The sequence below is a fragment of the Streptomyces sp. NPDC004732 genome (genome assembly GCF_040609235.1).
Lineage (GTDB): Bacteria > Actinomycetota > Actinomycetes > Streptomycetales > Streptomycetaceae > Streptomyces.
Genome location: NZ_JBEXJR010000015.1, coordinates 1 through 56,622, shown reverse-complemented (window position 1 = coordinate 56,622; position 56,622 = coordinate 1). Strand labels below are relative to the sequence as shown.

Below are 56,622 nucleotides of genomic sequence, written 5' to 3'. Positions count from 1 at the left end.
ATGAATAACCACAGCCTGTGGACAGCGAAAGACGCGGCGCCAACCGATCGCGTTAACATGACGAGAAATCGTCCGGTACCCCGAGCGGACTGGAACGGAAGGCGCCGCAGCGTGAACGCATCGCATCAGCCAGACCCGCGGGACCGCCCCGCGAGACTCACCGTGGGCGTGGTGGGAGCGGGCCGGGTCGGCCCCGCGCTCGCCGCGTCGCTGCAGCTCGCAGGGCACCGTCCGGTGGCCGCCTCCGGCGTCTCCGACACCTCGGTGCGACGGGCCGCCGCGATGCTCCCCGACGTCCCCCTCGTGCCGCCCGCCGAGGTCCTGGACCGCGCCGACCTGGTGCTCCTGACCGTCCCCGACGACGCCCTGCCCGGCCTCGTCGAGGGCCTCGCCGAGACCGGGGCCGTGCGCCCGGGCCAGCTGCTCGTGCACACCTCCGGGAGGTACGGCACCAAGGTCCTCGAGCCCGCCCTGCGCGCCGGTGCCCTGCCGCTCGCGCTGCACCCCGCCATGACGTTCACCGGCACCGCCGTCGACGTGCAGCGTCTCGCCGGATGCTCCTTCGGCGTGACCGCCCCCGAGGAGCTGCGGCTCGCCGCCGAGGCCCTCGTCATCGAGATGGGCGGCGAGCCCGAGTGGATCGCCGAGGAGAACCGCCCGCTCTACCACGCGGCCCTCGCCCTGGGCGCGAACCACCTGGTCACGCTCGTCGCCGAGTCCATGGACCTGCTGCGCGACGCGGGCGTCGAGGCCCCCGACCGCATGCTCGGCCCACTGCTCGGCGCCGCCTTGGACAACGCCCTGCGTTCGGGTGACGCGGCGCTCACGGGACCCGTCGCGCGCGGGGACGCGGGCACGGTCGCCGCGCACGTCGCCGAGTTGCGCAAGCACGCGCCGCAGACCGTCGCGGGCTATCTCGCGATGGCCCGCGCCACCGCCGACCGCGCCCTCGCCCACGGCCTGCTCAAGCCGGAGCTCGCCGAGGACCTCCTAGGGGTGCTCGCCAACGGCGCCCAGGGTGCCAACGGCGCCGGTGGCGCCGAAGGGGGCCCCCGATGACCAGCACGAGCAGCACGCTCCTGCACACCGCCGAGTCGCTGCGCACGCGCGCGCGTGCAGGCCGCCGGGCCGTCGTCATGACCATGGGCGCCCTGCACGACGGGCACGCCTCCCTGATCCGCGCCGCCCGCGGGGGCGTGGGCCCCGAGGGCGAGGTCGTCGTCACGGTCTTCGTGAACCCCCTGCAGTTCGGGGCGGGCGAGGACCTGGACCGCTATCCCCGCACCCTGGAAGCCGACGTCAAGATCGCCGAGCAGGCGGGCGCCGACGTCGTCTTCGCCCCCGCCGTGGACGAGGTCTATCCGGGCGGCGAGCCCCAGGTCCGCATCGGCGCGGGCCCCATGGGCACCGTCCTCGAAGGCGCCACGCGCCCCGGCCACTTCGACGGCATGCTCACCGTCGTCGCCAAGCTGCTGCACCTCACCGCGCCCGACGTGGCGCTGTTCGGCCAGAAGGACGCCCAGCAGCTCGCCCTGATCCGCCGCATGGTCCGCGACCTCAACTTCCCCATGGAGATCGTCGGCGTCCCCACCGTCCGCGAGGACGACGGCCTGGCCCTCTCCAGCCGCAACCGCTTCCTCGCCCCGGACGAGCGGCGCACCGCCCTCGCCCTCTCCCAGGCCCTCTTCGCGGGCAGCGACCGGCACGCCGCGCAGGAGGCGCTGCGCGCGCGGGCCGCCAGCGCCCCCGCCTCACGCGCGCGTGCCGTCGCCCTGAGCGAGCTCGGCGAGTCCCGCGCGGCGGCCGACGCCCACGCCGTGGCGGAGTCCGCGGAACCCTCCGCGACCGGCGGTCCCGCCGCCGTCGTCGCCGCGGCCCGGCTGGTCCTCGACGAGGCGGCCCGCCTGAGCCCCCCGCTGGAGCTGGACTACGTGACGTTGGTCGACCCGGCCGACTTCACCGAGGTCCGCCCCGGCCACCGCGGTGAGGCCGTTCTCGCCGTGGCCGCCAGGGTCGGCTCGACGCGGCTCATCGACAACATCCCGCTGACGTTCGGAGCGTCCCTGTGAGCACGCACCGCACAGGCCCGACCGCAGCAGCCGTCCACGCGAACGGAGTCCCCGCATGAGCGCCACCGGCATACGACTGCATGCGCCAGCCCCCGGCTGGTCCCTCGACGCCGACATCGTGGTCGTCGGCTCCGGAGTGGCCGGACTGACGGCCGCCCTGCGGGGCGCGGCCGCAGGCCTCAGGACGGTCGTGGTGACCAAGGCCCGCCTCGACGCGGGTTCCACCCGCTGGGCGCAGGGCGGCGTCGCCGCGGCGCTCGGCGAGGGCGACACCCCCGAACAGCACCTGGACGACACGCTCGTGGCGGGCGTGGGCCTCTGCGACGAGGAGGCCGTGCGCACCCTCGTCACCGAGGGCCCCGGCGCCGTGCGCCGCCTCATCGAGACCGGCGCGCTCTTCGACAAGGACTCCGAAGGCGTCATCGAGCTGGCCCGCGAGGGCGGCCACCACCGCCGCCGCATCGTGCACGCGGGCGGTGACGCGACCGGCGCGGAGATCTCCCGCGCCCTCGTCGAAGCGGTCCGCGCGCGCGGCATACCGACGGTGGAGAACGCGCTGGTCCTCGACCTCCTCACCGACGCCGAAGGCCACACCGCCGGTGTCTCCCTGCACGTCATGGGGGAGGGCCAGCACGACGGCGTGGGCGCCGTCCACGCCCCCGCGGTCGTCCTCGCCACCGGCGGCATGGGCCAGGTCTTCTCGGCGACCACGAACCCGTCCGTCTCCACGGGCGACGGCGTCGCACTCGCCCTGCGCGCGGGCGCGGAGGTCTCCGACCTCGAATTCGTGCAGTTCCACCCGACGGTGCTCTTCCTCGGCACCGACGCCGAGGGCCAGCAGCCGCTGGTCTCCGAGGCCGTCCGGGGCGAGGGCGCGCACCTCGTGGACGCCGACGGCGTGCGCTTCATGGTCGGCCAGCACGAGCTGGCCGAGCTGGCGCCCCGCGACATCGTCGCCAAGGGCATCACGCGCCGCATGCAGGAAAAGGGCACCGACCACATGTTCCTGGACGCCAGGCACTTCGGCGCCGACATGTGGGAGAACCGCTTCCCGACGATCCTCGCCGCCTGCCGGGCGCACGGCATCGACCCGGTCACCGAGCCCATCCCCATCGCCCCGGCCGCGCACTACGCCTCCGGGGGCGTCCGCACCGACCCGCACGGCCGCACCACCATCCCGGGGCTCTACGCCTGCGGGGAGGTCGCCTGCACCGGCGTGCACGGCGCCAACCGCCTGGCCTCCAACTCCCTGCTGGAAGGCCTGGTCTACGCCGAGCGCATCGCCGACGACATCGTGGCCAGCCACGCGGAGAACACCCTCCACGCGCGCGTGCCCGCCCCCGTCACCCCGTCCGGCACCCCGACGCACCCCCTCCTCCCGGCCGAGGCCCGCTTCGCCATCCAGCGCGTCATGACCGAAGGCGCCGGAGTCGTCCGCTCCGCCTCGTCCCTCACCGAGGCCGCCGCCCGGCTGGCCCGCATCCACGCCGAGGCCGCGGGCGCACTCGCCGAGCACGGCAAGACGGCCGAGCCCGGCGTCGACACCTGGGAGGCCACCAACCTCCTGTGCGTCGCCCGGGTCCTGGTCGCCGCCGCCCAGCGCCGCGCGGAGACCCGTGGCTGCCACTGGCGCGAGGACCACGCCGACCGCGACGACGCGTCCTGGCGGCGCCACATCGTCGTACGCCTGAATCCGGACAGGACGCTGGCGGCGCACACGACCGAGACCCACGACTTCCCTCCGACCCGTCCCAGTCCCCAGGAGCAGTGACCGTGAGCACCCCCGACGACCTCCCCCTCGCCGACCCCTCAGCCGCAGGCGGTGGCTGCGGCGACGCCTGCGGCTGCGGCGGGGACGACTCCTACGACCCGATGGAGTGCGGCCTCGACCCCGCGCTCGTAGAGCTCCTGGCCGAGGCCGGTCTCGATCCCGTGCAGATCGAGGACATCGCGCACATGGCCATCGAGGAGGACCTGGCCGGTGGCGTGGACGTCACCACGGTCGCCACGATCCCCGAGGACGCCGTCGCCACCGCGGACTTCGCGGCGCGCGAGGCGGGCACCGTCGCGGGGCTGCGCGTCGCCGAAGCCATCATCTCCGTGGTGTGCGAGGACGAGTTCGAGGTCGAGCGGCACGTCGAGGACGGCGACCGCGTCGCGGCGGGCGACGTGCTCCTGAGCGTCACCACCCGCACCCGCGACCTGCTCACCGCCGAGCGCAGCGCGCTGAACATCCTGTGCCGCCTCTCCGGCATCGCGACCACCACGCGCGCGTGGGCGGACGTTCTCGACGGTACGAAGGCGAAGGTCCGCGACACCCGCAAGACGACGCCGGGCTACCGCGCCCTGGAGAAGTACGCGGTACGCATGGGCGGCGGCGTCAACCACCGCATGTCGCTCGCGGACGCGGCCCTGGTCAAGGACAACCACGTGGTGGCGGCGGGCGGCGTCGCGCAGGCCTTCAAGGCCGTGCGCGAGCAGTTCCCCGGCCTGGCCATCGAGGTCGAGGTCGACACGCTCCACCAGCTGCGCGAGGTCGTCGACGCGGGCGCCGACCTGATCCTCCTGGACAACTTCACGCCCGGCGAGACGGCGGAGGCGGTCGCCATCGTCGACGGCCGCGCCTTCCTGGAGTCCTCGGGCCGCCTCACCGTGGAGAACGCGCGGGCGTACGCGGAGACGGGCGTCGACTACCTCGCGGTGGGGGCACTCACCCACTCGTCCCCGATCCTCGACATCGGCCTCGACCTGCGAGAAGCGGTGCGTGACTGATGCTGCTGACCATCGACGTGGGCAACACCCACACCGTCCTCGGCCTCTTCGACGGCGAGGACATCGTCGAGCACTGGCGCATCTCCACCGACGCGCGCCGCACCGCCGACGAACTCGCCGTGCTCCTGCACGGCCTGATGGGGATGCACCCCCTGCTAGGCGACGAGCTCGGCGACGGCATCGACGGCATCGCCATCTGCTCGACCGTCCCCTCGGTCCTGCACGAACTGCGGGAGGTCACCCGCCGGTACTACGGAGACGTTCCTGCCGTCCTCGTCGAACCCGGCATCAAGACCGGCGTCCCGATCCTCATGGACAACCCCAAGGAGGTCGGCGCCGACCGCATCATCAACGCGGTCGCGGCGGTCGAGCTCTACGGCGGCCCGGCGATCGTCGTCGACTTCGGCACCGCCACGACCTTCGACGCGGTCTCCGCGCGCGGGGAGTACGCGGGCGGGGTCATCGCCCCCGGCATCGAGATCTCCGTGGAGGCCCTCGGGGTACGCGGCGCACAGCTCCGCAAGATCGAACTCGCCCGGCCGCGCAGCGTCATCGGCAAGAACACGGTGGAGGCCATGCAGGCGGGCATCCTGTACGGCTTCGCGGGCCAGGTCGACGGAGTCGTGAACCGCATGGCCCGCGAACTGGCGGGCGCGGGCGGCGACCCCGACGACGTCACGGTCATCGCCACGGGTGGCCTGGCTCCCATGGTCCTGGGCGAGGCCTCCGTCATCGACGAGCACGAACCGTGGCTGACGCTGATCGGTCTCCGGCTGGTCTACGAGCGGAACGTCTCCCGTTCCTGACCGATTGCCGACCGCGATGTGTGCACTACCCCCCGCCTTCTGCAAGAGTCTGCGCAGGGACGGGGACTTGAGTGGGTGTGGGGCGGGCTGGGGCGGATGAGGCACAAGAGACGACTGTGGGCTGTTGCGGTGGCGCTGATGGCGGTGCAGGTCGCCCCCGCGACGACGGCCCGCGCGGCCGCTCCCTCCTCCACCTCCCTGGCGGGGGCCGGGGCGGGCATCCTCCCCTGGCTCGCCGTAGCAGCGGTAGCCGCCCTCGGCATCGGCGCAGTGGCCTACGCCCTGGCCCGCCGCCGCACGGACTGACCCTGCACCGTCCGGCGGGGGTAGGAGCCTCAAGCCCGCCGCTTCGCGGCGGATGTTTCCCACCCACCCACCCGTTTGCCCTGCGACGTCCAGCGGGGGTAGGGGCCGGGGCTGCCCCCCTCAGGCCAGGGGCAGGGTGGGGGTGGGGGGCCTCAGCGACCCAAGGGGGGTGGGTGGGGAAGCCCGGCAGCGGCCAGGGCAAACGGGCGGGGCGGGTGGGAAACCACCGCGACCGCCCAGGGCATGCGGGCGGGGCGGGTGGAGACCACCGTGCCCGCCCGGGCGAGCGGGCCCGGGTAGGCCGTCCGACCCCGCCGGGCTTTAGCCGTGGGCGGGTGGGGGACTGCCGTGACCGTCCAGGTGGGCGGGCCCGGGGAGGCCCTCCGACCCCGTCGGGCCGCAGCTGCGGGCGGGTGGGGGGACCACTGCGACCGTCCGGGCGAGTGGGCCCGGGGAGGGCCGTCCGACCTCGTCGGGCTGCAGCCGGGGGCGGGTGGGAGACCACCGTGACCGTCCAGGTGAGCGGGCCCGGGGAGGGCCGTCCGACCTCGTCGGGCCGCAGCCGTGGGCGGGGGATCACCGTGGCCGTCCAGGTGAGTGGGCTCGGGGAGGCTCTCCGTCCTTGCCGGGCCGCAGCCGGGGGCGGGTGGGGGATCACCGTGGCCGTCCAGGCGGGCGGGCTCGGCGAGGTCCTCCGGCCCCGTCGGCCTGCAGGCGCGGGCGGGTGGGGAACCACTGCGGCCGCCCAGGTGAGCGGGGCCGGGGAGGCCGTCCGCCCCCACCGGGCCGCAGCCGCGTACGAGACGGGAGGGGACGTGGGGGTATGTGCGCACGGAGCACCGAGCGCACCCTGACGGTCGGAAGGTCTTCAGGCGGGGCGTAGGGATAGCGAGTACGTACATACCCCCGCGGCCCCGCACCCGCCCACGGGCCCAAGGCGACCCGCCAGGACTGGCGTTAAGCGGATTTTGTCCGTTTGGCGCGTATCGTCAGCCCATGCCCACGCCATACGGATCCCGGGGCGGCATGGCCTTCAGTGCTGAGGAGCTGCGTGTGCTCCGTCGCGCCCTGGCCCTCGCCCTGCACCCCAGCCCCGTCCGCGACGAGGATGTCCAGGACTGCCTCCGGCTCGCCGAATCGGTCGACGAAGCCGCGCGTGAGGGCGCCAGGCTGCGCGCCTTCCTGGTGGCCGACCTCGCCCGCTACCGGGCCGCCCTGCCCGGCACCGCCTCCGGCTACCTCGCCCTACTCGACGACGTCCTGAGCGGCGGCTACCAGCCGACCGCCGACGACCTCGCCGCCCTGCGCGCCCTGCGCGGCAACCCCACCGCGGCCGCCCTGCTCGACCGCTGCCGCACCCTCGCGGAACGAGCCGTACGCGCCCGCCTCGCGGGCCGCGCCGTCCCCGTCTCCGCACCCCTCCCCGCGCCCCTCCCCATCCCCGCCTCCCGCGCCCGCCTCCTCGCCCTCCCCGGAGGCCTGGACGCCGCGCCGGGCTCCAAGCCCCCGTCCGAACGCCCGGCGGCCCCGCCCCGCCCCGTTCCCACTCCGGCCGAGGTGTTCCCGCCGAAGCGCAGGCCCGAGACACCGGAGAGGCCCGCGGCACCCGCCGCACCCGCGGACCCGCCGCACCAGCTCGCCGCGGGCTAGCTACTCTGGGGGGCATGGACTACGTTTCCGCGCTCGTGCCCCCCGTAGTGATGGCCGTGTTCTTCACGGGGCTCATCGTGACGATCGTGAAGACCCAGGGCGGCGCCAACAAGGCCAAGGAAGACGCGGCCGTCGACGCCGCGATCTCCCGCGCCGAAGCCATCCGCCAGACCCCGGAGGCGGGCGGCGCCTAACCCGCCCCGCCCCCAGCACCCTCCCAGCACCACCACCCAGCACCACCAGCACCCCGGCCCCGCCCGCCCCCGCGAGGCCCCGAGGCGTACGACTCGCGTGTCTTTCGAGTCGTACGCCCTTTTTGTTGCAGTTGAGCAGAAATTAGAGGTACGCCACGTCCCTCACGCATCACGCCAATAGTGACGTCTCCCACTATTGTTCTGCTGTGCCTCGTCCATTGGGAGAACTCGAAGACTCAGTCATGACGCGGGTGTGGAAGTGGAACCGCCCCGTGACCGTTCGAGAAGTCCTGGAAGACCTTCAGGAGGAACGGTCCATCGCGTACACGACCGTGATGACCGTTTTGGACAATCTCCATCAGAAGGGCTGGGTGCGCCGCGAAGCGGAAGGCCGCGCCTATCGATATGAGGCGGTCTCCACTCGTGCCGCCTACGCAGCCGCACTGATGAACGAAGCCTGGTCGCGGAGCGACAACCCCGCCGCCGCTCTCGTCGCCTTCTTCGGCATGATGTCGGCGGAACAGCGGGAAGCGCTCAGCGACGCGATGCGTATCGTCCAAGGCCCCGAGAACCCCGCCTCCGCGGAGCGCGGCGCAGAGCGATAGCGTCCGGTTCATGCCAGCAGAGGTCCCCGAACGCAGCGAACTCAGCGAACTCAGCACAAAAGCGGTCTCCGTCCGCAGGGCGCGAACCTCCGATGTGCCGGGCGTCCGCAGCCTCCTCGACTCCTACGTCCGCGAGCGCATCCTCCTGGACAAAGCGACGGTGACGCTTTACGAGGACATCCAGGAGTTCTGGGTGGCGGAACGCGACGACAACGCGGAGTTGGTCGGCTGCGGCGCTCTGCACGTGATGTGGGAAGACCTCGCGGAAGTACGCACCCTTGCGGTGAATCCCGAGGTCAAGGGTGCCGGAGTGGGGCATCAGCTGTTGGGCAAGTTGCTGCAGACCGCCGGGTGGCTCGGCGTCCGCAAGGTTTTCTGTCTCACCTTCGAAGTCGACTTCTTCGCGAAGCACGGCTTCGTGGAGATCGGCGAGACTCCGGTCGACGGAGATGTCTACAGCGAGCTCCTGCGTTCCTATGACGAGGGTGTCGCCGAGTTCCTCGGCCTCGAACGAGTGAAACCGAACACCTTGGGCAACAGCCGGATGCTTCTGCATCTGTGATCGTCACGACGGTATTCCAGACCGTCTCCTGCCCAGGTGGCCTATGTCCGAAACGCGCACGTTTCCAGGGTTCTAGGGGTGCCCGGTCTCTCCCAGGGGTTTGTGTTTTTCCAGCAAAAGCGGTTTGCTTTCCGACGTACTGCAGTACTGCATATAACAGGGGCCGGTGAATCGACGGCGCGTGTCGTGCGGCTTGCGGCCCGGTCTCACAGTTATCGATGAAAGGAAATCCGGTGGCACAGAAGGTTCAGGTCCTTCTTGTCGATGACCTCGACGGTGGCGAGGCAGACGAGACCGTGACGTTTGCGCTGGACGGCAAGTCGTACGAGATCGACCTCACCACGGGCAACGCGGACAAGCTCCGTGGCGCCCTTGAGGACTTCGTCAAGGCTGGTCGGCGTACCGGTGGCCGTGGTTCGGGCGGCCGTGGCAAGGCGCGCGCCGCGGCAGCGGGCGGCGGTCAGGACACGGCCGCGATCCGTGCCTGGGCAAAGGAGAACGGTTTCGAGGTCAATGACCGCGGCCGCGTTCCCGCGTCCATTCGCGAGGCCTACGAGAAGGCCAACGGCTGACGGCTGCGACGCCGCAGCCGGACCCGGTGGCACTGCGTTGCCGCCGTGTCCACGAGTCGTACGAGACCGGAGCCCACGGCGGGGTCGCTGTGGTGCGCAGTCCCTGCTCCCCCCACCCCGGGCAGGGACGGGAGCGCAGGCAGCGTCGGCTCCACCTCACAGCCGGGCTCCGGGGGTCGCAGCCAGACGGCGGCCCCCCGCGAGCCGGACCACCCCGGGGGCGTCGGTGCGACGATCCGCCCGCCCGCCCCGACCGCGGTGAGGCCGAGGGGGATGTGTCCCCACTCCAGCCAGTCGAGCAGCCCCGGCAACTCGTCCGCACTCCCGGCACTCACCAGGAGCCGCATCGTCTCCCCGCGCAGTGCCACCGGAGCCTTCGGCCCGAGGTGGCGCAGTGCCGCGAAGCCCGCCTCCGCCGGAAGCTCGAGGACGTCGAAGCGCAGCCCCGTCAGGAGCCGCACCGGGCCTGGTTCCGGGGCGGTCGCCCAGCCGAGCTCGTTCTCGTACCACTGCCGCACCGGGTCGCTCTGCTCGACCGGTACCCGGGGCTGAGGAACTGTGGGGGCCATGTCCGGGCAACAGCCGGAACGGCGCCCGGGTTACGCAGGGTGGCGGCACGACTGCGGTGCGTGTCCGGAAAGAGGGCGTAAGGGCGTGTTCGGCGGCGCAAGGGTGTTCGCCCGTAGCTGAGGGAACCGGGGCGCGCCGCATGGAGTGTCAGTCCTTACGGGTAAGACATCCCTAGTGGGGAGGGGCGACACGCAGTCTCGGGCACCTCACGTTCGCCATCGGCGTAGTGATGGTGGGGGTAACTGCCTGGCCTGCGGGAACATCGTCTCGCACCATCGGGTTGGAGCAGTTGTCGGCGTTCGGGGTCAGGAGATCCTCCGAGTTGGGGTCCGGGTGTCGGCAGTTGGAATGAGCGGTCCCCGCTTGCGGGACTAAGCTGCGGAAGGACAGGGAGGGGACCGACCCCTTTACTGCCTGACCGCTCTGAGGAGCGATTAACGATGTTCGAGAGGTTCACCGACCGCGCGCGGCGGGTTGTCGTCCTGGCTCAGGAAGAAGCCCGGATGCTCAACCACAACTACATCGGCACCGAGCACATCCTCCTGGGCTTGATCCACGAGGGCGAGGGTGTCGCCGCTAAGGCCCTGGAGAGCCTCGGGATTTCGCTCGAGGCGGTCCGCCAGCAGGTGGAGGAGATCATCGGGCAGGGCCAGCAGGCTCCGTCCGGGCACATTCCCTTCACCCCCCGTGCCAAGAAGGTCCTGGAGCTTTCGCTCCGCGAGGCCCTTCAGCTGGGCCACAACTACATCGGCACGGAGCACATCCTGCTCGGCCTGATCCGCGAGGGCGAGGGCGTCGCCGCCCAGGTCCTGGTCAAGCTGGGTGCCGATCTCAACCGGGTGCGGCAGCAGGTCATCCAGCTGCTCTCCGGTTACCAGGGCAAGGAGACCGCCACCGCCGGCGGTCCTGCCGAGGGCACGCCCTCCACGTCCCTGGTCCTCGACCAGTTCGGCCGGAACCTCACCCAGGCCGCTCGTGAGTCCAAGCTCGACCCGGTCATCGGGCGCGAGAAGGAGATCGAGCGGGTCATGCAGGTGCTGTCCCGCCGTACGAAGAACAACCCGGTCCTGATCGGTGAGCCCGGCGTCGGCAAGACCGCCGTCGTCGAGGGCCTCGCCCAGGCCATCGTCAAGGGCGAGGTGCCCGAGACCCTCAAGGACAAGCACCTCTACACCCTGGACCTCGGCGCGCTGGTCGCAGGCTCCCGGTACCGCGGTGACTTCGAGGAGCGCCTGAAGAAGGTCCTCAAGGAGATCCGCACCCGCGGCGACATCATCCTGTTCATCGACGAGCTCCACACCCTGGTGGGTGCGGGTGCCGCCGAGGGCGCGATCGACGCCGCGAGCATCCTCAAGCCGATGCTGGCCCGTGGTGAGCTGCAGACCATCGGTGCGACCACGCTCGACGAGTACCGCAAGCACCTGGAGAAGGACGCCGCGCTGGAGCGCCGCTTCCAGCCCATCCAGGTCGCGGAGCCGTCGCTGCCGCACACCATCGAGATCCTCAAGGGCCTCCGCGACCGGTACGAGGCGCACCACCGCGTCTCCATCACGGACGAGGCCCTGGTCCAGGCCGCCACCCTGGCCGACCGGTACATCTCGGACCGCTTCCTGCCGGACAAGGCGATCGACCTGATCGACGAGGCCGGTTCCCGGATGCGCATCCGCCGGATGACCGCGCCGCCGGACCTCCGCGAGTTCGACGAGAAGATCGCGGGTGTCCGCCGCGACAAGGAGTCCGCGATCGACTCGCAGGACTTCGAGAAGGCCGCCTCCCTGCGCGACAAGGAGAAGCAGCTCCTGGCCGCCAAGGCCAAGCGGGAGAAGGAGTGGAAGGCCGGCGACATGGACGTCGTCGCCGAGGTCGACGGCGAGCTGATCGCCGAGGTCCTCGCGACCGCCACCGGCATCCCGGTCTTCAAGCTGACCGAGGAGGAGTCGAGCCGCCTGCTGCGCATGGAGGACGAGCTCCACAAGCGCGTCATCGGCCAGAAGGACGCCGTCAAGGCGCTCTCGAAGGCGATCCGGCGTACGCGTGCGGGTCTGAAGGACCCGAAGCGTCCCGGCGGTTCGTTCATCTTCGCGGGCCCGTCCGGTGTCGGTAAGACCGAGCTGTCCAAGGCGCTCGCCGAGTTCCTCTTCGGCGACGAGGACGCGCTGATCTCCCTCGACATGTCGGAGTTCAGCGAGAAGCACACGGTCTCGCGTCTCTTCGGTTCGCCTCCCGGTTACGTGGGGTACGAAGAGGGCGGCCAGCTGACCGAGAAGGTCCGCCGCAAGCCGTTCTCCGTCGTGCTCTTCGACGAGGTCGAGAAGGCCCACCCGGACATCTTCAACTCGCTCCTGCAGATCCTGGAGGACGGTCGTCTGACCGACTCCCAGGGCCGCGTCGTGGACTTCAAGAACACGGTCATCATCATGACGACCAACCTTGGAACCCGTGACATCTCGAAGGGCTTCAACCTGGGCTTCGCGGCCCAGGGCGACTCGAAGTCCAACTACGAGCGGATGAAGAACAAGGTCAGCGACGAGCTGAAGCAGCACTTCCGCCCGGAGTTCCTGAACCGCGTGGACGACGTCGTCGTCTTCCCGCAGCTCACCCAGGACGACATCCTCCAGATCGTCGACCTGATGATCACCAAGGTGGACGAGCGCCTGAAGGACCGGGACATGGGCATCGAGCTCTCCCAGTCCGCGAAGGAGCTCCTCTCGAAGAAGGGCTACGACCCCGTGCTCGGCGCGCGTCCGCTGCGGCGCACGATCCAGCGCGAGGTCGAGGACACCCTCTCCGAGAAGATCCTCTTCGGCGAGCTGCGTCCCGGCCACATCGTGGTCGTCGACACGGAGGGCGAGGGCGAGACCGCCACGTTCACCTTCCGTGGCGAGGAGAAGGCGGCGCTGCCCGACGCGCCGCCGATCGAGGACGCCGCCGCGGGCGGCGCGGGCCCGAACCTGAGCAAGGACGCGTGACGCCCGCCCAGGGCTGAACGCTCGAAGGGGCTGCCCCGGACCGTTTCGTACGGTCCGGGGCAGCCCCTTCCGCATGCGGCGGTCAGGCCGTGATCGTGACGCCCTCCGGTACGTTCCGCACGCGCGGCAGGCGCGGGTTGACGCGCAGCACCTGAAGGCCGGGGAAGCGGGCCAGCCACGACATGTCCGGGTCGGGCAGCTCCGCATTGACCCACAGGTGGGTGAGCCGTTCGGGGACCAGGCCCGCCAGGAGCTCGTCGGGGCGCATGACACCGGCCACCTGGATGCGGGGCCGCCCGCCGAGGCCGCGCAGGGCCGCGAGCTCGGCCGCGTCGGACACCGGGAAGTACAGGCCCGCCGGATCGAGGTGGGCGATGATCTCGCGCGCGTACCGCTCGGTGTCGAAGTGCCGCCAGGGGCGGGCCAGCTCGGTGCGGATGGCCAGTGAGGAGCGGGTGCGCAGCCGGGCGAGGTAGTCGATCGCCGCGTCCTCCTGGACCCGGGTCGCCGTGATGGCCAGGAGCAGCGCCTGCTGGTCGCCGGGCACCTGCTCGGGGTCGGGCAGCTGCTCCAGGACGATGGGTCCGACCCAGCCGAGACTGCGGGCACCCTGTTCCGTCGTGGGCCGCAGGAGGTTCTTCGTACGCCGGTGGACGAGCTCCTGGACGGCCGGGTCGAGCTCGCTGACGTGTTCCAGGCAGGCCGCGGCCATCAGGCGCCGGTGGTTGACGTGCGGCCTGCGCAGGCCGGGGGCGGCGGCAAGGAGCCGCTCCAGGAAGTCGGCGCACTCCTCGGGGCGGGCATGGGCGGCGGACATGCGGATGACCTCCTCCCACTCCGGCTGGTGGGCGTGGTCGACCAGGCCGTCGAGGCGGCCGCGGGCCACGATCTCCTTGGCGGCCAGATAGTCCTGGAACGTGCGGTGGATGAAGTCGACGGAGACGCCCGCCTGTTCGCGCAGCAGCCCGGTGCGGTGCAGCAGGTGGCGGAAGATCTTCTCGCCGTCGCCCGCGGCACGGGCGGACGGGATGGCGGGCAGTGCGCCGTTCAGGACGTCGATGACGCGGTGGCGCGGCAGCTCCGAGAGGCCCTCGTCGAGCATGGCGTGGGCGAGCTTGCGCAGCAGCAGCTCGCGGGCGCCCTGCTGGAGCCGTACGTCATCGGCGTACAGCACGTCGCGTTCGGGGTCGCGGCGCTGCAGGAGCATCTCCAGGGCGGCGTCGTAGAGCTCCTTGCGGCCCTTGGGCAGGGAGCCGGAGCGGTCCCGGTTGAGGGCGCAGATCAGGCCGCACATCAGGGGGTTGGTGGCGAGGCGGCGCAGCTCGCGGTAGATCCGTACGGAGTGCAGCAGGCGCTGCTCGTACTCCTTGAGGGCGTCCCTGTCCCGCTGCTCCCTGCACTGGTCGTCGCCCATCGCCGCGGTGTGCCAGTCGCGGATGAAGCGGGTGATCTGGTCGCGGGACATCGGGGCAAGGGACAGCTCCGTGAAGCCCTCCTCGGCGAGGCGCTCCTGGGAGAGCCAGCCGTCCTCCACGGCGGAGGGCCGCGAGGTGACCAGGCAGGCGGTGCCGGAGAAGATGCGCAGGAGGCGGCGGAGCTGATCGCGCAGGGCGCCGCGGGTCTCCTCGGGGGCCTCGTCGATGCCGTCGACCAGAAGCAGGGCGCGACCGGCGAGGAGGGTCCGTACGACCCATCCCTCGGGCGCCTGGTCGGCCAACGGGTGACGCACGGCGTGCAGGAAGTCATCGGGCGCGGGAAAGCCCTCACGGGCGAAGCGGCGTACGGGAAGGACGAACGGCACCCGGCCGCCCTCCCGGGCCGCGCCCACGGCGAGCCACTGCACGAGCGTCGTCTTGCCGGAGCCCGCGACACCGCGCAGCAGGACCCTCTCGTGCCCCTCCAGGGCCCGGTCGGCGAGGAGCACGGTGCGCTGCGGCCCGTCCGACCCGGTGGCAGGGCCGCTGCTGCTCTCCTCCGCCTGGAGGCTGAGATAGGTGTCCTCCAGGGGCCACCGGTCGGGCGCGTTCGCGAGATCGACGCCCACGATGGTCAGCCAGCCGTGCTGGCGCACGACCTCTTGGGCGTACGCGGCCTCGAACTCGGCGTCCTCCTGGGAGGGTTCCGTGCGCCGGACGGTGGCCGCCGCTTCGGCGTCGTTGAGGTCGACGAGCTGGCGGACGCGGCTGGCGCGCTCGGGCATGTGACGCTGGATGTACGGGGAGCGGCGCACGAAGTGGTGCAGCACGTGCAGACAGACGGCGACGAGCAGCTCGTCGTGGAACCAGGCGGCGTCGGGGCTCAGCCCGCGGTCCGCGCCCTGCACGGCGCCGCGCAGCCGCCGCGCGTAGTCCTGCGGGCCGAGCCGCACGGCGTCGGCGTCGGTGAGGTCGAGCTCGCCGATGGCGAGGAGGGTGCGGGTCAGGACCTCGGCGACGGCGGGGAGTTCGGCGGTCGGCGTGGTGTGCCGCTCGGCGGCGAGCTGGATGAAGTCGGCGGCGGTGCGGTGGACGTGGTCCGGGTCGGCGGGGGCGTCGGGGCCCCGCCAGGTGGTGAGGGCGGCGATGAGGTCGGGGGTGGTGGTGGGCCGGGACGGAATGCGGAAGAGCCGTTGTACGAGGGGCATGGCGCGGGCCGAAGGGGTGCGTACTACGGGCTCCATGGGCATTGGGGTCCCTGGGTCGCGGATGCTGCCGGTCCAGTCAACGGTAGGTCAAATGCCTTGTGACGTACGGGCATTGAGTTGAATGCGCGAAGGGACCTGCATGCGTTCGGCCTCGGTCACGTCGGTGTCCACGGTGACGTCGACCAGGTTCGGGAAGGCCGAGAGCCAGGCGAGTCCCTCGACGGGGTGGGGTGCTTCCAGCGAGAGACGGGTGAGCTGCTCGGGCACGATGAGTTCGGTGAGGTCCTCGACGCGATAGGCGCCGATGATCTGGATGTCCGGCCAGCCGCCGATGGAGCGGAGCGCGCGGAGGTACTCGGGACCGTTCACGGCAACGGTGGGCCGGTACGGCAGGTGCGCGAGGACTTCCCGCAGGTAGAGCTCTCGGTCGAAGACCCCCCAATACGCGGCCAGAATCACATGGACCCTCCGGTCGGGATGATCGCGAAAGCGCGTCAGGAGGTGCAATGCCGAGGGGCTGCCGACCTTGGCGGCCACGAAAGGCACCAGGTAGACGAACTCGCCCTCGCCCTCGTCGGGCCCGGGCAGCAGCGGCAGCACCAGATCGCCGCCCGCCTCCGCCAAGATGTGGGCCTCGCTGACCGTCCGTGGCGGAATGAGTGTTCGTACCCCCTCCTCCACTAGCTGCCGCACGGCTGGCGCCACCTCCGCCGCGTACGGCAGCGAGGCCGCCGCGAGCAGCTTGCCGCGAGCCGTATCGCTGGATACCAGCACCTGCAGCATCCGTTCCGCCTCCTTGGGCCGCGCATGCGCGACCGCCAGCAGGATGACGTCCTCCCACTCCGTCCGTTCCGCGTTGTTCAGAAGCAGGTCGAAGTCCAGCTCCTGTACGGCGAGACGGGCCCCCAAGTAGTCCTGAAACGTGCGGTGCAGGAAGTCCACGCGTCCGTGTGCCGGTTCCCGCAGCAGCCCCGACCTCAGCAGCAGCCAGCCGTACACGTCCTCGCCGCTGCCGTCCAGGTTCATCGCGGGTGCGGCTTCCCCAAGTATGTGCACGGCTTCCGAACGGTCCATCTCCGCGCGGCTGTTGCGGATCAGCCACCAGGCGAGCTTCTGCAGGAGCTGCACCTGCGTGGCGAACGACAGCCGTGTCATGGCTCTGACGTCCCGCTCGACGTCCCTGCGCTCAAGGAGCATCGTCAGGGCGGCCTCGTACAAGGACTTCCTGTCCTGCGGCAGAAATCCGCGCCGCTCGCGGTGGAGCGCGCAGAGCATCCCGCACATCAGCGGATTGGTGGCGAGCCGGTTCAGCTCGGAGGCGCCCCGCACCGCCTCCAGCAGAGCGGTCCCGATGCCCTCGTCGGCGCCCGCGGCGCGGTGCCAGCGGCGCACGAACGTCTCGACGTCGTCGCGGGCCATCGGCGACAGCGTCAGCTCGGCGAAGCCGGTGGTGTCCAGCCATCGGTCCGGGACGGCGGAGGGGCGGGTCGTGATCAGCCACAGATTGCCGGGGAAGGTGCGCGTCAGATCGCGCAGCCACCGCTTGGCGGACTCGCGCCGGTCCTCGGGGATCTCGTCGAGACCGTCCACGAGGAGCACACCGCGCCGCGCCCGAAGGACGCGATCCACCCATCCCGCGGGCTGCTCCCCGGCGACGAGGCATCCGACGGCAGTCAAGAAGTCTGCCGGGATGGGGAGTTCGATACCCGGCCGGACGATCCGGCGCATCGGCAGCACGAACGGCACGCGCCCGATGAGGTGGGTCAGTCCGTGTTTGTACGTTCGATCGGCAGTCGTGACGGCCAGCCACTGCACCAGGGTGGTCTTGCCGGATCCGGCTACGCCGCGGAGCAGCACATGACTTTTCTTGGCGAGGACCCGCTCGGCGGCGACGTGCGCCGTGCCTTCCCCGGCGCGGTCCCTGGTCGCCTCCAGGCTGAGGTAGGCCGTGTCGAGCGGCCACTCGCTGGTCCCTGCGTAGACGTCGAGGCCGTAGATGGTGAGGGTCCCGTGCCGCGCGGTGATGTACGACGCGTACCGCGCCTCGAACGCGGCGTCCTCGGCCGACTGCGACGGCAGCCGTTCGAGGAGTACGTCGACGGCTTTGACCACCTGCGCGAGCTGTTGGCTCTGCCGGGTCTGCTGCCGGGCGATGTACGTGGAGCGCTGCGTGAAGAAGTTCAGGATGTGCAGGGACGCGGTGTGCAGCAGCCGGTCGAGGAACACCTCGGCGTCGCGGCTGAGCGCGAAGGTCGCGACGGTCACGGCGGACTGCGACCGCAGGGTGCGCGCGAACTCCTCGGGGCCGAGCGCGACGGCCTCGTAGTCCTCGATGGTGAGGGTGCCGAGGGCGGCGAGGGATTGGGCGAGGGCGGTCCGCACTGCGACGGCCTCGGCGGCGTCCACGGGGAGTTCGCCGGGTCCGGCCGCCTTGAGCGCCCTGCGGACGAGTTCGTCCGCGATCTTCTCGACGTCCTTCGGGGTGACGTCCCGCTTCTCGCCCTTGAACGACACGAGCCCGGAGATCCGTACCGGCTTGGTGACCAGCGCGGCGCCCGGCTGGTCCGTCACGAAGAGCTTCTTCACGAGGGGCGCGACCGCGCTGGACGCGAGACGGGCGCCGAGGGCTCCGGGGTCGACCATAGGTCGAGGTTAGGTCAACAGGCCTACGCAGGAAGGGGTTTAAGGGGCACCGAGTCGGCCGGTCTCCGCCTGCTCGATGCCGTCGATGGCTTCCTGGACGACCCGGGACAGGTCCTCTTCGGTGGGGATCAGCTCACGCTCCGCCGGGGCGAGCGTGGAGTAGGAGGCGACTGCCATGGGGTTGTTGCTGGCGTCGAGGGCCAGCTGAACGGCTGCCTTGTTGTGGCGGGTTCCGATGAGGAAGCCGATGGTCGCGTCGTCTCGTTCCGGCTCGCGCACCATCTGGTCGACCACGCTCACGTAGAAGTTGAGCTTGCCGACGTGCTCGGGGCGCACGTCCTTCGTCTTGAGCTCGAAGACGAAGTAGCGGTGGAGTTTGAGGTGGTAGAAGAGCAGGTCGATACGGAACTCGTCGCCCCCGATGACGACGGGGTACTGGCGCCCCACGAAGGCGAAGCCGACACCGAGCTCCGTAAGGAACCGGATCATCCCGTCGACGATGGCGGTCTCCAGTTCACGCTCGGCGTGATGCTTGTCGAGTCCGAGGAAGTCGAGGCGGTAGGGGTCCCGGACCAGCTCCTTGAGTGCGTCGGAGCCGTCCGGCACGGTCGCCGCGAAGTTGTTGGCGGCGGCGCCTTGGGTGAGGTGCAGCCCTTGGTGGATAAAGCGGTCCAGGATCGCGCGGGACCAGCCGTTGCGGACGGCTTGAGTGGCGTAGAAGTCCAGTTCCGACGGGGTGTCCAGCTTGGTCATGAGGACGGTGATGTGTCCCCAGGGCAATTGTGCAACGGGCTGTTGCACAATTGGCCCCGGCCAGGTGCGGGCCATCTTCTGCATGTACATCAGGTTGCGTCGAGAGAAGCCGCGCTGGTTCGGGAAGGCCGCCTTCAGGTCGGCGGCCAGGCGGGTGACGACCTTTGTGCCCCACCCCTCCTGTGCCTGCCGATCAAGGATGAGACGCCCGATCTCCCAGTGCAGCCGCACCAGCTCGGTGTTGACGGCCCGTTGGGCACGGGTCCGTGCGCAGGACACGGCCCCCTTGATCTCGCTCAGGAGGTCGCCGTACCAGGAGGGCAGGCCGTTCTGCTGGGCGGGGATCTCTGCTCTGGCCTCGATGTTCTTGCTCATGGCGCCGACGATCGCGTAGGGCACCTTGTCCAGGGCGAGTTTGGGGTCACGTCACCCGAACGTGTGGTCGGACGAGGTGAGGGTGCGTATGAGGGCGGCGAAGGCGGTGGGGCTTGTGGTGAGCGTGGTGGCCGGGGCGTCGCTCTCTTGGAGGTGGATCCGCCCGGTGGGGTGTGCGGCCACGTAGACGCAGTTGGCACCGGCTCCCTCGCTGAAGGAGGACTTCTGCCAGCTGAGAGTGCTCATTCTGGGGCTCCCTGGAGGGTCAAGAAGTAGTCGTGTGGGTGGAGAGGGTTCGTATGAGAGCGGCGAACGCGGCGGGGTGGGTGGTGAGGGTCGTGGTGGGGGCGTCGCTCTCTCGAAGGTGGACTGTTTCGGCGTTGTGGCTCGCCGCGACGTAGAGGCAATTGACGCCTGCCCCGTCGCTGAAAGAAGACTTCTGCCAGACGAGTTCGTTCACGGCGCTTCCCTAATGCGTGTAGAGGACGTGGTGAATCAGGCCCCATGAGTCCCGTTGCTCGTGGCTACCCGGTGGCCCCTCGGCCGTCACCGGCGAGAGGGCGTTTCGCTGGAGCGAGTCGAACGTGCTCTTGTAACGGGTGATGGATTCGGCGTCGCCCAGCAGGAGGGGAGCGGCCGGGTGATCCAACAGCACTGTTTCCAGCCCCGCTACGTCTGAGTCAAGGATCAAGAGCGGCGTGCCGAACCAGGCGCGAGCGCCGGAGTCGAAGGGCAGGATCTGGATGGTCGTGCCAGGGCGCTGTGCGGCGCGTACGAGGTGAGCGAGTTGGCCCCGCATCACTTCTGGGCTACCCACGGTGATGCGCAGGGCAGCCTCGTGGATGACGGCGTGGAGTGCTGTGGTGGAGTCACCCGAGAGGATCTGTTGGCGGGCGCGGCGGAAGTCGACCAGTGCCTCGATCTCCGTGGGGGAGGCGCCCGGTCGCGAGCTGTAGAAGAGGGCCCGCATGTAGGCCTCGGTCTGGAGCAGACCCGGGATGAGGAGCGTTTCGTAGCTCTGGACGCCAGTAGCGCGCGACTCCAACTCGGCCAAGTCGAGGCTGTGTTGCGACAGGGACTTACGGAACTCCGTCCACCACCCTTTGCCGTCGCTCTCCGCCATCCTGGTCAGCGCAGCGGTGTAGGGCTCAGATCTGACGTCATAGGCGCACAGGAGTGCGACAAGGCGGTCCGCCGAGATCGCCGTCCGGGCTGCCTCGATGTGACTGAGGTGTGCGGCACCCAGACCGATCCGGCTACTGGCCGCGTTGACCGAAAGCCCTGCGGCTTCGCGAAGTTTGCGGAGCTCAGAGCCGAGCCGTCTCTGCCGTTCGGTGATGTGTGTGCGCAGGGCCATGCGGGTTCTCCCGGTGGTTGGACCACAGTTTGCCGCTATCGATCGGGCAAGGTCCAGCAATCTGGGCGAGACGGTTGCAGATCTGAGCCCCTCTTCGCTACCTTGAGTGTGGCGACGCTCACACACTGTTGTCGGAAGCCTCGCTGTCGACGCATTCCCCCACCCTGCTCGCCCGCAGAAGCGCACCGCCCGATCCAACACCCCGTGCCGGACGGGGAGTTGTTCGCGAGGAGCGGTAGGCCACTGCGGTCGGGCCACGTGGGGCCGGTCATCCAACAGTCGAAACAGCGACCCTCAACGCCATGGAGGCGTCTCATGGGCGTACCCGCGCATGACCTCACGTCGGACACCTACACCCTGTTCACCCCCGGCAACGCCCACTCCGCCAAGATCTGCCGCGACTTCGTACAACGCACCTTGGAAACCCTCGGCCTCGGTCACCTCGGGGACGCCGCCGCCCTCTGCACCTCCGAACTGGTGACCAACGTGCACCAGCACACGAAGAGCGACGTCCATCTGAGAGCCGCCGTCGCCACCACCCACGTACGCATCGCCGTGTACGACGGCGGCGACCGACTGCCCACGCCGCGCAGGCCCGATGCGGACCAGGAGAGTGGACGGGGGCTCTTCCTCGTGACCGCACTGTCGGACGTGTGCGGAGTGACGCCCGCGAGCGCGGGCAAAGGAGTGTGGTTTCAGCTCAATCGATGAGCGGGCCGTAGACGGGTACGTCGATGTGGGCGGGCATGCTGTCCAGGCCCACCGCCACGGCGGGGACCGTCAGCTCCGTCAGGCTCGGGTGGTGGGCCAGGGCGGAGACGTCGATGGGGGCGTGCCGGTCCGGGCTGCTCTCGGGATGGTCCAGCAGGAACAGGCGCTTGAGTCCGGGCGCGACCGTGCAGAGTCGGGAGGCCAGGTCCCCCCAGGAGTCGTCGGGAGTGAGCTGCAGGTCGACCAGGCCGGGCAGGGTCAGCCCCGGCGGGATGGTCATGAGGGAGCGCGACGGCAGGTTCAGGGCGGTGAGCCCCGGCAGGGTCGCGAACACCTCCCAGTCCCTCGACGTCACCGGATGGTCGTGGCTGAAGGCCACCCGCGCCAGCTTCGGCCAGCGGGCCAGGCTCGGCAGGTCGGTCAGAGCGGCGCGGGAGTCCACCAGGCCGAGGAACGTCAGGGGAGCCTCGGCGGGGAACGGCGCCAGGCTCCACGGCTCCTGCGCGCCGAAGACACTGAGCCCGTCCAGGCGGCCCAGGGCGGCCAGCGCCTCGGCCGTCAGGAGGCTCGGCGGGAACCTGTTGAGCAGCAGGAAGGTGGGTTCGCAGGCCGCTATGAAGCGGGCGGCGACGTCGGGGCTGAGCCCCGGTCTGATGTCCAGCCGCCGCGGGCGCAGACCGAGCCGTTCGAGCTCGGTCACCTGTTCGTCGGTGCGGAGGGTGAAGTTGATGCCGTGCCCGTCGAGCCGGGCGATGACCTGCTCCGCGTACGGACGGCAGGCGTGGCGGTGCCACCCCCACATCAGCTGGCTACGTACGCCGGGACCGCTGTGCCCGGCGAACCGGGCGAGAAAGGGGATCGTGGCGTCCGAGTCCACGTGCGTCGCGGTGACGGCCACCTGCTGGGCCTCGTCGTCGGAGAGGCCGTCGGGCCCCGGCAGCAGGTCGAGCACCATCGCCCCGACCTTCGCCAGCGCCCGTGCGTCCGCCGCGCTCCGCGGCGGAATCAGCGCCGCCGTGCGCCGCTCCACCTCCTCCCGCACCGCCGGGTCCAGCTCCGCCGCGTGTTCCAGGCAGGCGGCCGCCAGGAGGTGGATCCGCTTGCGGGCCCGGTCCTGCGGGTGGTGGTCCCCGTGCGTGAGCAGGTCGCCGAGGATCTCCGCCCGTTCACGCGGCCGCGCCTGCGCCACCGCCATGCGGATGACGTCCTCCCACTGGTCGTCCGCCGCATGCTCGACCAGGACCCCGAAGTCGCCCGCGTCGACCGCGGCCCGCGCGCCCAGGAAGTCCTGGAACGTGCGGTGGACGAAGTCGACGGTGCCGGGGCCCGGCTCGCGCAGGAGGCCGCTGCGGTGCAGGAAGTGGGTGTAGACGGCCCCCGCGTCGCCGAGCCCGGCCAGCTCGGGCACCGCGGGGAGCACGTCCGCGACGATGGACTCCGCCCGCGAACGGTCCATTTCCGTACGGCCGTTGCGGATCAGCCAGTACGCGAGCCGCTGCAGGAGCTGCACCTGCGGCTCCTCCCGCAACTCCGGCACGGCCATGTGGCGTTCGCGGTCGCGGCGGACCAGGAGCATGGAGAGGGCAGCGGTGTAGAGGTCCTTGCGGCCCATCGGCAGGAAGCCCCGCCGGTCCCGGTGGAGGGCGCAGATCAGGCCGCACATGAGCGGGTTGGTGGCGAGGCGGCCCAGATCCGGCTTCGACCGCACGGCCTCCAGAAGCTGCTCCTCGTACCCGGCGAGCGCGGCGTCCTCCTCCGCGACGCCGGTGGTCGCCGCGGTGTGCCAGCGCTCGATGAACGCCGCCACCTCAGCCTTCCCCATCGGGGAGAGCGTCAGCTCGGTGAAGCCCTCCTCGGTGAGCCAGTCCTCGCGCACGGCCGACGGGCGCGACGTCACCAGCCAGCGGTTGCCGGGAAACGCGTCGATCAGGTCGCTCAGCCAGGCCCGGGTCCGGTCGCGCTCGGCGTCCGGTATCTCGTCGATGCCGTCGATCAGGACCAGGGCGCGGCCCGCCGTCAGGACGCGGGCCTCCCACCCCTGCGGCTGCGTGCCCGCGAGCGGGCAGCCGGTCGAGGCGAGGAAGTCCGGGGGAGCGGGCAGCCGCTCGCCGTGGCGGGTGAGGGTGCGCAGGGGGAGTACGTAGGGGACGCGGTCGTCCAGGTACGCCATCGGACGGTGCGCCGCGGTGGAATCCGGTCCCGCCGCGTCCCGGCGGGTCGCGCTCACCGCCAGCCACTGCACGAGCGTGGTCTTGCCGGAGCCCGCCTCGCCCCGGAGGAGGACCCGGTCGTGGGTGGCGAGGGCTTGGTCCGCGGGGAGCGGGGGCGTGTGCTCGACGACCTCCACCTCTTCCGGGTGGTGCTCCGCCCCCGACGGGTAGCGGACGGTCCCGACGCGTCCGGGCGGCTCCGCCTCCAGCGACATGTAGGCGGCGTCCAGCGGCCACTTCCCCGGGGAGCGCGACAGGTCGATGCCGAAGATCGTCAGCTTGGCGTGCTTCTTCGCGACGTACGCGAGATAGCGCCGCTCGAAGGCGAGGTCCTGCGCCCCGGCGACCGGCCTGCGGGCGATCAGCTCGTCGACCTTCGCGATCAGCTCGTCCTGGCTCCGGCTCTGCGCGACCAGCGTCGCCGCGACGAACGTGGAGCGCTGCGTGAAGAACTGCAGGATGTGCAGGCACGCCCACTCGGTGACCGAGTCGAGGTAGAGGGCGGCGTCCTGGGACAGCTCGGCGGCGAGGGGCGGCCCGCTGCCCGCCGCGCCGCGCACGAGTTCGCGGGCCAGCTCCCGGTGGCCGAGGCGGACGGCCTGGACGTCGTCCATGTCGAGGTCCCCGAGCGAGAGCAGCACCCGGGCCAGGGCGTCGGTGACGGCCAGGGCCTCGTCCGGCGGGAAGGTGCGCTCGCCGGGAGCGGCCAGGGACGCCGCCACCAGCCGCTCCGCGAGGCGCCGCACGTCCCGCCTGCCCAGCGTGCGCTGCTCGCCCCGGAACGACACCAGGGAGGACAGCCGCACCGGCTTCGCCACCAGGCCCGCGCCGGGGCCCTCCCGTACGAACAGCCTTTTGACCAGGGGGGCGACGGCGCTCGACGCCAGGCGGGTGCCGATGACCGCGGGATCCATGGGCGTGAGCGTAGTGGGGGTCACATTCGCGGCGGGGTGGATCTCGGGGGCCGGTGACATGCCGCACAGGCCTTTTGTCCGGTACTAGGCGGAATAGTGGATGCGATGGGATCGCCGGTCGGGACCTTCGGCCCGCAACCTCCGGGACCTTGGGCGCGTCCGGCCGCGGCGGGTGCGGCCCTGGTGGGGGTGCGGGTCGGGAGCGGCTCCGACGTGCGGCTAAACGCGCGCGAGGAGAGGAAACCCCGTTACCGGACTGTGGGGTAATTGTCCGGATTTGGCGGTGTCAAGCGGACTAAATCCCCGTCTCCCGCTACGGCTTTGGGTAGTAGATGGGCGTTTTGGGTGGCGGCGGGGGTGGGGGTTACCAAGGGATGACCGACCCGGCGAAGCGCGGTCGGCGGGTGATCCACCCGCCCCGCCTGCCGGGTCCGTTCATGCCCCCCTCGGTCGTCGCGTCAGGCGTCACCGCAGTCGTCATCGCAGTCGTCACACCCCGGAGGACATCCCCATGTCGAAGCGCACCAAGTCCCACCGTCCCGGCCCGTCGTTCTTCCGCACCCGCGTGGCCGTCGTCGCCGCGGGCGTCGGAGTGTCGACGGTCCTCGGCGCGGGGGTCTCGGTCGCCGCGGGGGACGCCAAGAGCGGTGGGGCGCTGCCCGGCGTCGCCGTGAACTCCGTCCAGGCGCAGGCCGACGCACAGGCCAAGAAGGCCGCGGACGTCAAGAAGGCCGTCGCCGCGAAGGCTGCCTCCTGGGTCGACCCGGTCAAGAACTACACGCTCTCCGCGAGCTTCGGCCTCGGCGGCACCATGTGGTCCCACAAGCACTCGGGCCAGGACTTCGCCGTGCCGGTCGGCACCTCGGTCGGTGCCGTGCACGGCGGCACCGTCGTCAAGGCGGGACCGAACGGCGCCGGTGACGGTCCCGCGTACGGCAACGCCGTCGTGATCAAGCACAGCAACGGCACCTTCTCCCAGTACGCGCACCTCTCGCAGGTCGACGTCCGGGTGGGCCAGGCCGTGGGCACCGGCCAGCGCATCGCCCTCTCCGGCAACACCGGGAACTCCAGCGGTCCGCACCTGCACTTCGAGATCCGTACGGCGCCGAACTACGGCACGGCCGTGGACCCGGTCAAGTTCCTCGCGTCGGTGGGCGTGAAGATCTGACACACGCCCCGTAACCGCTCAGGCGCCCGTGTGCGCCCGTGTCACCAGATCGATGGCGACCTCCAGGATGGCCTTGCGCTTCTCCTCGGGGTCGCCTTCGACGTCCTTGAGCACGAACATCCCGCCGTGCATGGTGAACAGCGCGCTGAAGCAGCGCACCTGGTCGGACATCGGCGCGTCCGGATCCTTGAGGATCTCGTAGATCCCGAGCATGCGGTCCTTGAAGCTCTCGCCGGTCTTCAGGTCGCGCATCGTCGCCTGGTTCTCCTGCATGAAGCGGAAGAGGGGCGCCGCGTGGATGAGGATCTCGCTGTACCGGGTCAGGGTCAGCTGCTTGGTCTCCAGGGAGACCGGCCGCGGCTGCTCGTGGCCCCAGGCGATCAGCTCGTCGATGGGCCTGGTGAGGTCATCGAAGATGCTGGTCAGGATGTCTTCCTTGGTCTTGAAGTGGTAGTAGAGCGCCGCCTTCGTGACCTCCAGGCGCTCGGAGATCTCCCGCAGCGACGTCTTCTCGTACCCCTGCTCGGCGAAGAGTTCGAGGGCTACGTCCTGGATCCGTTGGCGCGTGTTCCCGCGGCGCTGCTGCTTGCTCGTGCCTGTGCCCGTGCCCATCGGGGTGCTCCTCGGCTCCACTGAACTTCGAATGAACTTACTTGACGCCCGGCTAGTTAGGGGTCTACCTTCCCCAGTGTAATCAGCTAGCCGGGCGGCAAGTAAGTATCGGGGTGCTCGGCAGAGTACGGGGAGTGGGACACATGCCAGAGAAATCGACCGGGGCGGTCGCGGGGGCCGGGGCGACCGGTGCGGCCGCGCAGCTCGAGAAGGGCGAGCCGCAGCCGCGCAGCGTGCGTGTCGTGCTGATGGCCCTGATGATCGCGATGCTGCTCGCGATGCTCGACAACATGATCGTGGGCCCCGCGATGCCGACGATCGTCGGCGACCTCGGCGGCATGGAGCACCTGTCGTGGGTGGTGACCGCCTACACCCTGGCGACCGCCGCCTCCACCCCCATCTGGGGCAAGCTCGGCGACATGTACGGGCGCAAGGGCTCCTTCCTCACCGCCATAGTCATCTTCCTCGCCGGTTCCGCACTGAGCGGCATGGCGCAGGACATGGGACAGCTCATCGGCTTCCGGGCCATCCAGGGCCTCGGCGCGGGCGGACTGATGGTCGGCGTCATGGCGATCATCGGTGACCTGGTGCCCCCGCGGGACCGCGGCAAGTACATGGGCATGATGACCGGCGTCATGGCGGTCGCGATGATCGGCGGCCCGCTGGTCGGCGGCTCCATCACCGACCACCTGGGCTGGCGCTGGGCCTTCTACATCAACCTGCCGCTGGGCGCCGTCGCCCTCGCCATGGTGACCTCCGTCCTGCACCTGCCCAAGAAGAAGGCGAAGGGGCGCATCGACTACCTCGGCGCGATCCTGCTCACCGTGGGCATCAGCGCGCTCGTGCTCGTCACCACCTGGGGCGGTTCGGAGTACGCCTGGGGCTCGGCCGTGATCATGGAGCTCATCGGCATCGGCGTCGCCTCGCTCATCGGCTTCCTCTTCGTACAGAAGAAGGCCGCCGAACCGATTCTGCCGCTGCACATCTTCAGCAACCTCAACTTCTCGCTGATGGCCGTGATCGGCTTCATCACCGGCTTCGTGATGTTCGGCGCGATGCTCTTCCTGCCGCTCTTCCAGCAGTCGGTGCAGGGCGCGTCCGCGACCAACTCCGGTCTGCTGCTGCTGCCGATGCTGCTCTCGATGATGGCCGTCTCGATGGTCGCGGGCCGCGTCACCACCTCCACCGGCAAGTACCGCCTCTTCCCGATCGTCGGCACCGTACTGATGGGCACCGGCTTCTACCTGCTGTCGCAGATGGACACCGGCACCTCGCGCCTCACCTCGGGCCTGTACATGGCGGTGCTCGGCGCAGGCATGGGCTTCCTGATGCAGATCACCATGCTGGTCGCGCAGAACAGCGTCGAGATGAAGGACATGGGCGTCGCCTCGTCCTCGGCCACGCTCTTCCGTACGCTCGGCTCCTCCTTCGGCGTCGCGATCATGGGCGCGCTCTTCAACAACCGCGTCCACGACGTGATGGCCGAGCGCGCCGGATCGATGGGCGGCAAGGTCACCGAGACGTCGGCGCAACTGGACGCGGAAAGCCTGAAGAAGCTGCCCGATGCCATCGCCGCCGCCTACAAGCACGCGGTGTCGGCCGGTACGCACTCGGCCTTCCTGCTCGGCGCCGCCATCAGCGTGGTGGCCCTGCTCGCCTCCTTCTTCGTGAAGGAGGTCCCGCTGCGCGGCTCGGGCCCCGCGGACAAGCCTGCCGGGGACGCGGAAGGGGACTCCGCGCGGGCGGCCGGGCAGACGGTGGCGGAACCCGTCTGATCTCCACCGCCCGCCCCTCGGCGGACAACGGCCCCCGGCGCGCAGTGCGCCGGGGGCCGTTCCCTGTCCACATCCGCGTACGGAGATGTCAGAGGTTGTCCGGCAGCTTCAGCACCGGATAGCTGCCCGTGTTCGTGGGCGCGTGCTCCGGCAGCCACAGCACCGCGACCGCGCCCTCGGAAGGCACATCGGGAGCCGCGCCCGCGGGGCGTACGTTGCGGAAGGTGAGCCGCGCGCCGAGCACCCGCGCCTGGCCCGCCGCGATCGTCAGACCGAGGCCGTGCCCGTGCCCCGCGCGGTCGGTGCTGCCCGTGCGGAAGCGGCTCGGACCCTCGTCGAGGAGCGCCTCGGGGAAGCCGGGGCCGTGGTCGCGGACCCGGACCACCCGGCCCTCGACGCTGACCTCGATGGGCGGCTTGCCGTGCTTGGCCGCGTTGGCGACGAGATTGCCGAGGATGCGCTCCAGACGGCGCGGGTCGGTGGTGACCTCCGACTCGTGCACCACCGTCACCCGCACGTCCGTGCTCAGGACGGCCATGCGCCGGGACACGAACTCGCCGAGGGTGATGTCCTGCAGCTCCGCGCGCTCGGCGGCGGAGTCGAGGCGCGCCACTTCGAGCACGTCCTCGACGAGCGTGCGCATCGCCTGCGCGCGGTCCCTGACGAGCTCGGTCGGCCGTCCCGGCGGCAGCAGCTCGGCCGCCGTGAGCAGCCCGGTCACCGGCGTGCGCAGCTCGTGCGCGATGTCCGCGGTCACCCGGCGCTCGGCCTCCAGGCGCTGCTTGAGTGCGTCGGCCATGGCGTCCACGGCGCTCGCCACGTCGTCGGTCTCGTCCCGTACGACACCGCCGATCGCCTCACGGACGCTGACGTCCGTCTGGCCCTGGGCGACCTCGCTCGCCGCCGTCGCCGCCTTGCGCAGGCGCCGCGACAGCTGCCCGCCGATCAGCACGCCCAGCGCGCAGCCGCCGAAGACGACCGCGATCGAACCGATGACGAGGGCCTGGTCGAGGTCCTTCATGACGGTGGCGCTGCGGTCGGTGAAACGGGAGTGCAGCGACAGGACGTGGCCGTCCGCGAGCGGCACGGCGGCCCAGATGTCGGGCACGCCGTCGGGCTTCTCCTCGACGTACGTGGCGCGGCGGCCGGTGAGGACCTTCTGCCGCAGCTCCTGCGGCAGCTCGGGGTCGTCGACCTTCGTGCCGAACTGCAGCGTCTGCCGCTGGGACGCGGAGGAGTACAGGCGCAGCGCGAACTGGATGCGCTCGTCCTGCACGTCGCGCGCGTTGTCGAGCATCGAGACCCGCGCGGCGTTGTGCACGACCAGGCTCAGGGCGATCGCGACCAGCGCCCCGACCAGGGCGATCGCCGCGGCGATCTTCCAGCGCACGCCCGTGCGCACGTGCAGGCCCGCGCGCAGGCGCCCGCCGGACCGGAACACCTCGCGGACCCGCTCGACCGCCCTGCGCCCCCCGTTCATATGCGTCGTCCCCTGAATCCCCCGGTCGCCCGGCGTCCGCTCTGTTCTCTTCTCGGCACGGGTCCCGCTCACGCCTTGAGCTTGTAACCGAAGCCGCGGACCGTCTCGATGCGGTCCTGGCCCACCTTCGTGCGCAGCCGCTGCACATGGACGTCGACGACGCGGGTGTCACCGCCCCAGCCGTAGTCCCACACCCGCTCCAGGAGCTTGTCGCGGGAGAGGACCGTGCCGGGGGCGGAGGAGAATTCCAGCAGCAGGCGCATCTCGGTCGGCGTCAGTGCCACCGGGGCGTCGCCCCTGCGCACCTCCATGCCGACCGTGTCGATCTCCAGGTCGCCGAAGTTCAGCACCCCGCCGTCCTCCGCGCCGCTCTCGTCCTGGCCGGACCCGGCCGAGCCGGGACCGCTCGCGTGCCCGAAGCGGCGCAGGACGGCGCGGATGCGGGCGACCAGGACGGCGCCGTCGAACGGCTTCGTCACGTAGTCGTCGGCGCCCGCCTCCAGGCCGAGCACGACGTCGATGGAGTCGGCACGGGCCGACAGCATGATCACCGGGACGGTCGACTCGTCACGGATGCGGCGGCACAGCGAGACGCCGTCCAGGCCCGGCACCATCACGTCGAGCAGGGCGATGTCCGGCCGGTCGGCGCGGAACGCCTCCAGGCCCGCGAGACCGTCCGGCATGGCGGTCACGGCGAAACCGTCGCGCTCCAGGGCGAGCTGGGTGGCCTCACGGATGACGTCGTCGTCCTCGACGAACAGGACGTGGGTCTGCTCTGCCATCGGGTGCTCTCAGTCCTTCTCGGTGCGTAGGGCGTTCGGGCGTCGGGGTGTCGGTGTCCGGCGGGCGGACCGCGGGACAGGTCAGTCCGTGGACGGCTCGGTCGGCCCCACCGCGTTGCCGAAGTCGTTGCGCGTGCGCCCCGACTCCGTGAAGCGGTTCGTCGACCAGCGGTACGTGATCACTTCCTCGCCGGAGGGATAGGCCACCGAGTCGCCCGACTCGTACAGCTGCTTCGTCACGACCAGGGCGCCCCGGTCGATCTCGGCGTAGACGGAGGCGGGCTCCTCGGCCTGGAAGACATTCTCGTACTTATCGCCCTGAGCGCGATAGACGTAACTGCCGATCCCCACGGCATCACCGCACGTCAGCACGTTCACCACAACATCCGATGCCGATCCGCCGGTCAGGTTCCCGTACGAGACGTCCACCGGGTAGGCCTTCCCCACGCACGGCTTCAGATCCCGCTTGATCGCCGTACTGACCTTCGGGTCCTCCTTGACGAGCCGCACCGCGTCGATCTTCTTCGTCGGCACGGAGGCCGAGGGCGAAGGGGACGGCGCCGTGGACGCCACGGGCTCACTGCTGGCAGGGCCCTCGTCGCGCGCGCCGGAACCGCCCGTCGAGCAGGCGGAGAGCAAAAGGCCGAGGGCGGCGAACGTGGCCACCGCCGCGCTCGCCGCCTTTACGCCGTGTCTGACCCGAGGGCCTAGGCCGCGCAACTCTCCCGCTCCTCACGTTCGAGCGCGCGGGCGTCCAGGTCACGGCTCTCCAGCTCCTGGCGGAGCCTGGCGAGCGCCCGGTGCAGCGTGCTCTTGACCGTTCCGGCCGACATGCCGAGGGCGGCGGCCGTCTCCTCTGTGGACATCTGCTCCCAGTGTCGCAGCACGACCACGCTGCGCTGCTTGGGTGCGAGCACCTTCATGATGTCCATCAGCAGCGCGCGGTCCGCGTGCTGCTCGGTGGAGTCTTCCACGCTCGCGTCGGGCAACTGCTCGGTGGGCACCTCTTCGAGCTTGCGGGCGCGCCACCACTCCGTACGGGTGTTGATCATGACGCGGCGCAGGTAGGCGTCCGCGAGCCGCTTGTCGGCTATGCCGTCCCAGCGGCCGTACGTCCGCACGAGCGCGGTCTGCAGCAGGTCCTGGGCGTCGACGGGGTCCGGGACCAGGCGCCGGGCACTGCGCAGCAGAGCATCCTGCCGAGTGCGGACGTACTCTTCGAACTCGAGCACCTCGCCGTGCGCCATATCAAACCGCCTCCGTTCCGTCCCCATTGCCGACCGCGGTCCTTGCTGTGCGGTACAGGTATGAAGCTACGGAGGCCTTGTCACGGGGTTGTGCGGAGCAGCCAGCGGCGGACGCACGGCTGTACGTAGGTTGTGTAACAGAAGTAGGCCCCGAGTAAATCCCTGCGTTTACCAGGGCCTCGGGGGCCCCTGCCATCGGGTCGAAGGCGGGCAGGTCAGGGAAAGCCGGTCAGGTCAAGAGAAAGCCGGTCACGTCAGGGGCAGCCGGTACAAACCGTCCGGCAGCGGCTCCACGAGCCCGTCAGCGACCAGCCCGTCCAGCGCGCGGGCCCGCTGCACGGGCTCGTCCCACACCCGGTCGAGCGCTGCCTGCGGCACGGGCGCCACGGCCTCCCGGAGCACCGCGAGCAGCTTGCCCCGCACCTGCCGGTCCGTCCCCGCGTACGTCTGCCCGCGGCGGGCCGGACCCTCGTGCGCGGGCTTCCCCGCCGCGCGCCAGGCGCACTGCCCGGCGATCGGGCACTTGGCGCAGTTCTCGCTCTTCGCCGTGCAGACCAGGGCGCCGAGCTCCATGGAGGCGGCCGCCCAGCGGGACGCGGTCTCCTCGTCCTCGGGCAGCAGGGCACGGGCGAGCTTGCGCTCGGCGGCGGTCGTGGCGTTCGGCGGGTACTGCACGCCGGTCACGGCCCGCGCGAAGACCCGGCGCACGTTCGTGTCGAGCACGGCGTGCCGCTGCCCGTACGCGAACGAGGCCACGGCGGCGGCCGTGTACTCCCCGATGCCGGGCAGCGCGAGCAGCTGGGCGTGCTGCCTCGGTACGTCGCCGCCGTGCCGCTCCGTTATGGCGACGGCGGCGCCGTGCAGCCGCAGGGCGCGGCGCGGATAGCCGAGCCGTCCCCAGGCGCGGACGGCCTCACCGGGCGCCTCCTTGGCGAGGTCGGCGGGACGGGGCCAGCGGGCCAGCCACTGCTCGTACACGGGCAGCACGCGGCTGACGGGCGTCTGCTGGAGCATGAACTCGCTGACCATCACGCCCCACGGCCCGGCGTCCTCATGACGCCACGGCAGATCACGGGCATGCGTGTCGAACCACGCGATGACGGGACGGTGCAGGGACTCGCCTGCGGGCTCGGGGGCGTCCCCGGGGACGGGGCTGTTCGGCAGGGGCTTCGTGGGCGCAGTCATGGCACACCCGATCCTGCCACGCCGTCGCCGGGCCACGGGCCAACCGCGCGGCTCGCTTCACCGGTTTCCCCGGCGCGGGGGGCCCGGGGGTGGGCGATGACCTGACGATCGGCAGGGGTGGGGGGTGGTGGGGGGTTAGTAGCGTCGGGGGAGTGGTTCGGGGGCGGCGGAGGGCGTGGCTCGGGGGGCGGGGCAGGGGTGTGGCTCGGGGGATGGCGGAGGGTGCGGCTCGGGGAGTGGGTCAGCGAGTGGCTCGGGGGCGGGTCAGCGAGTGGCTCGGGGTGCGGGTCAAGGTGTGGCTTGGGGTGCGGTGGAGGACGTGGCTCGGGGGGGCAGGGTGTGGCTCGGGGGATGGCGGAGGGGGCGGGTCAGCGAGTGGCTTGGGGCGCGGATCAAGGTGTGGCTCGGGGTGCGGATCAAGGTGGGGCTCGGAGGGTGACTCAGCGCGCGGTGAAGGGGGCGAAGAGGGGAGTGGTGAGGCTCAAGGAGGGCGTGCCGCTGTGGGCGGCGCTCGCCGTGCCCGTCGTGGCCGTGGACCGGCTGGGCCTGAACGAACCCCTCTCCGTGGCGCAGCAGCTCACCGGCCTGACGGTCCTCGCCGTCGCCGTGGCCCTCTGCCGGGCCCGTCCCCTCCCCGCCTTCCTCCTCGCCGCCGCCCTCGGCGTCGCCACCGCCCCCTCCCTCTTCACCCTCGCCTACGGCCCGGCGTTCGCCGTCTTCGCGCTGCTCCTCGGCCGCCGCGCGGACCGCGCGAGGACCGCCCTCCTGGGCTTCGGGGGCATCGCCGTCGTCGGCACGGTCAAGATCGCCGTGCGCGACGTCGACCCGGCCGTCGAGTGGTCCGTCCTCATGGCGACGCTCGTGTTCGGCGCGGTCTTCCCCTGGCTCGCGGGCCGCTACTGGCGCCAGGGCCGCGAACTGGCCGCTGCGGGCTGGGCCCGCGCCGACCAGCTGGAGCGCGAGCAGCGCATCGTCGCCGACCGCGCCAGGCTGCGCGAGCGGGCCCGCATCGCCCAGGACATGCACGACTCCCTGGGGCACGAGCTGAGCCTGATCGCCGTACGGGCAGGGGCCCTCCAGGTCGCCCCCGACCTGCCGGATCCGCACCGCGGAGCCGCCGCCGACCTCCGCGAGGCCGCCTCGCAGGCCACGGACCGGCTGCACGCGATCATCGGCCTGCTCCGCGAGGAGGGCGACGAGCAGGCGCCGCTGGCCCCGGCGGGCGAGAGCGTCGCGGCACTCGTCGCGCGCGCCACGGAGTCGGGGCTCCGCATCACGTACGCGGATGACGGGCCCCGCCCCGACGCGCAGAGTGATCCGGCGCGTCGTGAGTTGACCGAGCTGACCGAGTCGGCTGAGTTGACCGAGGGGACCGTCCACCGTGTCGTCCAGGAGGCCCTCACCAACGCCGCGAAGCACGCGCCGGGCGCCCACGTCACCGTCACGGTCGCGCGGGACGGCTCCGCGACGGCGGTGACCGTCACCAACGGCCGTGTCGACGCCCATATCGACGGCCATGTCGACGGCCGCACCGACGAGGCAGGCGCCGGGCCCGCGACCCCGTCCCACGGCGGCTCCGGCCTGCGCACCCTGCACGCCCGCCTCACCGACCTCGGCGGCACGCTCGAAGCGGGCCCGTACGGCCACGGCTTCCGGGTCACCGCCCGCCTCCCGCACCGGGGCGTCGCCTCCCTGCCGCCCGCGCCCGCCGGAGCCCGCCTCGCCCACGCCCGCCGCCGCACCGCCCTGGCCTTCGGCGCCGCCGTCACCGCGGGAGTGCTGCTCGTCGGCGGCACCTTCGCCTGGTACGCGTACTCCCGGACGCACTCCGTCCTCGCCCCCGCCGACTACGCGCGCCTGCGCGTCGGTGAGCCACGCGCCGAGGCCGAGCGCGTCCTGCCGGACCGGACCGTCGCCGACCCGCCGCTCGAACGCGCGCCGACTCCGCCGCCACCGGGCGCCGACTGCGCGTACTACCGGGCGAGCGGCGAGCTCTTCACCGCCGTCGCGCACTTCAGGCTCTGCTTCGGCGGCGGAGAGCAGGGCCGCCTCGTGGACAAGGCGGTCATCCCCACGGCGAGCGAGGCCGACAAGAAGCGGAACAAAGACCTACAGAAGACGGAGCGCATGCGATGAACGAGCCGCGATCGAGGGACGGCGCCGCCCCCGCCATCCGTGTGCTGCTGGCCGACGACGAGGCCATGATCCGGGCCGGGGTGCGGGCCATTCTCGGCGCGGGGCGGGACATCGAGGTGGTCGCGGAGGCCGGTGACGGACGCGAGGCCGTGTCCCTGGCGCAGGCCCACCGGCCGGACGTGGTGCTGCTCGACATCCGCATGCCCCTCCTGGACGGCCTCGCCGCGGGGGAGGAGATCGCGCGGACGGTGCCCGGCACGGCGGTGGCGATGCTGACGACGTTCTCCGAGGACGCGTACATCGCGCGGGCCCTGAGCGGCGGAGCCACCGGCTTCCTGCTGAAGTCCGGCGACCCGCACGAACTCATCGCGGGCGTACGGGCGGTGGCAGGCGGCGCCGCCTTCCTCTCGCCCAAGGTCGCCCGGCACGTCATCGACGGCTTCGGTGCCCGGCGCATGGACCGCGCCGCCACCGCCCGCACCCGCGTCGGGGCCCTCACCCCGCGCGAACGCGAGGTGCTCGGCCTGGTCGGCGCGGGCCTGTCCAACCCGGAGATCGCCGCGCGCCTGCACCTCGTGGAAGGCACGGTCAAGGCGTATGTGAGCGCGGTCCTCGACCGGCTCGGGGTCAAGAACCGCGTTCAGGCGGCGATCGTCGCGTACGAGGCGGGGCTCGTCCCGGAGACGGACTGACTCTGCTGAGGGGGGATCAGTAGGGCCGCTGCGTGTCGTCCCGGCGGATCGTCATGGTCGGCGGGTCGTACGCGGCGGGGTCGTACGCCGGGGGCTGAGGTGCCGGGGGCTGCGGCGCCGGGGCCTGGGCGGGCGCGGGGACCTGGGCGCGGCCCCGTCCCCGGCCGGGACCCGGGCCCGCGAACCACTTCACGACGCCCGTCGAAGACCCGCGCATCGCCAGCGTGATCCGTGCCACCGGACGCGTGGTGACCCGTACGAGCAGGAACACGATCACCGCGCCGAAGACGAGACCCACCGCCACGTCGTGCGGGTAGTGCACGCCGACGAAGACCCGCGAGAAGGCCATGAGCACGGCCATCGGCACGGTCAGCGCCGCGATGCGCGGCCAGGCGAGCGCGAGGCCGACGGCGGCGGCGCCCGCGATCGCCGAGTGGTTGCTGGGGAAGGACCAGTCGCCGTGCGGCGGGCACTCGACGAGTGGCGTCAGCGCGCCGGACACCGCCCGGCAGGGCCGCTCCTCGTCGATCACGGACTTGAGCAACTCGCTGCACACATAGGCCACCGCCGTGGCGAGTGGAGCGAGCACCGCGACCGCCAGGGCGCGCGGGTCGCCGCGCCTGGCCCGCCACCAGGCGACGATGAAGAGCACACCGAAGAGCAGCAGTCCGAGCTCCGTCCACACCTCGGCGAGGTGCTGGAACCACGATGGCGTGTCGTGGGCGAAGTCGGTGATATCGCGGTAGAGATCGTCGGTCATGGTGTCCATGATTACGGACGGTACGGAGTACGACCGAATCGTCACATCTGGCGATCGTCCGGTCACGCACCTGTCGATGGACAGGGGGCGGAGGGGCGTCCCGGGATGATGATCCGGAAACTTTGTCGCCGAAGGCGGCGGGTGGGGCGGGAGAAGCACCGGATCTCTCGTAAGGTTTGGGCGTGGGATCTCTGCGCAATCCGGTCGGGCCGCTTCCCTCCACCATTTACTGGCGTCGGAGGGCCGTTCTGCTGTCCCTACTCGGCCTACTGCTGCTCCTGGTCGTCTGGGTCGTCACCTCTGGTGGCGGGGGCGGCGGCAACAACGCGGACGGGCCCGGCGGCAACGGCCCGGCGACGTCCATCACGCCAGGACCCTCCGGGTCCGGCCCCGCGATCAGCCAACACCCGGGCGGCCGGGACGAGTCGAGCGAGGGCTCGGGCTCCGGCTCGGGCGGTTCCGGCGGTTCGGGTTCCGGCGGTTCGGGCGGCTCGGGCTCCGGCGGTGGTTCCGGTGGCGGCGGCTCCGAGGACGGCGCGAAGGGCGGCGGTGGCTCGGGCGACCGCCTTCCGGCCGGTACGCGACTGCCCAACTGCACCAGCGGCGACGTGAAGTTGAAGGTCCGCAGCATCGAGAACCGGTACGCGATCGACGAGAAGCCGAAGTTCGAGCTGATCGCCGAGAACAGCGGCGGCAAGGCCTGCAAGCTCGACCTCGGCGGCAAGGGCACGGTGCTGACGATCACTCAGGCCGAGGGTGACGACGAGTTCTGGTCCTCGGCCGACTGCCCCGACGGCAGCGGAAGCCTGCTGCTGCGGGTGCCTGCGGAGGGGCGGATCACGCACTCGGTGCAGTGGGACCGGCGGGCCAGCGAGCCCCAGTGCGCCACGCCTTCGGCGGGATCGGCCGCCCCGGGCACGTACCTGGTCGAGGCCAAGGCCCCCGGCCTCGGCACGGCCCAGGCGTCCTTCGTCCTGGAGAAGGACTGACGCTCGGGGCCGGGCGCGGCGTTCAGGTCGGACGTGGCGAGCTAGGTCAGACGTACCGTTCGAGGATCGAGGACTCCGCAAGGCGTGACAGGCCCTCGCGGACGCTGCGGGCCCGGGCCTCGCCGACGCCGTCCACCGTCTGCAGGTCGTCCACGCTGGCGGCGAGCAGCTTCTGCAGGCCGCCGAAGTGCTCGACGAGGCGGTCGATGATCGCTCCGGGGAGCCGGGGGACCTTGGCGAGGAGACGGAAGCCCCGCGGGGAGACCGCGGAGTCCAGCGCCTCGGGGGAGCCCGTGTAACCCAGGGCGCGCGCCACCGTGGGGAGTTCGAGGAGCTCCGCGTGCGTGAGGGAGTCCAGCTCGGCCAGCGCCTCGTCGACCGTGCGCGACCGCTTGGCCGTGGGCTCGGGAACGTAGTCCCGCACGACCAGCTCGCGCTCGGGCTCGACGCCCGCGATCAACTCGTCCAGCTGGAGGGCGAGGAGACGCCCGTCCGTGCCGAGCTCCACCACGTACTCGGCGATCTCCGTGGCGATGCGGCGCACCATTTCGAGGCGCTGGGCGACGGCGGTGACGTCCCGCACGGTCACCAGGTCCTCGATCTCCAGCGCGGAGAGCGTGCCCGCGACCTCGTCGAGGCGGAGCTTGTACCGCTCCAGGGTGGCGAGTGCCTGGTTGGCCCGGGACAGGATCGCCGCCGAGTCCTCCAGGACGCGCCGCTGCCCGTCCACGTACAGCGCGATCAGCCGCATCGACTGGGACACCGAGACGACGGGGAAGCCGACCTGCTTGCTCACCCGGTCCGCCGTGCGGTGCCGGGTGCCTGTCTCCTCCGTGGGGATCGTCGGATCCGGCACGAGCTGCACACCGGCCCGCAGGATCTTGGTGATGTCCTTGTCCAGGACGATGCCGCCGTCGAGCTTGCACAGCTCGCGCAGGCGCGTCGCCGTGAACTCGACGTCCAGGATGAATCCGCCGGTGCACATCGACTCGACGGTCTTGTCCCAGCCGAGGACGATCAGTCCGCCGGTGTTGCCGCGGAGGATGCGCTCCAGGCCGTCGCGCAGTGCCATCCCGGGCGCGACGGCGCTCAGGGAGGCGCGCATCAGCCCATCGGCACCGGAGCCCGAACCCGGCTTGCCGGGAACCGCTGCCCGGTCGTTGGCTGCCACTGCACTCCCTCGGTCGCAGGTTCTCCAGGTCTTCGCCGCCACCCTGCTTCGTACGGATGGGCGAGACCAGGGCAAAGTCTACCGGCGCTCTTCCTCCTCCCGTGGGGCCTCTCGGCTACGCGACCTCGGAAGGACACGGAGGGCGTCCCCCATGTCGGCGACTTCGATGACCTTCATACCGGCCGGGATCTTCCCCGGATCGGCCGGCACGAGGGCGTGGGTGAAGCCCAGACGGTGGGCCTCGGACAGTCTGCGCTGGACGCCGGTGACCCGTCTGACCTCGCCCGCCAGGCCCACTTCGCCGATCGCGACGAGATTCTTCGGCAGGGGAGTGTCACTGGCGGCGCTGGCCAGGGCGAGGGCGACGGCGAGGTCCGCGGCGGGCTCGGAGAGCTTCACGCCGCCGACCGTCGCGCTGTAGATGTCGCGCTTGCCGAGGGCGGTGATCCTGCCGCGCTGCTCCAGGACGGCCAGCATCATCGAGACGCGGGAGGTCTCCAGGCCGGATGTGGTGCGGCGGGGGCTCGGGATCTGTGAGTCGACGGTGAGCGCCTGGACCTCGGCCACCAGGGGGCGGCGGCCTTCGAGGGTGACGGTCAGACAGGTGCCGGGGACGGGCTCGTCGCGGCGGGTGAGGAAGAGGCCGCTGGGGTCGGCGAGTCCGGTGATGCCCTCGTCGTGCAGTTCGAAGCAGCCGACCTCGTCCGTCGCGCCGTACCGGTTCTTGACGCCTCGGACGAGGCGCAGGCGCGCGTGCCGGTCGCCCTCGAACTGGAGGACCACGTCGACGAGGTGCTCCAGGAGGCGGGGGCCCGCGATGGCGCCGTCCTTGGTGACGTGTCCGACGAGGAGCGTGGCCATGCCGCGCTCCTTGGAGGCGCGGATCAGGGCGCCCGCGACCTCGCGGACCTGCGCCATGCCGCCGGGCGCCCCGTCGATCTCGGGCGAGGCGACCGTCTGGACCGAGTCGAGGATCAGGAGGGAGGGCTTGACCGCGTCCAAGTGGCCGAGGACGGCGGCGAGATCGGTCTCGGCCGCCAGATACAGGTGGTCGTTGATGGCGCCGATGCGGTCGGCGCGCAGCCGGACCTGGCTCGCCGACTCCTCACCCGTCACATAGAGCGTGCGGTGCTCGTCGCTCGCCGCCTTCGCCGCGACGTCCAGGAGGAGGGTGGACTTGCCGACGCCGGGCTCGCCCGCGAGCAGCGCCACGGCGCCGGGGACCAGACCGCCGCCGAGCACGCGGTCCAGCTCGGGCACGCCGGTGGAGCGCGCGGTGGCCTGGCGCACGTCGACCTGGGCGATCGGGACGGCGGACGAGGTGACGCGGCCGGGGGCGGTCGTGCGGACCGCGGGCGCGCCGTACTCCTCGACCGTCCCCCAGGCCTGGCACTCTGGGCAGCGGCCGAGCCACTTGGCCGTCTGCCAGCCGCACTCGGTGCAGCGGTAGGACGGGCGTTGCTTCCCGGTGTTCCCGGATTTCGTACGGGCAGCCATGGTCGAAACCGTAGCCGAGCCCACTGACAGCGCCGTCCCGTTCGCATCTCGTAGGCCGCGTGTGCGAACCAAGACCGCGGAATCCGATATTCCTGTCCCCTTTTGAGGGATCTGTTCACCCGTAAGGATTAAATGTGCTCAAGAGGGCGGAAGTGGCCTGCATCATCCGCCTAACTTCGCACGGGTGATGAGCAGCAGGCCGGAATCTCCCACGAACACAACCGGCGCACACCGGGCGCACCGTGATGCGCGCAAGCGCGTGGTGCCCCGCCCGGCGCCCCGGACCATGCCTCCCGCGCGGTACGAACCGTGTCTGGACGGCCTGTTCACGTACTGCCTGTCCGTGCTCTGCGATCACGACGCGGCGACCGCGGCCCTGGGGGACGTGCTCCACCACGCCGAGCGCCGCGGCGCCCGCGGCCCCGAGACCGAGACCGAGCTGAAGACCTGGCTCTACGCCCTCGCCCGCTGGGTCTGCCTGCGCCGACTGGCCGAGGCCAAGCGCAACAAGGAGGGCGGACGGCATGCGCACGGCGCGGGCAAGACCCCTTCCAAGACCCCTTCCAAGGCCCCGGCCAAGACCCCGGCCAAGCCCTCCGGGCCGTCCGGGCAGCAATCGGATAGCCCGGCGGACGCATCGCAGGAAGCCTCCGAAGAGACCGAGCGGCAGCGCCGCCGCGAGCTGGCCCAGCTCGCCTGGCCGGAAGCCGCGGGCACGACCCCCGAGCAGCGCGAGGCCCTCGAGCTGGCCGTCCGCCACCAGCTCACCCCCGCCCAGGCCGCCGCCGTCCTCGGCATGGACCTCACCAAGGCCCGCGGCCTGCTCGCCTCCGCCGCCTGCGAGGTGGAGCGCACCCGCGCCGCCCTCGCCGTCGTGGAGACCGGCAGCTGCCCCATCGTGGCCCGCCTCACCGGCGACAGCCAGCTGCTGCTCGGCACCGCCCTGCGCCGCGAGCTCGTCCGGCACGTCGACGACTGCCCGCGCTGCCGCCGCACCGCCGAGCGCGCCGGTGCCGGCGCCTGGCCCGGCACGGCCGTGAGCCCGGCCGCGCTCCCCGTCGTAGAGGCCCCGCGGCCCGCCCTCCACATGGCGATGGCGCACATCCCACGCGCGCGTGGCGGCGGCCCCCGCTACGACAGGCGCGGTTTCCCGATGGACCCCAAGGACCACGCCGCCCGCCGCGACCGCTTCCGCGCGCGTGCCGTCACGACGACCGTCGTCGCCACCGTGGTGGCCGCCCCGGTGCTCGCCCTCTGGGCCGCCTACCGAGGAGCGCCGTTCACCGGCGAGGGCCAGGACGGCCGTTCGGTCACCGCGAGCGAGGACGGCGGCGCCGGAGGCCTCGGCAGCGACCGCTCCCAGGACGGGTACGAGAACGCGGGCAACGCCCGCAAGGGCCCCGAGCCCCGCTTCACCAAGGGCAGCCACTCACCCGACGTCTCCGTGGAGGTCATCAGCGGCGGGTCCCCGTCCCACTCGTCGACGGGCCCGGGCCGCCTCACCGTCGAGGCCCAGCCCAGCGGCGACACGACACTCATCACGCTGACGGCGTCCGGTGGCGCACCGGTGCACTGGTCGGCGAGCGAGAGCGCGTCCTGGCTCTATCTGAGCCGCTCGTCGGGGACGCTCGCGCCGGGGCAGTCCATCACCATCCAGGTGTACGTCGACCACACCCGCGAGCCCGCGGGGCACTGGAGCGCACGGGTCTCCCTCGCGCCCTCGGGCGCGGTCATCGCGATCGACGGGTACGGGGACGGGCGGCCGCCGACCCATCCCGGTCCGGGCCCGGGGCCCTCGGACCCCGGCCCGTCCGATCCAGGACCCTCGGATCCGGGCCCGTCCGATCCAGGACCCTCCGACCCGGGGCCCTCGGACCCAGGTCCCTCGGATCCTGGTCCGTCCGATCCCGGGCCCTCGGACCCGGGCCCGTCCGATCCGACGCCCACCCCGTCGGACCCGGGGCCGAGCGACTCGTCACCGCCACCGAGCGACGGGGGCGGGGAGCCGAGCCCGAGCTAGGGCCTGTCGTCAAACTCCTGTCTGCTCCGCGACGTCCGGCACGCGCTCTCGCCGCACCGGGTGAACGCCCACGTACGTCCAGTACGAGGGCGTCCACCCGGCACGCCGAGAGCACGCACCAGACGCCGCGAAGCCGCCCTCCGGGCGACGACAGGAGTCTGACGACAGGCCCTAGGCCCGGTGCTCTAGTGGGTCGCGGGATCCGCCGGATGCGGTGCCAGCAGCGGGAGTTGGGAGGCAAGACGCTCCTCGCACAGCTCCACGAGCCGGTCGTACCCCTCCTTGCCCATCAGCTCGATCAGCTCGGGCCGGTAGGAGACGTACACCGGGTCGCCCGCGCCGTGCGCCGACGTCGCCGACGTGCACCACCAGTGCAGATCGTGGCCACCGGGGCCCCAGCCCCGCCGGTCGTACTCACCGATCGACACCTGGAGGATGCGCGTGTCGTCGGGCCGGTCGATCCACTCGTACGTCCGGCGCACCGGCAGCTGCCAGCACACGTCCGGCTTCGTCTCCAGCGGCTCGCGGCCCTCCTTCAGCGCCAGGATGTGCAGCGAGCAACCGGCGCCGCCCTCGAAACCGGGGCGGTTCTGGAAGATGCACGAGCCGTTGTACGGACGGGTCTGGCGGTCGCCGTCCTCGTCCGTGGCGACCCAGCCGGTCTCCCGGCCCACGTCATGGTGCTGCCAGATGTCGGGCGTGAGCCGCTCGACGTACCCGGCGACCCGCTTCTCGTCGTCATCGTCCGAGAAGTGGGCGCCCAGCGTGCAGCAGCCGTCGGCGGCGCGGCCCGGCTGGATGCCCTGGCAGCCGCTGCCGAAGATGCAGTTCCACCGAGAGGTCAGCCATGTCAGATCGCAGCGGAAGATCTGCTCGTCGTCCGCGGGATCAGGGAACTCCACCCAGGCGCGGGCGAAGTCAAGCCCCTTCTCGTCCGGCTCCGGCTTCGCTGCCTTTCCCGGCTTCCCCGGCTTCTCTGACTTCCCCGGCTTCACCGGCTTTCCCACCTTCTCCGGCTTCTCCTTCTTCGTCGGCTTCTCCGACGCGGCCTGCTTGGTCGACGGCTTCCCCGACTTCGATTTGTCGGTCTTCGCCTTTTTCGTCTTTGGCACGCCTCCAGGGTATGCGTGCGGCCGACCGCCCGAGGCCAGCCGAACGCCCCACGCGGCGTAGCGTTCCGTATATGAGACTCGGTGTCCTCGACGTGGGGTCGAACACGGTGCATCTGCTCGTGGTCGACGCCCACCCCGGCGCGCGGCCGCTGCCCGCGCACTCGCACAAGGCCGATCTGCGCCTTGCCCAACTCCTCGACCCCGCGGGGGCGATCGGACCCGACGGCGTCGACCGGCTGGTCACCGTCGTCCGGGAGGCGATGATCGCGGCCGAGGACAAGGGCGTGGAAGAGGTACTGCCCTTCGCCACCTCCGCGGTGCGCGAGGCGAGCAACGCCGACGCGGTGCTCGCCAGGGTCAAGGACGAGACAGGCGTCGATCTGCAGGTCCTGACCGGCGCGGAGGAGGCCCGGCTGACCTTCCTGGCCGCCCGGCGCTGGTTCGGCTGGTCCGCGGGCAAGCTCCTCGTCCTCGACATCGGCGGCGGCTCCCTGGAGATCGCCTACGGCCTCGACGAGGAGCCGGACGCGGCCGTCAGCCTGCCGCTCGGCGCCGGACGCCTCACCGGCGCCTGGCTGCCGACGGACCCGCCGGACCCCTCCGACGTGAAGGCGCTGCGCCGCCACGTGCGCGCGCAGATCGCCCGGACGGTCGGGGAGTTCAGCAGGTTCGGCGCCCCCGACCACATCGTGGCGACCTCGAAGACCTTCAAGCAGCTCGCCCGTCTCGCGGGCGCCGCACGCTCGACCGAGGGGCTCTACGTACAGCGGGAGCTGAAGCGGAAGTCCCTGGAGGACTGGGTGCCGCAGCTCGCCGCGATGACCACGCAGGAGCGCTCCGAGCTGCCCGGCGTCTCCGAGGGCCGGGCCGGACAGCTGCTCGCGGGGGCGCTCGTGGCGGAGGGCGCGATGGACCTCTTCGGGGTCGAGGCCCTGGAGATCTGCCCGTGGGCGCTGCGCGAGGGCGTGATCCTGCGCAAGCTCGACCACCTTCCGGCGCTGTGAGCGCGCGGCATGCACCCTGAACCGGACCCTCCGGGCGCTGACCAGGGCGGCACGAGGCCACCTCCCCGGCGCCACGACGGGGCCCGTACGCTGTCCCTCGTGGCAGAACCAGTGGTGCGCATCCCGGATGCGAAGGTCGCCCTGTCGACGGCCTCGGTCTATCCGGAGTCGACGGCGACGGCCTTCGAGATCGCCGCGCGCCTGGGCTACGACGGCGTCGAGGTCATGGTCTGGACCGACCCCGTCAGCCAGGACATCGAGGCCCTGCGCAGGCTGAGCGACTACCACCGGATCCCGATCCTGGCCGTGCACGCGCCCTGCCTGCTCATCACGCAGCGCGTCTGGTCCACGGACCCCTGGATCAAGCTGCAGCGCGCGAAGGCCGCCGCGGAGAAGCTGGACGCGTCGACCGTCGTCGTGCACCCGCCGTTCCGCTGGCAGCGGCAGTACTCCCGCGACTTCGTCGACGGAATCTGGCGCATGGCCGACGAGACGGATGTGCGGTTCGCCGTCGAGAACATGTACCCCTGGCGCTACCGCGACCGCGAGATGCTCGCGTACGCCCCCGACTGGGACGTCACCAAGGACGACTACCGCCACTTCACCGTCGACCTCTCGCACACCGCGACCGCCCGCACGGACGCCATGGACATGGTCGACCGCATGGGCGACCGGCTCGGCCACGTCCACCTCGCCGACGGCAACGGCTCGGCCAAGGACGAACACCTCGTCCCCGGCCGCGGCACACAGCCCTGCGCCGAGCTCCTGGAGCGCCTGGCGGTCAGCGGCTTCGACGGGCACGTCGTCATCGAGGTCAACACGCGGCGCGCGATGTCCAGCGCCGAACGTGAGGCCGATCTCGCCGAGGCGCTCGCCTTCACCCGGCTGCACCTGGCGTCCGCGGTGAAGGTGCCCCGCTCATGACCTCCGGTGCACCGTCGGAGGCCACCGCGCCGCGGCGCCGGGGCCGCCCGTCCCGTACGCAGACGGAGACCGGGCCCGCGACGCGCGACGAGATCCTGCGGGCGGCCCGCGAGGAATTCTCCGTACGCGGGTACGAGAAGACGTCCGTGCGCGGCATCGCCAAGGCCGCCGGGGTGGACCCGGCGCTCGTGCACCACTACTTCGGCACGAAGGAACAGGTCTTCGAGGCGGCCATCACCATCGCCTTCGCGCCCGCGCTGAAAGCGCCCGCCGCGATCGACGAGGGACCACTGGACGGGGTCGGCGAGCGCCTGACCCGCTTCGTCCTCGGCGTCTGGGAGAACCCCGCGACGCGCGCCCCGCTGCTGGCCATCGTGCGCTCCGCGGTGGACAACGAAACGGCCGCCGCGATCTTCCGCCGCCTCATCTCCACCCAGCTCCTCGGGCGCATCGCGGGGCGGCTCCAGGTGCCGGACGCGGAGCTGCGGGCCGAGCTCGCGGCCGCGCAGCTCGTGGGCGTCGCGATGCTGCGGTACGTGATCCAGGTCGAGCCGCTGGCATCGGCGGACGTGGAACAGCTGGTCGCGCGACTGGCCCCCGTGGTGCAGGGACATCTGACGGGGCCGTGAGTCGGGGCCGTGAGACCGGCGTCCCGCAATCCGGACAGCCTGTCCAGATCCTGGAGCCGCGGCGTACGCTCGACAGCAGTCATATCTCTCGTCACGTCTCTCCATAGATCGTCGAAATCCCTGAAGGAGCGAGCGACCATGCCCGAGCTCAGGTCCCGCACAGTCACCCACGGCCGCAACATGGCGGGCGCCCGCGCCCTTATGCGCGCCTCCGGTGTACCCGGGGCCGACATCGGGCGGAAGCCGATCATCGCCGTGGCCAACTCCTTCACGGAGTTCGTGCCGGGCCACACGCACCTGCAGCCGGTCGGCCGCATCGTCTCCGACGCGATCCGCGAGGCGGGCGGCATCCCGCGCGAGTTCAACACGATCGCCGTGGACGACGGCATCGCGATGGGCCACGGCGGAATGCTGTACTCCCTGCCCTCCCGCGACCTGATCGCGGACTCCGTGGAGTACATGGTCGAGGCGCACTGCGCCGACGCCCTGATCTGCATCTCCAACTGCGACAAGATCACCCCCGGCATGCTGATGGCCGCCCTGCGCCTCAACATCCCGACGGTCTTCGTCTCCGGCGGTCCCATGGAGGCGGGCAAGGCCACCCTCGTCGACGGCACGGTCCGCAAGCTCGACCTGGTCAACGCGATCAGCGACGCGGTCGACGAGAGCATCTCGGACGAGGACATCCTCCGCATCGAGGAGAACGCCTGCCCGACCTGCGGCTCCTGTTCCGGCATGTTCACCGCCAACTCGATGAACTGCCTGACCGAGGCCATCGGCCTCTCCCTGCCGGGCAACGGCTCGGTCCTCGCCACGCACACGGCCCGCAAGGAGCTGTACGAGCGGGCGGGCCGGACGGTCGTCGACATCACCAAGCGGTACTACGACGGCGACGACGCCTCCGTCCTGCCGCGCAACGTCGCCACCCACGCGGCCTTCGAGAACGCCATGGCCCTCGACATCGCCATGGGCGGTTCGACCAATACGATCCTGCACCTGCTGGCCGCGGCCCGCGAGGCCGAGATCGACTACGACCTGGGCGACATCGACGCCGTCTCGCGCCGCGTCCCCTGCCTGGCCAAGGTCGCCCCGAACGCCGCGCCCACCACGACGTACTACATGGAGGACGTGCACCGCGCGGGCGGCATCCCCGCACTGCTCGGCGAGCTGTACCGGGGCGGTCTCCTCAACGAGGACGTGCACACCGTCCACTCGCCCTCCATCAAGGAGTGGCTGGACGCCTGGGACATCCGCTCCGGCGCCACCTCAGCCGAGGCCGTCGAGCTGTGGCACGCGGCGCCCGGCTGCCGACGCTCCGCCGAGGCCTTCTCGCAGTCCGAGCGCTGGGACTCCCTCGACACGGACGCCGCGAACGGCTGCATCCGCGACGTCGCCCACGCCTACTCCAAGGACGGCGGCCTGGGCGTCCTCAAGGGCAACATCGCCGTGGACGGCTGCGTCGTGAAGACCGCGGGCGTCGACGAGTCGATCTGGACCTTCGAGGGCCCCGCGGTCGTCTGCGACTCGCAGGAAGAGGCCGTCGAGAAGATCCTCAACAAGGGCGTCAAGGAAGGCGACGTCGTCGTCATCCGCTACGAGGGCCCCAAGGGCGGCCCCGGCATGCAGGAGATGCTCTACCCCACCTCCTTCCTGAAGGGCCGTGGCCTCGGCAAGGCCTGCGCCCTGGTCACCGACGGCCGCTTCTCCGGCGGCACCTCGGGCCTGTCGATCGGCCACGCCTCGCCCGAGGCGGCGTCCGGCGGCACGATCGCGCTCGTCGAGGACGGCGACCGGATCCGCATCGACATCCCCGGCCGCTCGATCGAACTCCTCGTCCCCGAGGAGGAGCTGGCCACCCGCCGCGCGGCGCTCGGCGGGGTGTACGAGCCGAAGGCCCGCGAGCGCAAGGTCTCCGCGGCTCTGCGCGCGTACGCGGCGATGGCGACCAGCGCCGACAAGGGCGCGGTCCGGGACGTGTCGAAGCTCGGCTGAGGCGCGGGGCCGTCACACGGAAACTTTTTGCGGCGCGGGCGCGTCCTTGGTGTGGGATACACACCGAGGGCGGCCCGCGCCGCCGTGTACGGGGGGAGAGCACTGTGAGCGAGAACGTCATGGCGCCGGAAGTCGATGGTGCAGCAAGCGCGGACGGCACGGACATCGAGGCGATGGCCGCAAGGAGCTACCCGATCGTCGCGGACGTCAACGTCCGATCGGGCCCCGGCACTTCGTACCGCAAGGTCGGCCGCCTCAGCGCGGGTTCCCGCGTCACCATCGCCTGCCAGAAGCCCGGCGAGACGGTGACGGGGCCGACCGGCACGTCGAAGATATGGGACCGCATCGGCAGCGGGCGGTACGTGTCGGACACGTACGTCCGCACGGGCAGCAGTGGGTACGTGGCACCGCGCTGCTGAGGTGCTGAGATGCTGAGGTGCTGAGCCAGGGCCGCCGGGGGCCGGTGTTCAGCCGGACTTCGGCGGCTTCGTCGCGTCGAAGGCGAACACCGTGTTCTTGGCGGCCGCCACGACCACCACGCTGCCCTTGACGGCCACGCGCGGGCTGGCGTTCACCTCGCCCGCCAGACCCTCGGCGCGCGGGTTCGTCGTCCACCGCGGCTCGCCCTTGCGCGACGTGAGCGCGGCGACCCGGCCGCTGGCCGAGCTGAAGTAGAGCAGCCCGTCGCCGTCCCCGGACACCGGCCCGGACAGGCCCTCCGCGCCCGTCTGCCGGGACCACTTCTTCCTGCCGGTCGCCGGGTCGAGCGCCGTGACGAGCCCGGTCTGCCCGGTCACGAAGACGCTGCCGTCCGCCATCCCGGGCGTCCCGTCGTACGTCTTCTGCAGCCGCGAGTACGCGACCTTGTGCGAGGCCCTGTCCACCCGCATCACCCCGTCGTAGCCCACCAGCTCGGGCCCCTCGTGGCGCTCGTGCAGGAGTACGAGGCCGTCGTCGGCGGTACCGACCGGCACGGCGGGGCCCCGGACGGGGACGGCCTTGCCGAGGCTGCCCGACGCGAGGTCGACGACGCGCAGGTCGGGGTGGCGCACATCGGTCGCGGCCAGCTCGGAGCGGGGCGCGCACATCGCGTACAGCCGCGTCCCCGCGGGGACCGGAGCGCACTGCTTGCCCGCGGGGAAAGGCTGCTTCCAGGCCACCTTTCCGCTGTGGGCCTGCCGCGCCTCGAAGCGGTTGTTCGACGCGTCGACCGTCACGACGGTCGAGTTGATCACCACGGCGTCCTGCGCACGGTTCGTCACCGCCGTCGACTGGGCGCCGGACGGCGTCGACCACAGCTCGTCGCCGCTGTCCGCGTCGATGGCGACCACTTCGGTGGCGGGGTTGACCGGATCGTCCTGGGCCGCGATGCGGTAGCCGAGCACCGTGTCGCCGGTGACGCCCACCATGTGCATGCCCTGCATGGGCACGCCGGGGCTCTTCTCCGTCCAGACACGGGAGCCGTCGGAGAGCCTGATCCGCGTCGCGACGACGCTGCCGCCCCCGCAGAACAGCGCGTCGTCACGCGCCTCGCAGCGCACCTCGTCCGGAATGTCGGGGCGGCCGCCCCGCAGGGTCTTGCGCCACGGCTCGAAGCCGCCCGGCAGCCGCGCCCCGGCCGCCGCGATGTCACGCCCCTCGTCACCCGTGCCACCGGACCCGCCCGAGTCGCCCGCCCGCACCACCGCGACCCCGCCGCCGATCGCGGCCACGGCCACGGCGGCCGCGAGCGCCGGACGCCAGCGGCGGCGCAGCCGACGGCCGAAGAAGGTCCCCGTGTCCTGCGTGGCGGTCGACGGCGACGCGGCGCCGGGCGCCGGAGTGTCGTCGTCGGCCGACAGATGGTGCTGCGTGTCCGTCTCGCGCGTGCAGCGCGGGCTCTCGGCAGGACCCGTCGGACCCGTCGCGCCGCCCAGATCGGACGGCAGATCCCGCAGCCGTACGAGAAGTTCGTCCGCCGAAGGACGGTCCTCGGGATCCTTCGCGAGGCACGGCTCGACCACCTGCCGCAGCTTGCCCGGCACCTCGCCCAACGAGGGCGGCTCGTGGACCACTTGATACGCCGTCATGTACGGGCTGTCCGCGTCGAAGGGCCCCTGCCCGGTCGCCGCGTACACCAGCAGCGTGGCCAGCGAGAAGACGTCGGAGCGCGGCCCGACGCCGCGCGGTGCCTGCAGCTGCTCGGGCGACATGAACGGCGGCGTGCCGATCACCCGGCCCGTCATCGTCAGCGTCTGCTGGTCCGCGGCGCGCGAGATGCCGAAGTCGATGACCCGGGGGCCCTCGGGGGAGAGGACCACGTTGGACGGCTTGAGGTCCCGGTGCACGACGCCCGCGCGGTGGATGTCGCGCAGCGCCTCCGTGAGCCCGATGGCCAGCCTGCGCAGCTCGGCGCCGCCGATCGGGCCCTGCTTGGCGATGCGCTGGGCGAGGGTGTGGCCCTCGATGAACGCGGTGGCCATCCAGGGGTGCTCGGCCTCGGGGTCGGCGTCGATCACGGCCGCGGTGAAGGCGCCGCTGACTCGGCGGGCCGCGGCGACCTCCTGCCGGAAGCGGATCCGGAACTCCTCGTCGTCCGCGAACTGCTGGTGGATCAGCTTGATCGCGACGGGGCGGCCCGACGCCGAGCGCGCCAGGAAGACCGTGCCCATGCCGCCCGACCCGAGACGGGCCTCCAGCGGGTACCCGCCGATCTCCTCCGGGTCTCCTCCACGGAGCGACATGCTCACCGACCTCCCCCGCGTTCACCGATGCAACGTTTCGCTGCCCAAACTAGCGGCCGGGACGTACAGGCTGGCAAGGCGGGGGACGAATAGGGCGTGCCTGTCCGCACGACGCCCCGGCCTCGCGGGGCGGCAGGCGATAATCAACCGGTGAGCGAAGAACCCGCCCCCCAGGGACCCACAGGAACCCCGACCGCCTCCTCCGGCACCGCGCCCGGACCGCAGCCCGAGCCACTCCGCTTCTTCGGGACGACCTGGGTCGCCCACGACGGCGGCTACGGCGCCCGCCGCGCCGGCGTCGCCGTCGGCTCGCTGGTGGGCGCGGCCGCCGGCTGCTTCGTGCTGCGCTTCGCCTACGAGGGCCTGACCATCGCGGCCGTCGGCACGCTCGTGAACGCCCTCGTCGTCGTCATGTTCGCGATCTGCAGCGCCCTCGCCTTCCGCCGCACCTGGGAAGGGTTCACCCGGCGCCACGACGCGGAGTCCCAGTCCTCGACGCGCGGCCTGATGGCGATCGGCTTCGTCGGCAGCCTCCTCGCCTACTTCCTCCGCTCCCTGTCGGAGGCCCCGGGCGAGAAACTGCACCGCAAGGAGTACGAGGCGGCCCGCGAGCAGTACACAAAGCGCACGGAACGCCGCACGGGCAACCCGTCCCGCAAGAAGCGCAAGCGCTGAGACACGGGCCGGGACCGTTGTGGGTCCCGGGGGCACGGGCGGGCGGCCCTGGCGGATGTGACTCTCCGCGCGCCACGATCTCCCCATGACTGCCACCCCTTCCCGCGCCCACTCCTTCAACGCGGCCGCCGCCCAGTACGCGGCATACCGCCCCTCCTATCCGCCCGCCCTCTTCGACGCCGTCGAACACCTGGCGGGCCGCCCCCTCGCGGGCGCCCGCGTCGTCGACGTGGGCGCGGGCACCGGAATCGCCACGGCGCTGCTCGCCGAGCGAGGCGCGGAGGTCCTCGCGGTCGAGCCGGGCGACGGCATGGCGGAACAGCTCCGCCGCACGCTGCCGCACATCCCCCTCGTACGCGGCAACGGCAATGCCCTGCCGCTGGCCGACGGCTCGGCCGACTTCATCACGTACGCCCAGGCCTGGCACTGGACGGACCAGGAACGCTCCGTGCCCGAGGCCCTGCGCGTGCTGCGCCCCGGCGGCGCCCTCGCCCTGTGGTGGAACCGCCAGGGCGACGCGGACCCCGAGACACCGTGGCTCGGCGAGCAGGCCGCCCGCATCGCCCGTTTCCTGGGCGCGCCCGACGACGCCCACCGCGCGGCCGACCAGGCGGCGCGCCGCGCGAGCGACCTGACGACCGCCCTCGAATTCCGCCGCGACCGGCTCCGCTGGAGCCGCCGGGTCCCCGTCGACACCCACCTCGCCAACCTCGCCACGCACTCGGCGTTCCTCGTTCTCGGCGAGCGCCGCACGGCGGACTTCGTCGCGGAGGAGCGCACGGAGCTGCTGAAGGTCTTCCCGGACGGCGTGGTCGAGGAGCGCTACGCCGTCGAACTACTGGTCTGGGTTGACGAGGGGTAGGCGCCGGGAGGATTATTCATCACATGATGAATAAGAGGAGCCCGGCGGCCTGCCCCGAGGCTTCGGCGGCCCGCCCGGCCGACAACCAACCGGACGCGACGGACCCCCGCCCCGCCCCGACCGCACCCGTCCCGACGGAACCCCGAACCGCAGAAACCGCCACGGCACACGCGCCCGCACCCGCACCCCCGGCCACATCCCCCGCCCCGTCCCCGGCCGTCCTGGCCCAAGGCCTGACCGTCGTCCGCGGCCCCCGCACCGTCCTGCGCGGCCTCGACTTCACCGTCCCCCGAGGCCAGATCACCGGACTCCTCGGCCCCTCCGGCTGCGGCAAGTCCACCCTCATGCGCGCGATCGTCGGCACCCAGGCCAAGGTCACCGGCACCCTGAACGTCCTCGACCACCCCGCGGGCGCCCCCGCCCTCCGCTCCCGCATCGGATACGTCACCCAGAGCCCGTCCGTCTACGACGACCTGACCGTCCGCCAGAACCTCGACTACTTCGCGGCGATCCTCGACCCCGGCACGGGCACCGCGGCCGACCGCCGACGCGACCACGTCACCCGCGTACTCGACGACGTCGCCCTCACCTCGCACGCCGACTCCCTCGCCGGCCACCTCTCCGGCGGCCAGCGCAGCCGCGTCTCCCTGGGAGTCGCCCTCCTCGGCGCCCCCGAACTCCTCGTGCTCGACGAGCCGACCGTCGGCCTCGACCCCGTACTCCGCCGCGACCTGTGGCAGCTCTTCCACGCCATCGCCGCCGACCGCGCCGCCACGCTCCTCGTCTCCTCCCACGTCATGGACGAGGCCGAACGCTGCCACCGCCTCCTCCTCATGCGCGACGGCGAACTCCTCGCCGACGACACCCCCGACGCCCTGCGCGCCCGCACCCACTCGGACACGGTCGAAGAGGCCTTCCTCCACCTCGTGGACGAGGCCGACGCACGCCACCAGGCCCCGCCGAGGAGCACCCCATGAACCTCTACCGCACCCTCGCCACCGCCGCGCGAGTCCTGCGCCAGCTCCGCCACGACCCCCGCTCCATCGCGCTGATGATCCTGGTCCCCTGCGTGATGCTGCTCCTCCTGCGCTACGTCTTCGACGGCAGCCCGCAGACGTTCGACTCCATCGGCGCCTCGCTCCTCGGAATCTTCCCGCTCATCACGATGTTCCTGGTGACCTCCATCGCCACCCTGCGCGAACGCACCTCGGGAACCCTCGAACGCCTCCTCGCCATGCCCCTCGGCAAAGGCGACCTCATCGCCGGATACGCCCTCGCCTTCGGCGCCCTCGCCGTCGTCCAGTCCCTCCTCGCCACGGGACTCGCCCTGTGGGCCCTCGGCCTCGAAGTCACCGGATCCGCCTGGCTGCTGCTCCTGATCGCCCTGCTCGACGCCCTCCTCGGCACCGCACTCGGCCTCTTCGTCTCGGCCTTCGCCGCCTCCGAATTCCAGGCCGTCCAGTTCATGCCGGCCGTGATCTTCCCCCAGCTCCTGCTCTGCGGCCTGTTCGCCCGCCGCGACACCATGCAGCCGGTCCTGGAGTGGACCTCCAACGCCCTTCCCATGTCGTACGCCGTCGACGGCATGAACCAAGTCCTCCACCACCCCGACATCACCGGCGACTTCATCCGGGACGTCGTCATCGTCGCGGGCAGCGCACTCCTCGTCCTCGCCCTCGGCGCGGCCACCCTCCGCCGCCGCACCGCCTGACCCACGTCGCCCGACCCACCCCGCCGGACCCGGCACGCGGCATCCCGCCCACCGGACACCACCACTGCCCCCGGCACACCGATGCGAGGATGGTCCCCGGACGAAGCAACCCCGGAGGCCACCGTTCATGAGCAGCAACACGAGCCAGAAAGTCGCCGTCCTCGGCACCGGAAAGATCGGTGAAGCCCTGCTCAGCGGCATGATCCGCGGTGGCTGGGCGCCGACCGACCTGCTGGTCACCACCCGCCGCCAGGAACGCGCCGACGAACTCCGCACCCGCTACGGCGTCACCCCCGTCAGCAACGCCGACGCCGCCAAGCAGGCCGACACCCTGATCCTCGCCTGCAAGCCGCAGGACATGGCCAAGCTGCTCGACGAACTCGCCCCGCACGTCACCCCCGACCGCCTGGTCATCAGCGCCGCCGCCGGTATCACCACGGCCTTCATCGAAGAGCGCCTGACCGAGTCCACCCCGGTCGTCCGCGTCATGCCGAACACTCCCGTCCTCGTCGACGAGGGCATGTCCGTGATCTCGGCCGGCAGCCACGCCTCCACCGCGGCGCTGGCCCACGCGGAGGCGATCTTCGGCGCCGTCGGCAAGACCCTCCGCGTCCCCGAGACACAGCAGGACGCCTGCACGGCCCTCTCCGGCTCGGGCCCCGCCTACTTCTACTTCCTCGTCGAAGCCATGACCGACGCAGGCATCCTCCTCGGCCTGCCCCGCGACAAGGCCCACGACCTGATCGTCCAGGCGGCGATCGGCGCGTCCGTGATGCTCCGCGACAGCGGCGAGCACCCGGTGAAACTCCGCGAGAACGTCACCTCCCCCGCAGGCACCACGATCAACGCCATCCGCGAGCTCGAGAACCACGGAGTGCGCGCGGCCCTCATCGCGGCCCTGGAAGCAGCCCGCGACCGCAGCCGCGAACTGGCCTCCGGCAACAACAGCTGACCCACGCGGGCCCCGGCAGCGAGGTCGCGATGCGCCGCCACGCCGCATCGCGCCCCGCCACCAGCTCCCGCGCCTACCGCGCCTCGCTCACCGCGCCTCGCTCACCGGCGGCAGCAGCCCGATCGCCCGATAGGCGCCGTCCACCGTCGGCTTGGCCATGCCCCGCGCCCGCTCAGCTCCCCGCCGCAACACCTCCTCTACATACGTGGGGTCTGCCACCAGCTCCTTGTGCCGCTGCTGTACGGGCCTGAGCAGTTCCACCACGGCCTCGGCGGTGTCCTTCTTCAGTGCGCCATACGACTCGTATGCACCGCTCAAGGCTTCTGGGTTCCCACCCTGACAAGCCGCGAGGATCTCCAGCAGGTTCGAGACCCCCGGCTGGGACTCGCGGTCGAACACGATCTCGCTGCCGCTGTCCGTGACGGCCCGCATGATCTTCTTGCGCACGACCTCCGGCTCGTCGAGCAGATAGACGATCCCGGCCCCGGCCTCGTGGGACTTGCCCATCTTCGACGTCGGGTCCTGCAGGTCCATGACCCGCGCGGCCACCTTGGGCGGTGTGGCCCGCGGCACGACGAAGGTCTGCCCGTACCGCTGGTTGAACCGCACCGCCAGGTCCCGCGTCAGCTCGACGTGCTGGGTCTGGTCCTCACCGACCGGCACCTCGTCGGCGTCGTACGCCAGGATGTCCGCCGCCATCAACACGGGATAAGTAAGGAGCGACAGCCGCACGCTCCCGCCCCGCGCCCGCTCGAGCACGGACTTCTCCTTGTACTGGATCATCCGCCGCATCTCGCCGTCCGTCGCGACGCACTCCAGCAGATACGAGAGCCGGGCGTGCTCGTCCACATGGCTCTGGACGAAGACGGTGGCCCGCTCGGGATCGATCCCCGACGCGAGCAACAGCGTCGCCGCCTGCCGACTGAGCCTGCGCACCCGTCCGGGATCGTGCTCCACGGTCAGCGCGTGCAGGTCGACGACGCTGAACAGCGAGTCGGCCCGGTACTGGTCGACCTCAGCCCACTGCCGGACGGCTCCCAGGTAGTTGCCCAGGGTCAGGTGCCCCGTCGGCTTGACCCCGCTGAAGATCCTCGTCATTTCTCCGCCTCCTGGTCAGGACCGCCGGCCCGGCGACCGGGCTCCGGATCCCCCAGGGGGAGAACGAGAAACGGCCGCCGAGGCGGCGGCCGTTGAGTACATGCGTATGTACGGCCGCCGTCAGGCGGCCCACCACAGTTGGGCGTACGCACGTGTAGTCACGTCACCCAGAGTAGACCTGCCGGGGCCCCATGTCAGGAGTTGACACCCCCGGCGTGGCTACGTAGTGTTCTCCGAGTTGCCCGACGTGAGCGTCGACCACATGGTCGGTCCCCGGGCAGCCATTCCGCAAGAACCATTAAAACGATCGACGTCGTGCACTCTTCGGGGTCCCGCCTTCGGTTTGCTTTCATGCGTGTTTGCGAAATGAGGAATCGGCGTTCGAAAGGACGCCCCCGATTAGGTCGGGAGCCAGGATTCCGCTAAAGTCTCACTCGTCGGAACGGCCCAACAGCCGCAAAGACAAACCCACTTCGACTGGGAGTCAGGCCCGAAAGGATCTGATAGAGTCGGAACCGCCGGAAAGGGAAACGCGAAAGCCGAAAGGCCGGAGCGGGAACCGGAAAGGCACCGAGGAAGTCGGACACGAAAGAGTCTGATAGAGTCGGAAACGCAAGAACGAAGAACAAAAAGAAACACCGAAGGGAAGCGCCCGGAGGAAAGCCCGAGAGGGTGAGTACAAAGGAAGCGTCCGTTCCTTGAGAACTCAACAGCGTGCCAAAAGTCAACGCCAGATATGTTGATACCCCGACTCACTTCGGTGAG

The 56,622-nt window shown here is 71.4% G+C and carries 49 protein-coding genes; 29 read left to right on the top strand and 20 right to left on the bottom strand.

The window, feature by feature from the left end; genetic code table 11:
- Positions 1-111: 111 nt before the first annotated feature.
- The 11 genes from ABZV77_RS35190 (at position 112) to ABZV77_RS35140 (ending at position 9,536) form a co-directional block, all read left to right on the top strand.
- Positions 112-1,059: a DUF2520 domain-containing protein gene (locus ABZV77_RS35190; RefSeq protein ID WP_356266140.1), complete on the top strand. Its 948-nt coding sequence runs from the start codon at positions 112-114 to the stop codon at positions 1,057-1,059.
- The gene (panC, locus tag ABZV77_RS35185; protein WP_356266137.1) at positions 1,056-2,069 is read left to right on the top strand and encodes a pantoate--beta-alanine ligase; all 1,014 of its coding nucleotides are present in this window, start codon (positions 1,056-1,058) and stop codon (positions 2,067-2,069) included. The genes ABZV77_RS35190 and panC overlap by 4 nt, the downstream gene beginning before the upstream one ends.
- 55 nt (positions 2,070-2,124) lie before the next feature.
- Positions 2,125-3,840 (top strand): L-aspartate oxidase, encoded by a 1,716-nt coding sequence (locus tag ABZV77_RS35180; protein WP_356266134.1) that lies wholly within the window; start codon positions 2,125-2,127, stop codon positions 3,838-3,840.
- A gap of 2 nt (positions 3,841-3,842) precedes the next feature.
- A complete protein-coding gene (gene nadC, locus ABZV77_RS35175) occupies positions 3,843-4,841 on the top strand; it encodes a carboxylating nicotinate-nucleotide diphosphorylase (protein ID WP_356266131.1) in 999 nt (332 codons plus the stop codon).
- On the top strand, positions 4,841-5,647 hold the full coding sequence (locus tag ABZV77_RS35170) for a type III pantothenate kinase (RefSeq protein WP_356266128.1): 807 nt from the start codon (positions 4,841-4,843) through the stop codon (positions 5,645-5,647). Before nadC ends, ABZV77_RS35170 begins: the two co-directional genes overlap by 1 nt.
- A gap of 96 nt (positions 5,648-5,743) precedes the next feature.
- Positions 5,744-5,953, top strand: a complete 210-nt coding sequence (locus ABZV77_RS35165) for a hypothetical protein (RefSeq protein ID WP_356266125.1) — start codon at positions 5,744-5,746, stop codon at positions 5,951-5,953.
- A gap of 1,026 nt (positions 5,954-6,979) precedes the next feature.
- Complete coding sequence (locus tag ABZV77_RS35160; RefSeq protein WP_356266352.1) at positions 6,980-7,603, top strand: hypothetical protein; 624 nt, start codon at positions 6,980-6,982, stop codon at positions 7,601-7,603.
- Positions 7,604-7,617: 14 nt separating this feature from the next.
- On the top strand, positions 7,618-7,797 hold the full coding sequence (locus ABZV77_RS35155; RefSeq protein ID WP_356266122.1) for a hypothetical protein: 180 nt from the start codon (positions 7,618-7,620) through the stop codon (positions 7,795-7,797).
- Between the two features lie 206 nt (positions 7,798-8,003).
- Positions 8,004-8,402 carry a BlaI/MecI/CopY family transcriptional regulator gene (locus ABZV77_RS35150; RefSeq protein ID WP_356266119.1) on the top strand — a complete coding sequence of 133 codons (399 nt, stop codon included), beginning with the start codon at positions 8,004-8,006 and terminating at the stop codon, positions 8,400-8,402.
- A gap of 10 nt (positions 8,403-8,412) precedes the next feature.
- Positions 8,413-8,964, top strand: coding sequence for an amino-acid N-acetyltransferase (locus tag ABZV77_RS35145; protein ID WP_356266116.1), 552 nt, complete (start codon positions 8,413-8,415; stop codon positions 8,962-8,964).
- A gap of 233 nt (positions 8,965-9,197) precedes the next feature.
- Positions 9,198-9,536 (top strand): Lsr2 family protein, encoded by a 339-nt coding sequence (locus ABZV77_RS35140; protein WP_356266113.1) that lies wholly within the window; start codon positions 9,198-9,200, stop codon positions 9,534-9,536.
- Here the strand turns inward: ABZV77_RS35140 and ABZV77_RS35135 are convergent.
- Positions 9,515-10,105, bottom strand: coding sequence for an SCO3374 family protein (locus ABZV77_RS35135; RefSeq protein WP_356266110.1), 591 nt, complete (start codon positions 10,103-10,105; stop codon positions 9,515-9,517). The genes ABZV77_RS35140 and ABZV77_RS35135 overlap by 22 nt on opposite strands.
- A gap of 441 nt (positions 10,106-10,546) precedes the next feature.
- Here ABZV77_RS35135 and ABZV77_RS35130 point away from each other — a divergent pair, with 441 nt between their 5' ends.
- The gene (locus ABZV77_RS35130) at positions 10,547-13,075 is read left to right on the top strand and encodes an ATP-dependent Clp protease ATP-binding subunit (protein ID WP_356266107.1); all 2,529 of its coding nucleotides are present in this window, start codon (positions 10,547-10,549) and stop codon (positions 13,073-13,075) included.
- A gap of 82 nt (positions 13,076-13,157) precedes the next feature.
- Here the strand turns inward: ABZV77_RS35130 and ABZV77_RS35125 are convergent, their stop codons facing one another.
- The 6 genes from ABZV77_RS35125 to ABZV77_RS35100 are packed head-to-tail and all read right to left on the bottom strand — an operon-like array spanning position 13,158 to position 20,826.
- A complete protein-coding gene (locus tag ABZV77_RS35125; protein ID WP_356266104.1) occupies positions 13,158-15,734 on the bottom strand; it encodes an NACHT domain-containing protein in 2,577 nt (858 codons plus the stop codon).
- 51 nt (positions 15,735-15,785) lie between these two features.
- Entirely contained in the window at positions 15,786-18,341 is a 2,556-nt protein-coding gene (locus tag ABZV77_RS35120) for an NACHT domain-containing protein (protein ID WP_356266102.1), read from the bottom strand.
- Positions 18,342-18,380: 39 nt separating this feature from the next.
- Positions 18,381-19,469 (bottom strand): PDDEXK nuclease domain-containing protein, encoded by a 1,089-nt coding sequence (locus tag ABZV77_RS35115; protein WP_356266099.1) that lies wholly within the window; start codon positions 19,467-19,469, stop codon positions 18,381-18,383.
- Between the two features lie 51 nt (positions 19,470-19,520).
- A complete protein-coding gene (locus ABZV77_RS35110) occupies positions 19,521-19,715 on the bottom strand; it encodes a DUF397 domain-containing protein (protein ID WP_356266096.1) in 195 nt (64 codons plus the stop codon).
- Between the two features lie 19 nt (positions 19,716-19,734).
- Positions 19,735-19,929, bottom strand: a complete 195-nt coding sequence (locus tag ABZV77_RS35105) for a DUF397 domain-containing protein (RefSeq protein ID WP_356266093.1) — start codon at positions 19,927-19,929, stop codon at positions 19,735-19,737.
- Between the two features lie 9 nt (positions 19,930-19,938).
- On the bottom strand, positions 19,939-20,826 hold the full coding sequence (locus tag ABZV77_RS35100) for a helix-turn-helix transcriptional regulator (protein ID WP_356266090.1): 888 nt from the start codon (positions 20,824-20,826) through the stop codon (positions 19,939-19,941).
- A gap of 315 nt (positions 20,827-21,141) precedes the next feature.
- On the opposite strand from ABZV77_RS35100, the gene ABZV77_RS35095 reads away from it, so the two are divergent.
- Positions 21,142-21,537, top strand: coding sequence for an ATP-binding protein (locus ABZV77_RS35095; RefSeq protein WP_356266087.1), 396 nt, complete (start codon positions 21,142-21,144; stop codon positions 21,535-21,537).
- Here ABZV77_RS35095 and ABZV77_RS35090 read toward each other — a convergent pair.
- The gene (locus tag ABZV77_RS35090; RefSeq protein ID WP_356266084.1) at positions 21,527-24,661 is read right to left on the bottom strand and encodes an NACHT domain-containing protein; all 3,135 of its coding nucleotides are present in this window, start codon (positions 24,659-24,661) and stop codon (positions 21,527-21,529) included. The genes ABZV77_RS35095 and ABZV77_RS35090 overlap by 11 nt on opposite strands.
- A 511-nt stretch (positions 24,662-25,172) precedes the next feature.
- Between ABZV77_RS35090 and ABZV77_RS35085 the strand changes: the two genes are divergently transcribed.
- Entirely contained in the window at positions 25,173-25,829 is a 657-nt protein-coding gene (locus tag ABZV77_RS35085) for a M23 family metallopeptidase (protein ID WP_356266081.1), read from the top strand.
- A gap of 18 nt (positions 25,830-25,847) precedes the next feature.
- Here the strand turns inward: ABZV77_RS35085 and ABZV77_RS35080 are convergent, their stop codons facing one another.
- Positions 25,848-26,441, bottom strand: a complete 594-nt coding sequence (locus ABZV77_RS35080; RefSeq protein ID WP_055567868.1) for a TetR/AcrR family transcriptional regulator — start codon at positions 26,439-26,441, stop codon at positions 25,848-25,850.
- A 143-nt stretch (positions 26,442-26,584) separates the two neighbouring features.
- Here ABZV77_RS35080 and ABZV77_RS35075 point away from each other — a divergent pair, with 143 nt between their 5' ends.
- Positions 26,585-28,216, top strand: coding sequence for an MDR family MFS transporter (locus tag ABZV77_RS35075; RefSeq protein ID WP_356266078.1), 1,632 nt, complete (start codon positions 26,585-26,587; stop codon positions 28,214-28,216).
- 88 nt (positions 28,217-28,304) lie between these two features.
- On the opposite strand, the gene cseC is transcribed toward ABZV77_RS35075, so the two are convergent.
- The 5 genes from cseC to ABZV77_RS35050 all read right to left on the bottom strand — a co-directional run bounded on the left by cseC (position 28,305) and on the right by ABZV77_RS35050 (position 32,910).
- Positions 28,305-29,696 (bottom strand): two-component system sensor histidine kinase CseC, encoded by a 1,392-nt coding sequence (gene cseC, locus ABZV77_RS35070; RefSeq protein WP_356266075.1) that lies wholly within the window; start codon positions 29,694-29,696, stop codon positions 28,305-28,307.
- A 68-nt stretch (positions 29,697-29,764) separates the two neighbouring features.
- Positions 29,765-30,478, bottom strand: coding sequence for a two-component system response regulator CseB (gene cseB / locus ABZV77_RS35065; RefSeq protein ID WP_356266072.1), 714 nt, complete (start codon positions 30,476-30,478; stop codon positions 29,765-29,767).
- Between the two features lie 81 nt (positions 30,479-30,559).
- Positions 30,560-31,144: a hypothetical protein gene (locus ABZV77_RS35060; protein WP_356266069.1), complete on the bottom strand. Its 585-nt coding sequence runs from the start codon at positions 31,142-31,144 to the stop codon at positions 30,560-30,562.
- A 41-nt stretch (positions 31,145-31,185) separates the two neighbouring features.
- On the bottom strand, positions 31,186-31,725 hold the full coding sequence (locus ABZV77_RS35055; protein ID WP_055567865.1) for a SigE family RNA polymerase sigma factor: 540 nt from the start codon (positions 31,723-31,725) through the stop codon (positions 31,186-31,188).
- Positions 31,726-31,974: 249 nt separating this feature from the next.
- Positions 31,975-32,910, bottom strand: a complete 936-nt coding sequence (locus ABZV77_RS35050) for an A/G-specific adenine glycosylase (protein ID WP_356266066.1) — start codon at positions 32,908-32,910, stop codon at positions 31,975-31,977.
- Between the two features lie 474 nt (positions 32,911-33,384).
- Here ABZV77_RS35050 and ABZV77_RS35045 point away from each other — a divergent pair, with 474 nt between their 5' ends.
- Both ABZV77_RS35045 and ABZV77_RS35040 read left to right on the top strand, forming a co-directional pair.
- Positions 33,385-35,046 carry a histidine kinase gene (locus ABZV77_RS35045; RefSeq protein ID WP_356266063.1) on the top strand — a complete coding sequence of 554 codons (1,662 nt, stop codon included), beginning with the start codon at positions 33,385-33,387 and terminating at the stop codon, positions 35,044-35,046.
- Positions 35,043-35,738, top strand: a complete 696-nt coding sequence (locus tag ABZV77_RS35040) for a response regulator transcription factor (protein WP_356266060.1) — start codon at positions 35,043-35,045, stop codon at positions 35,736-35,738. Before ABZV77_RS35045 ends, ABZV77_RS35040 begins: the two co-directional genes overlap by 4 nt.
- 16 nt (positions 35,739-35,754) lie before the next feature.
- On the opposite strand, the gene ABZV77_RS35035 is transcribed toward ABZV77_RS35040, so the two are convergent.
- Positions 35,755-36,507: a phosphatase PAP2 family protein gene (locus tag ABZV77_RS35035; protein WP_356266057.1), complete on the bottom strand. Its 753-nt coding sequence runs from the start codon at positions 36,505-36,507 to the stop codon at positions 35,755-35,757.
- A 173-nt stretch (positions 36,508-36,680) separates the two neighbouring features.
- On the opposite strand from ABZV77_RS35035, the gene ABZV77_RS35030 reads away from it, so the two are divergent.
- On the top strand, positions 36,681-37,487 hold the full coding sequence (locus ABZV77_RS35030; RefSeq protein WP_356266054.1) for a hypothetical protein: 807 nt from the start codon (positions 36,681-36,683) through the stop codon (positions 37,485-37,487).
- 46 nt (positions 37,488-37,533) lie between these two features.
- Here the strand turns inward: ABZV77_RS35030 and disA are convergent, their stop codons facing one another.
- Both disA and radA read right to left on the bottom strand, forming a co-directional pair.
- Positions 37,534-38,658 (bottom strand): DNA integrity scanning diadenylate cyclase DisA, encoded by a 1,125-nt coding sequence (gene disA / locus ABZV77_RS35025; protein WP_055565640.1) that lies wholly within the window; start codon positions 38,656-38,658, stop codon positions 37,534-37,536.
- A gap of 78 nt (positions 38,659-38,736) precedes the next feature.
- Complete coding sequence (gene radA, locus ABZV77_RS35020; protein WP_356266051.1) at positions 38,737-40,155, bottom strand: DNA repair protein RadA; 1,419 nt, start codon at positions 40,153-40,155, stop codon at positions 38,737-38,739.
- Positions 40,156-40,339: 184 nt separating this feature from the next.
- Here radA and ABZV77_RS35015 point away from each other — a divergent pair, with 184 nt between their 5' ends.
- Positions 40,340-42,175 (top strand): hypothetical protein, encoded by a 1,836-nt coding sequence (locus tag ABZV77_RS35015; protein WP_356266048.1) that lies wholly within the window; start codon positions 40,340-40,342, stop codon positions 42,173-42,175.
- A 185-nt stretch (positions 42,176-42,360) separates the two neighbouring features.
- Here ABZV77_RS35015 and ABZV77_RS35010 read toward each other — a convergent pair whose 3' ends face one another.
- The gene (locus ABZV77_RS35010) at positions 42,361-43,287 is read right to left on the bottom strand and encodes a hypothetical protein (RefSeq protein WP_356266046.1); all 927 of its coding nucleotides are present in this window, start codon (positions 43,285-43,287) and stop codon (positions 42,361-42,363) included.
- 71 nt (positions 43,288-43,358) lie between these two features.
- Here ABZV77_RS35010 and ABZV77_RS35005 point away from each other — a divergent pair, with 71 nt between their 5' ends.
- The 5 genes from ABZV77_RS35005 to ABZV77_RS34985 all read left to right on the top strand — a co-directional run bounded on the left by ABZV77_RS35005 (position 43,359) and on the right by ABZV77_RS34985 (position 48,255).
- Positions 43,359-44,291: a Ppx/GppA phosphatase family protein gene (locus ABZV77_RS35005; RefSeq protein ID WP_356266043.1), complete on the top strand. Its 933-nt coding sequence runs from the start codon at positions 43,359-43,361 to the stop codon at positions 44,289-44,291.
- Positions 44,292-44,390: 99 nt separating this feature from the next.
- On the top strand, positions 44,391-45,215 hold the full coding sequence (locus tag ABZV77_RS35000) for a sugar phosphate isomerase/epimerase (RefSeq protein WP_356266040.1): 825 nt from the start codon (positions 44,391-44,393) through the stop codon (positions 45,213-45,215).
- Complete coding sequence (locus ABZV77_RS34995) at positions 45,212-45,844, top strand: TetR family transcriptional regulator (RefSeq protein WP_356266037.1); 633 nt, start codon at positions 45,212-45,214, stop codon at positions 45,842-45,844. The genes ABZV77_RS35000 and ABZV77_RS34995 overlap by 4 nt, the downstream gene beginning before the upstream one ends.
- Positions 45,845-45,982: 138 nt before the next feature.
- Positions 45,983-47,836 carry a dihydroxy-acid dehydratase gene (gene ilvD, locus ABZV77_RS34990; RefSeq protein ID WP_356266034.1) on the top strand — a complete coding sequence of 618 codons (1,854 nt, stop codon included), beginning with the start codon at positions 45,983-45,985 and terminating at the stop codon, positions 47,834-47,836.
- 173 nt (positions 47,837-48,009) lie between these two features.
- Complete coding sequence (locus ABZV77_RS34985; protein WP_356266350.1) at positions 48,010-48,255, top strand: SH3 domain-containing protein; 246 nt, start codon at positions 48,010-48,012, stop codon at positions 48,253-48,255.
- A gap of 48 nt (positions 48,256-48,303) precedes the next feature.
- Here ABZV77_RS34985 and ABZV77_RS34980 read toward each other — a convergent pair whose 3' ends face one another.
- Entirely contained in the window at positions 48,304-50,559 is a 2,256-nt protein-coding gene (locus ABZV77_RS34980) for a serine/threonine-protein kinase (RefSeq protein WP_356266031.1), read from the bottom strand.
- A 150-nt stretch (positions 50,560-50,709) separates the two neighbouring features.
- Between ABZV77_RS34980 and ABZV77_RS34975 the strand changes: the two genes are divergently transcribed.
- From ABZV77_RS34975 to proC, 5 genes are all read left to right on the top strand, one after another.
- Entirely contained in the window at positions 50,710-51,234 is a 525-nt protein-coding gene (locus ABZV77_RS34975; protein ID WP_356266028.1) for an EamA/RhaT family transporter, read from the top strand.
- 85 nt (positions 51,235-51,319) lie between these two features.
- Positions 51,320-52,096, top strand: coding sequence for a class I SAM-dependent methyltransferase (locus tag ABZV77_RS34970; protein ID WP_356266025.1), 777 nt, complete (start codon positions 51,320-51,322; stop codon positions 52,094-52,096).
- A gap of 23 nt (positions 52,097-52,119) precedes the next feature.
- Positions 52,120-53,073: an ABC transporter ATP-binding protein gene (locus ABZV77_RS34965; protein ID WP_356266022.1), complete on the top strand. Its 954-nt coding sequence runs from the start codon at positions 52,120-52,122 to the stop codon at positions 53,071-53,073.
- Positions 53,070-53,807 (top strand): ABC transporter permease, encoded by a 738-nt coding sequence (locus tag ABZV77_RS34960; RefSeq protein WP_356266019.1) that lies wholly within the window; start codon positions 53,070-53,072, stop codon positions 53,805-53,807. Before ABZV77_RS34965 ends, ABZV77_RS34960 begins: the two co-directional genes overlap by 4 nt.
- A 127-nt stretch (positions 53,808-53,934) precedes the next feature.
- Entirely contained in the window at positions 53,935-54,759 is an 825-nt protein-coding gene (gene proC / locus ABZV77_RS34955; protein ID WP_356266016.1) for a pyrroline-5-carboxylate reductase, read from the top strand.
- Positions 54,760-54,846: 87 nt separating this feature from the next.
- Here the strand turns inward: proC and trpS are convergent, their stop codons facing one another.
- Positions 54,847-55,857: a tryptophan--tRNA ligase gene (gene trpS / locus ABZV77_RS34950; protein WP_356266013.1), complete on the bottom strand. Its 1,011-nt coding sequence runs from the start codon at positions 55,855-55,857 to the stop codon at positions 54,847-54,849.
- Between the last annotated feature and the right edge of the window lie 765 nt (positions 55,858-56,622).

What these genes read in the sequence shown, in the direction of transcription:
- panC (WP_356266137.1), top strand. Translation starts at nt 1,056, where the DNA reads ATGACCAGCACGAGCAGCACGCTCCTGCACACCGCCGAGTCGCTGCGC.
- ABZV77_RS35180 (WP_356266134.1), top strand. Translation starts at nt 2,125, where the DNA reads ATGAGCGCCACCGGCATACGACTGCATGCGCCAGCCCCCGGCTGGTCC.
- ABZV77_RS35170 (WP_356266128.1), top strand. Translation starts at nt 4,841, where the DNA reads ATGCTGCTGACCATCGACGTGGGCAACACCCACACCGTCCTCGGCCTC.
- ABZV77_RS35165 (WP_356266125.1), top strand. Translation starts at nt 5,744, where the DNA reads ATGAGGCACAAGAGACGACTGTGGGCTGTTGCGGTGGCGCTGATGGCG.
- ABZV77_RS35160 (WP_356266352.1), top strand. Translation starts at nt 6,980, where the DNA reads ATGGCCTTCAGTGCTGAGGAGCTGCGTGTGCTCCGTCGCGCCCTGGCC.
- ABZV77_RS35155 (WP_356266122.1), top strand. Translation starts at nt 7,618, where the DNA reads ATGGACTACGTTTCCGCGCTCGTGCCCCCCGTAGTGATGGCCGTGTTC.
- ABZV77_RS35145 (WP_356266116.1), top strand. Translation starts at nt 8,413, where the DNA reads ATGCCAGCAGAGGTCCCCGAACGCAGCGAACTCAGCGAACTCAGCACA.
- ABZV77_RS35135 (WP_356266110.1), bottom strand. Translation starts at nt 10,105, where the DNA reads ATGGCCCCCACAGTTCCTCAGCCCCGGGTACCGGTCGAGCAGAGCGAC.
- ABZV77_RS35130 (WP_356266107.1), top strand. Translation starts at nt 10,547, where the DNA reads ATGTTCGAGAGGTTCACCGACCGCGCGCGGCGGGTTGTCGTCCTGGCT.
- ABZV77_RS35125 (WP_356266104.1), bottom strand. Translation starts at nt 15,734, where the DNA reads ATGGAGCCCGTAGTACGCACCCCTTCGGCCCGCGCCATGCCCCTCGTA.
- ABZV77_RS35120 (WP_356266102.1), bottom strand. Translation starts at nt 18,341, where the DNA reads ATGGTCGACCCCGGAGCCCTCGGCGCCCGTCTCGCGTCCAGCGCGGTC.
- ABZV77_RS35115 (WP_356266099.1), bottom strand. Translation starts at nt 19,469, where the DNA reads ATGAGCAAGAACATCGAGGCCAGAGCAGAGATCCCCGCCCAGCAGAAC.
- ABZV77_RS35110 (WP_356266096.1), bottom strand. Translation starts at nt 19,715, where the DNA reads ATGAGCACTCTCAGCTGGCAGAAGTCCTCCTTCAGCGAGGGAGCCGGT.
- ABZV77_RS35100 (WP_356266090.1), bottom strand. Translation starts at nt 20,826, where the DNA reads ATGGCCCTGCGCACACACATCACCGAACGGCAGAGACGGCTCGGCTCT.
- ABZV77_RS35095 (WP_356266087.1), top strand. Translation starts at nt 21,142, where the DNA reads ATGGGCGTACCCGCGCATGACCTCACGTCGGACACCTACACCCTGTTC.
- ABZV77_RS35090 (WP_356266084.1), bottom strand. Translation starts at nt 24,661, where the DNA reads ATGGATCCCGCGGTCATCGGCACCCGCCTGGCGTCGAGCGCCGTCGCC.
- ABZV77_RS35085 (WP_356266081.1), top strand. Translation starts at nt 25,173, where the DNA reads ATGTCGAAGCGCACCAAGTCCCACCGTCCCGGCCCGTCGTTCTTCCGC.
- ABZV77_RS35080 (WP_055567868.1), bottom strand. Translation starts at nt 26,441, where the DNA reads ATGGGCACGGGCACAGGCACGAGCAAGCAGCAGCGCCGCGGGAACACG.
- ABZV77_RS35075 (WP_356266078.1), top strand. Translation starts at nt 26,585, where the DNA reads ATGCCAGAGAAATCGACCGGGGCGGTCGCGGGGGCCGGGGCGACCGGT.
- cseC (WP_356266075.1), bottom strand. Translation starts at nt 29,696, where the DNA reads ATGAACGGGGGGCGCAGGGCGGTCGAGCGGGTCCGCGAGGTGTTCCGG.
- cseB (WP_356266072.1), bottom strand. Translation starts at nt 30,478, where the DNA reads ATGGCAGAGCAGACCCACGTCCTGTTCGTCGAGGACGACGACGTCATC.
- ABZV77_RS35055 (WP_055567865.1), bottom strand. Translation starts at nt 31,725, where the DNA reads ATGGCGCACGGCGAGGTGCTCGAGTTCGAAGAGTACGTCCGCACTCGG.
- ABZV77_RS35050 (WP_356266066.1), bottom strand. Translation starts at nt 32,910, where the DNA reads ATGACTGCGCCCACGAAGCCCCTGCCGAACAGCCCCGTCCCCGGGGAC.
- ABZV77_RS35040 (WP_356266060.1), top strand. Translation starts at nt 35,043, where the DNA reads ATGAACGAGCCGCGATCGAGGGACGGCGCCGCCCCCGCCATCCGTGTG.
- ABZV77_RS35035 (WP_356266057.1), bottom strand. Translation starts at nt 36,507, where the DNA reads ATGGACACCATGACCGACGATCTCTACCGCGATATCACCGACTTCGCC.
- radA (WP_356266051.1), bottom strand. Translation starts at nt 40,155, where the DNA reads ATGGCTGCCCGTACGAAATCCGGGAACACCGGGAAGCAACGCCCGTCC.
- ABZV77_RS35005 (WP_356266043.1), top strand. Translation starts at nt 43,359, where the DNA reads ATGAGACTCGGTGTCCTCGACGTGGGGTCGAACACGGTGCATCTGCTC.
- ABZV77_RS34995 (WP_356266037.1), top strand. Translation starts at nt 45,212, where the DNA reads ATGACCTCCGGTGCACCGTCGGAGGCCACCGCGCCGCGGCGCCGGGGC.
- ilvD (WP_356266034.1), top strand. Translation starts at nt 45,983, where the DNA reads ATGCCCGAGCTCAGGTCCCGCACAGTCACCCACGGCCGCAACATGGCG.
- ABZV77_RS34985 (WP_356266350.1), top strand. Translation starts at nt 48,010, where the DNA reads ATGGCCGCAAGGAGCTACCCGATCGTCGCGGACGTCAACGTCCGATCG.
- ABZV77_RS34980 (WP_356266031.1), bottom strand. Translation starts at nt 50,559, where the DNA reads ATGTCGCTCCGTGGAGGAGACCCGGAGGAGATCGGCGGGTACCCGCTG.
- ABZV77_RS34970 (WP_356266025.1), top strand. Translation starts at nt 51,320, where the DNA reads ATGACTGCCACCCCTTCCCGCGCCCACTCCTTCAACGCGGCCGCCGCC.
- ABZV77_RS34965 (WP_356266022.1), top strand. Translation starts at nt 52,120, where the DNA reads ATGATGAATAAGAGGAGCCCGGCGGCCTGCCCCGAGGCTTCGGCGGCC.
- ABZV77_RS34960 (WP_356266019.1), top strand. Translation starts at nt 53,070, where the DNA reads ATGAACCTCTACCGCACCCTCGCCACCGCCGCGCGAGTCCTGCGCCAG.
- proC (WP_356266016.1), top strand. Translation starts at nt 53,935, where the DNA reads ATGAGCAGCAACACGAGCCAGAAAGTCGCCGTCCTCGGCACCGGAAAG.
- trpS (WP_356266013.1), bottom strand. Translation starts at nt 55,857, where the DNA reads ATGACGAGGATCTTCAGCGGGGTCAAGCCGACGGGGCACCTGACCCTG.